This window comes from Streptomyces sp. NPDC038280 (assembly GCF_055600045.1).
This window is the reverse complement of record NZ_JBVJYZ010000002.1, coordinates 224,900-280,239: the sequence shown is the minus strand read 5'-3', so window position 1 is coordinate 280,239 and position 55,340 is coordinate 224,900. Positions and strand designations below refer to the sequence as shown.

At 72.3% G+C, this 55,340-nt stretch carries 49 protein-coding genes, 1 other RNA gene and 3 pseudogenes (2 of these 53 running past the window's edge); 27 read left to right on the top strand and 26 right to left on the bottom strand.

The features are described 5' to 3' along the window. From ACZ7J0_RS06365 to ACZ7J0_RS06355, 3 genes are all read left to right on the top strand, one after another. Positions 1-1,998: the 3' portion of an acyl-CoA dehydrogenase gene (locus tag ACZ7J0_RS06365; RefSeq protein ID WP_470884565.1), read on the top strand. Its footprint begins 180 nt before the window's first position; 1,998 of the gene's 2,178 nt are visible here — the last part of the coding sequence; its start codon lies off the left edge, out of view; its stop codon occupies positions 1,996-1,998. Between the two features lie 58 nt (positions 1,999-2,056). After that, positions 2,057-3,250 carry a lipid-transfer protein gene (locus ACZ7J0_RS06360; protein ID WP_470884563.1) on the top strand — a complete coding sequence of 398 codons (1,194 nt, stop codon included), beginning with the start codon at positions 2,057-2,059 and terminating at the stop codon, positions 3,248-3,250. A 64-nt stretch (positions 3,251-3,314) separates the two neighbouring features. Continuing rightward, positions 3,315-4,763, top strand: coding sequence for an MFS transporter (locus ACZ7J0_RS06355; RefSeq protein ID WP_470884561.1), 1,449 nt, complete (start codon positions 3,315-3,317; stop codon positions 4,761-4,763). Between the two features lie 53 nt (positions 4,764-4,816). On the opposite strand, the pseudogene ACZ7J0_RS06350 reads toward ACZ7J0_RS06355, so the two are convergent. Both ACZ7J0_RS06350 and ACZ7J0_RS06345 read right to left on the bottom strand, forming a co-directional pair. After that, positions 4,817-5,421: pseudogene (locus ACZ7J0_RS06350) on the bottom strand (response regulator). Then, positions 5,418-5,795: pseudogene (locus ACZ7J0_RS06345) on the bottom strand (sensor histidine kinase); the annotation flags it as partial. The pseudogenes ACZ7J0_RS06345 and ACZ7J0_RS06350, both read right to left, overlap by 4 nt. A gap of 264 nt (positions 5,796-6,059) precedes the next feature. Here ACZ7J0_RS06345 and ACZ7J0_RS06340 point away from each other — a divergent pair. The 3 genes from ACZ7J0_RS06340 to ACZ7J0_RS06330 are packed head-to-tail and all read left to right on the top strand — an operon-like array spanning position 6,060 to position 9,018. Beyond that, positions 6,060-6,932: a MaoC/PaaZ C-terminal domain-containing protein gene (locus tag ACZ7J0_RS06340; RefSeq protein WP_470884559.1), complete on the top strand. Its 873-nt coding sequence runs from the start codon at positions 6,060-6,062 to the stop codon at positions 6,930-6,932. Positions 6,933-6,945: 13 nt separating this feature from the next. Continuing rightward, a complete protein-coding gene (locus ACZ7J0_RS06335) occupies positions 6,946-8,022 on the top strand; it encodes a Zn-dependent alcohol dehydrogenase (RefSeq protein WP_470884557.1) in 1,077 nt (358 codons plus the stop codon). Positions 8,023-8,076: 54 nt separating this feature from the next. Beyond that, entirely contained in the window at positions 8,077-9,018 is a 942-nt protein-coding gene (locus tag ACZ7J0_RS06330; RefSeq protein ID WP_470884555.1) for a 3-oxoacyl-ACP reductase, read from the top strand. A 241-nt stretch (positions 9,019-9,259) separates the two neighbouring features. Here the strand turns inward: ACZ7J0_RS06330 and ACZ7J0_RS06325 are convergent, their stop codons facing one another. Further along, the gene (locus ACZ7J0_RS06325; protein WP_470884553.1) at positions 9,260-10,375 is read right to left on the bottom strand and encodes a hypothetical protein; all 1,116 of its coding nucleotides are present in this window, start codon (positions 10,373-10,375) and stop codon (positions 9,260-9,262) included. A gap of 185 nt (positions 10,376-10,560) precedes the next feature. Between ACZ7J0_RS06325 and ACZ7J0_RS06320 the strand changes: the two genes are divergently transcribed. From ACZ7J0_RS06320 to ACZ7J0_RS06300, 5 genes are all read left to right on the top strand, one after another. Further along, entirely contained in the window at positions 10,561-11,607 is a 1,047-nt protein-coding gene (locus ACZ7J0_RS06320; RefSeq protein ID WP_470884551.1) for an ABC transporter substrate-binding protein, read from the top strand. Positions 11,608-11,743: 136 nt separating this feature from the next. After that, on the top strand, positions 11,744-12,574 hold the full coding sequence (locus ACZ7J0_RS06315; protein ID WP_470884549.1) for a Nif3-like dinuclear metal center hexameric protein: 831 nt from the start codon (positions 11,744-11,746) through the stop codon (positions 12,572-12,574). After that, positions 12,571-13,314 carry a zinc ribbon domain-containing protein gene (locus ACZ7J0_RS06310; protein ID WP_470885156.1) on the top strand — a complete coding sequence of 248 codons (744 nt, stop codon included), beginning with the start codon at positions 12,571-12,573 and terminating at the stop codon, positions 13,312-13,314. The genes ACZ7J0_RS06315 and ACZ7J0_RS06310 overlap by 4 nt, the downstream gene beginning before the upstream one ends. Then, entirely contained in the window at positions 13,314-14,651 is a 1,338-nt protein-coding gene (locus tag ACZ7J0_RS06305; protein ID WP_470884547.1) for a bifunctional RNase H/acid phosphatase, read from the top strand. Before ACZ7J0_RS06310 ends, ACZ7J0_RS06305 begins: the two co-directional genes overlap by 1 nt. Before the next feature lie 77 nt (positions 14,652-14,728). Further along, positions 14,729-15,553: a GNAT family N-acetyltransferase gene (locus tag ACZ7J0_RS06300; protein ID WP_470884545.1), complete on the top strand. Its 825-nt coding sequence runs from the start codon at positions 14,729-14,731 to the stop codon at positions 15,551-15,553. On the opposite strand, the gene ACZ7J0_RS06295 is transcribed toward ACZ7J0_RS06300, so the two are convergent. Beyond that, positions 15,546-16,169 carry a bifunctional 4-hydroxy-2-oxoglutarate aldolase/2-dehydro-3-deoxy-phosphogluconate aldolase gene (locus tag ACZ7J0_RS06295; protein WP_470884543.1) on the bottom strand — a complete coding sequence of 208 codons (624 nt, stop codon included), beginning with the start codon at positions 16,167-16,169 and terminating at the stop codon, positions 15,546-15,548. The genes ACZ7J0_RS06300 and ACZ7J0_RS06295 overlap by 8 nt on opposite strands. A gap of 70 nt (positions 16,170-16,239) precedes the next feature. Further along, positions 16,240-17,022: a peroxide stress protein YaaA gene (gene yaaA, locus ACZ7J0_RS06290; RefSeq protein WP_470884541.1), complete on the bottom strand. Its 783-nt coding sequence runs from the start codon at positions 17,020-17,022 to the stop codon at positions 16,240-16,242. Positions 17,023-17,113: 91 nt separating this feature from the next. On the opposite strand from yaaA, the gene ACZ7J0_RS06285 reads away from it, so the two are divergent. Further along, positions 17,114-18,556 carry an RNB domain-containing ribonuclease gene (locus ACZ7J0_RS06285; protein ID WP_470884539.1) on the top strand — a complete coding sequence of 481 codons (1,443 nt, stop codon included), beginning with the start codon at positions 17,114-17,116 and terminating at the stop codon, positions 18,554-18,556. Here ACZ7J0_RS06285 and ACZ7J0_RS06280 read toward each other — a convergent pair. Next, positions 18,507-19,340, bottom strand: coding sequence for a hypothetical protein (locus ACZ7J0_RS06280; protein WP_470884537.1), 834 nt, complete (start codon positions 19,338-19,340; stop codon positions 18,507-18,509). The two genes, ACZ7J0_RS06285 and ACZ7J0_RS06280, sit on opposite strands and share 50 nt — an antisense overlap. After that, a pseudogene (locus ACZ7J0_RS06275) lies at positions 19,337-20,102 on the bottom strand (MerR family transcriptional regulator). Before ACZ7J0_RS06275 ends, ACZ7J0_RS06280 begins: the two are co-directional and overlap by 4 nt. Positions 20,103-20,188: 86 nt before the next feature. Between ACZ7J0_RS06275 and rnpB the strand changes: the two are divergent. Continuing rightward, an RNA gene (gene rnpB / locus ACZ7J0_RS06270) (RNase P RNA component class A) lies at positions 20,189-20,597 on the top strand. A gap of 132 nt (positions 20,598-20,729) precedes the next feature. Here rnpB and ACZ7J0_RS06265 read toward each other — a convergent pair. Next, the gene (locus ACZ7J0_RS06265; protein ID WP_470884535.1) at positions 20,730-21,368 is read right to left on the bottom strand and encodes a TetR/AcrR family transcriptional regulator; all 639 of its coding nucleotides are present in this window, start codon (positions 21,366-21,368) and stop codon (positions 20,730-20,732) included. A gap of 74 nt (positions 21,369-21,442) precedes the next feature. On the opposite strand from ACZ7J0_RS06265, the gene ACZ7J0_RS06260 reads away from it, so the two are divergent. Beyond that, positions 21,443-22,138 carry a carboxymuconolactone decarboxylase family protein gene (locus ACZ7J0_RS06260; RefSeq protein ID WP_470884533.1) on the top strand — a complete coding sequence of 232 codons (696 nt, stop codon included), beginning with the start codon at positions 21,443-21,445 and terminating at the stop codon, positions 22,136-22,138. 261 nt (positions 22,139-22,399) lie between these two features. Here ACZ7J0_RS06260 and ACZ7J0_RS06255 read toward each other — a convergent pair whose 3' ends face one another. From ACZ7J0_RS06255 to ACZ7J0_RS06245, 3 genes are all read right to left on the bottom strand, one after another. Continuing rightward, a complete protein-coding gene (locus ACZ7J0_RS06255) occupies positions 22,400-22,732 on the bottom strand; it encodes a MazG-like family protein (protein ID WP_470884532.1) in 333 nt (110 codons plus the stop codon). 65 nt (positions 22,733-22,797) lie between these two features. Continuing rightward, positions 22,798-23,682 (bottom strand): PhzF family phenazine biosynthesis protein, encoded by an 885-nt coding sequence (locus ACZ7J0_RS06250; RefSeq protein ID WP_470884530.1) that lies wholly within the window; start codon positions 23,680-23,682, stop codon positions 22,798-22,800. Positions 23,683-23,792: 110 nt separating this feature from the next. Beyond that, complete coding sequence (locus ACZ7J0_RS06245) at positions 23,793-24,545, bottom strand: SDR family oxidoreductase (protein WP_470885154.1); 753 nt, start codon at positions 24,543-24,545, stop codon at positions 23,793-23,795. A gap of 143 nt (positions 24,546-24,688) precedes the next feature. Between ACZ7J0_RS06245 and ACZ7J0_RS06240 the strand changes: the two genes are divergently transcribed. After that, a complete protein-coding gene (locus ACZ7J0_RS06240; protein ID WP_470884528.1) occupies positions 24,689-26,320 on the top strand; it encodes an alkaline phosphatase D family protein in 1,632 nt (543 codons plus the stop codon). Positions 26,321-26,418: 98 nt separating this feature from the next. Continuing rightward, positions 26,419-27,783 (top strand): Bcr/CflA family multidrug efflux MFS transporter, encoded by a 1,365-nt coding sequence (locus ACZ7J0_RS06235; RefSeq protein WP_470884526.1) that lies wholly within the window; start codon positions 26,419-26,421, stop codon positions 27,781-27,783. A gap of 46 nt (positions 27,784-27,829) precedes the next feature. Here the strand turns inward: ACZ7J0_RS06235 and ACZ7J0_RS06230 are convergent, their stop codons facing one another. Beyond that, the gene (locus tag ACZ7J0_RS06230) at positions 27,830-29,110 is read right to left on the bottom strand and encodes a hypothetical protein (protein ID WP_470885152.1); all 1,281 of its coding nucleotides are present in this window, start codon (positions 29,108-29,110) and stop codon (positions 27,830-27,832) included. 176 nt (positions 29,111-29,286) lie between these two features. Here ACZ7J0_RS06230 and ACZ7J0_RS06225 point away from each other — a divergent pair, with 176 nt between their 5' ends. Beyond that, entirely contained in the window at positions 29,287-30,321 is a 1,035-nt protein-coding gene (locus ACZ7J0_RS06225) for a small ribosomal subunit Rsm22 family protein (RefSeq protein WP_470884524.1), read from the top strand. An 11-nt stretch (positions 30,322-30,332) separates the two neighbouring features. Here ACZ7J0_RS06225 and ddaH read toward each other — a convergent pair whose 3' ends face one another. Continuing rightward, the gene (gene ddaH, locus ACZ7J0_RS06220; RefSeq protein ID WP_470884522.1) at positions 30,333-31,163 is read right to left on the bottom strand and encodes a dimethylargininase; all 831 of its coding nucleotides are present in this window, start codon (positions 31,161-31,163) and stop codon (positions 30,333-30,335) included. A 158-nt stretch (positions 31,164-31,321) separates the two neighbouring features. On the opposite strand from ddaH, the gene ACZ7J0_RS06215 reads away from it, so the two are divergent. After that, positions 31,322-31,942: a TetR/AcrR family transcriptional regulator gene (locus tag ACZ7J0_RS06215; protein ID WP_470884521.1), complete on the top strand. Its 621-nt coding sequence runs from the start codon at positions 31,322-31,324 to the stop codon at positions 31,940-31,942. Positions 31,943-31,995: 53 nt separating this feature from the next. Here the strand turns inward: ACZ7J0_RS06215 and ACZ7J0_RS06210 are convergent, their stop codons facing one another. After that, entirely contained in the window at positions 31,996-32,889 is an 894-nt protein-coding gene (locus ACZ7J0_RS06210; protein ID WP_470884519.1) for a glycerophosphodiester phosphodiesterase, read from the bottom strand. A 170-nt stretch (positions 32,890-33,059) separates the two neighbouring features. Here ACZ7J0_RS06210 and ACZ7J0_RS06205 point away from each other — a divergent pair, with 170 nt between their 5' ends. Then, positions 33,060-33,812 carry a bifunctional DNA primase/polymerase gene (locus tag ACZ7J0_RS06205; protein WP_470884517.1) on the top strand — a complete coding sequence of 251 codons (753 nt, stop codon included), beginning with the start codon at positions 33,060-33,062 and terminating at the stop codon, positions 33,810-33,812. A 122-nt stretch (positions 33,813-33,934) separates the two neighbouring features. On the opposite strand, the gene ACZ7J0_RS06200 is transcribed toward ACZ7J0_RS06205, so the two are convergent. From ACZ7J0_RS06200 to efeO, 4 genes are read right to left on the bottom strand one after another with little or no spacing between them, the layout of a single operon-like run. Further along, on the bottom strand, positions 33,935-34,870 hold the full coding sequence (locus tag ACZ7J0_RS06200) for an SCO2278 family lipoprotein (protein ID WP_470885150.1): 936 nt from the start codon (positions 34,868-34,870) through the stop codon (positions 33,935-33,937). Next, positions 34,803-35,783 (bottom strand): iron uptake transporter permease EfeU, encoded by a 981-nt coding sequence (efeU, locus tag ACZ7J0_RS06195; RefSeq protein WP_470884515.1) that lies wholly within the window; start codon positions 35,781-35,783, stop codon positions 34,803-34,805. Before efeU ends, ACZ7J0_RS06200 begins: the two co-directional genes overlap by 68 nt. A 24-nt stretch (positions 35,784-35,807) precedes the next feature. Then, a complete protein-coding gene (gene efeB, locus ACZ7J0_RS06190; RefSeq protein WP_470885148.1) occupies positions 35,808-37,064 on the bottom strand; it encodes an iron uptake transporter deferrochelatase/peroxidase subunit in 1,257 nt (418 codons plus the stop codon). Positions 37,065-37,087: 23 nt separating this feature from the next. Next, the gene (gene efeO / locus ACZ7J0_RS06185; RefSeq protein ID WP_470884513.1) at positions 37,088-38,230 is read right to left on the bottom strand and encodes an iron uptake system protein EfeO; all 1,143 of its coding nucleotides are present in this window, start codon (positions 38,228-38,230) and stop codon (positions 37,088-37,090) included. 275 nt (positions 38,231-38,505) lie between these two features. Between efeO and ACZ7J0_RS06180 the strand changes: the two genes are divergently transcribed. After that, on the top strand, positions 38,506-39,174 hold the full coding sequence (locus ACZ7J0_RS06180; protein WP_470884511.1) for a PhzF family phenazine biosynthesis protein: 669 nt from the start codon (positions 38,506-38,508) through the stop codon (positions 39,172-39,174). 31 nt (positions 39,175-39,205) lie between these two features. On the opposite strand, the gene ACZ7J0_RS06175 is transcribed toward ACZ7J0_RS06180, so the two are convergent. Together ACZ7J0_RS06175 and map are read right to left on the bottom strand one after the other, a co-directional pair. After that, positions 39,206-39,856 (bottom strand): biliverdin-producing heme oxygenase, encoded by a 651-nt coding sequence (locus tag ACZ7J0_RS06175; RefSeq protein ID WP_470884509.1) that lies wholly within the window; start codon positions 39,854-39,856, stop codon positions 39,206-39,208. Positions 39,857-39,971: 115 nt separating this feature from the next. Next, on the bottom strand, positions 39,972-40,829 hold the full coding sequence (map, locus tag ACZ7J0_RS06170) for a type I methionyl aminopeptidase (RefSeq protein ID WP_470884507.1): 858 nt from the start codon (positions 40,827-40,829) through the stop codon (positions 39,972-39,974). A 58-nt stretch (positions 40,830-40,887) separates the two neighbouring features. On the opposite strand from map, the gene ACZ7J0_RS06165 reads away from it, so the two are divergent. Further along, complete coding sequence (locus ACZ7J0_RS06165; protein WP_469118281.1) at positions 40,888-41,118, top strand: hypothetical protein; 231 nt, start codon at positions 40,888-40,890, stop codon at positions 41,116-41,118. Positions 41,119-41,185: 67 nt separating this feature from the next. Here ACZ7J0_RS06165 and ACZ7J0_RS06160 read toward each other — a convergent pair whose 3' ends face one another. Further along, on the bottom strand, positions 41,186-41,794 hold the full coding sequence (locus ACZ7J0_RS06160) for a hypothetical protein (protein ID WP_470884505.1): 609 nt from the start codon (positions 41,792-41,794) through the stop codon (positions 41,186-41,188). 98 nt (positions 41,795-41,892) lie between these two features. Between ACZ7J0_RS06160 and npdG the strand changes: the two genes are divergently transcribed. Continuing rightward, complete coding sequence (gene npdG, locus ACZ7J0_RS06155; RefSeq protein WP_470884503.1) at positions 41,893-42,597, top strand: NADPH-dependent F420 reductase; 705 nt, start codon at positions 41,893-41,895, stop codon at positions 42,595-42,597. Between the two features lie 24 nt (positions 42,598-42,621). Next, positions 42,622-42,858, top strand: coding sequence for a hypothetical protein (locus ACZ7J0_RS06150; RefSeq protein WP_470884501.1), 237 nt, complete (start codon positions 42,622-42,624; stop codon positions 42,856-42,858). A gap of 23 nt (positions 42,859-42,881) precedes the next feature. On the opposite strand, the gene ACZ7J0_RS06145 is transcribed toward ACZ7J0_RS06150, so the two are convergent. Beyond that, on the bottom strand, positions 42,882-43,685 hold the full coding sequence (locus ACZ7J0_RS06145) for a site-2 protease family protein (protein WP_470884499.1): 804 nt from the start codon (positions 43,683-43,685) through the stop codon (positions 42,882-42,884). 163 nt (positions 43,686-43,848) lie between these two features. Between ACZ7J0_RS06145 and ACZ7J0_RS06140 the strand changes: the two genes are divergently transcribed. Next, positions 43,849-47,118 carry a BTAD domain-containing putative transcriptional regulator gene (locus tag ACZ7J0_RS06140; RefSeq protein WP_470884497.1) on the top strand — a complete coding sequence of 1,090 codons (3,270 nt, stop codon included), beginning with the start codon at positions 43,849-43,851 and terminating at the stop codon, positions 47,116-47,118. 83 nt (positions 47,119-47,201) lie between these two features. Here the strand turns inward: ACZ7J0_RS06140 and ACZ7J0_RS06135 are convergent, their stop codons facing one another. From ACZ7J0_RS06135 to panB, 3 genes are all read right to left on the bottom strand, one after another. After that, entirely contained in the window at positions 47,202-48,050 is an 849-nt protein-coding gene (locus ACZ7J0_RS06135; protein WP_470884495.1) for an ABC transporter permease, read from the bottom strand. Continuing rightward, positions 48,047-49,048 carry an ATP-binding cassette domain-containing protein gene (locus ACZ7J0_RS06130; RefSeq protein ID WP_470884494.1) on the bottom strand — a complete coding sequence of 334 codons (1,002 nt, stop codon included), beginning with the start codon at positions 49,046-49,048 and terminating at the stop codon, positions 48,047-48,049. The genes ACZ7J0_RS06135 and ACZ7J0_RS06130 overlap by 4 nt, the downstream gene beginning before the upstream one ends. A gap of 155 nt (positions 49,049-49,203) precedes the next feature. Beyond that, positions 49,204-50,067, bottom strand: coding sequence for a 3-methyl-2-oxobutanoate hydroxymethyltransferase (gene panB / locus ACZ7J0_RS06125; protein ID WP_470884492.1), 864 nt, complete (start codon positions 50,065-50,067; stop codon positions 49,204-49,206). A 210-nt stretch (positions 50,068-50,277) separates the two neighbouring features. Here panB and ACZ7J0_RS06120 point away from each other — a divergent pair, with 210 nt between their 5' ends. Further along, the gene (locus tag ACZ7J0_RS06120) at positions 50,278-51,870 is read left to right on the top strand and encodes an MFS transporter (protein ID WP_470884490.1); all 1,593 of its coding nucleotides are present in this window, start codon (positions 50,278-50,280) and stop codon (positions 51,868-51,870) included. Positions 51,871-52,200: 330 nt separating this feature from the next. Next, positions 52,201-53,103 carry an endonuclease/exonuclease/phosphatase family protein gene (locus ACZ7J0_RS06115; RefSeq protein WP_470885146.1) on the top strand — a complete coding sequence of 301 codons (903 nt, stop codon included), beginning with the start codon at positions 52,201-52,203 and terminating at the stop codon, positions 53,101-53,103. A gap of 77 nt (positions 53,104-53,180) precedes the next feature. On the opposite strand, the gene ACZ7J0_RS06110 is transcribed toward ACZ7J0_RS06115, so the two are convergent. Beyond that, on the bottom strand, positions 53,181-54,938 hold the full coding sequence (locus ACZ7J0_RS06110; protein ID WP_470884488.1) for an NAD+ synthase: 1,758 nt from the start codon (positions 54,936-54,938) through the stop codon (positions 53,181-53,183). Between the two features lie 202 nt (positions 54,939-55,140). Here ACZ7J0_RS06110 and ACZ7J0_RS06105 point away from each other — a divergent pair, with 202 nt between their 5' ends. Continuing rightward, positions 55,141-55,340 carry the 5' end (the start) of an alpha/beta fold hydrolase gene (locus ACZ7J0_RS06105; protein WP_470884486.1) on the top strand. Its footprint extends 697 nt past the window's final position, so only the first 200 of its 897 coding nucleotides appear in the window; it begins with the start codon at positions 55,141-55,143; its stop codon lies off the right edge, out of view.

The following is a 55,340-nucleotide window of genomic DNA, read 5'->3' as shown; positions in this document are numbered from 1 at the left end:
GAGGCGTACGGGGGCGGGGGCGGCGGACTCACCGAACTCGCCGTCGTTCTGGAGGAGGCCGCCCGGGCGGTACTGCCGGGGCCGTACCTGCCCAGCACGCTCGCCGCCGAGTTGCTGCACCGCGCCGGGCGTTGGGAACAGGCAGCGGCCCTCGCCCACGGCGACCGGATCGGGGCCGTGGCCCTCGGGCCCGGAACCCTCACCGCCGTCGCCGCCGAGGGCGGCGGGTTGCGGATCGAGGGGACCGCGCCGCCCGTACTCGGTGGCGCGCAGGCCGACCTGTTGATCCTCGCGGCGGGGGCGCCCGGGGCCGGACACGGCACCGTCTGGCTCGCCGTCGACGCCCACAGCCTCTCCGTGCGGGCCCATGAGAGCGCCGACCCCACCCGGCCCACCGCCGAGGTCACGGCCTCCGGTGCGGTCGTGACGGAGGACCGGATCCTGGAACGGCTGGACTCCGACCACGTCAGGGACCTCGCCTCGGTGCTGTACGCGGCGGACGCCTGCGGCACCGCGGCGCGGGCGCTGGAGACCGCGGCCGAATACGCCAAGGTGCGCGAACAGTTCGGGCGGCCCATCGGCCGGTTCCAGGCTGTGAAGCACCTCTGCGCCGACATGCTCGTACGGCTCGAACAGGCGCGGGCGCTGACGTGGGACGCCGCCCGCGCCGCCGATGGCGAGCCCGCCGTACGCTCCCTCACCGCCGCGCTCGCCACCGCCACCGCGCTCGACGCCGCGTACAGCTGCGCCAAGGACTGCGTCCAGGTGCTCGGCGGCATCGGCTTCACCTGGGAACACGACGCCCACCTGTACCTCCGCCGGGCCCTCGTCGCCCGCCAGCTCCTCGGCAACACCGACGGCCACCGGCTGCGGGCCGCCCGGCTGGCAGCCGCCGGAACGCGGCGAGAACTGCGGCTCGAGCTGCCGCCGGACGCCGAGCGGTACCGGATCCGGGCGCGCGAGGAGATCGCCGTGGCCCGGGGCCTCGACCCCGCCGCGGCCCGGCGCGTCCTCGCCCCTACCGGCTACGCCGCCCCGCATCTGCCGCCCCCCTACGGCCTGGGCGCCGGACCGGTCCACCAGCTCGCCGTCCAACAGGAGCTGTCCGCCGCCGGAATCAAGGTCGCCGACCTCGGGATCGCGACCTGGGTCGTGCCGTCCCTGCTCGCCCACGGCACCCCCGAACAGCAGGAGCGGTACCTGTTGCCCACGCTCCGCGGCGAGGCGCAGTGGTGCCAGCTGTTCAGCGAACCGGGGGCCGGCTCCGACCTGGCCTCGCTGCGGACCAGGGCCGACCGCACGGAGGACGGTTGGCGGATCAACGGCCAGAAGGTGTGGACCAGCGCCGCGCAGTGGGCCGACTTCGGCATCCTGCTGGCCCGCACCGACCCGGACGCCCCCAAGCACAAGGGCCTGACTTATTTCCTCGTCGACATGAGGAACACTCCCGGCATCGAGATCCGCCCGCTCAAGGAGATCACCGGCGACTCCCTCTTCAACGAGGTGTACTTCACCGACGCGCCGCTGCCCCTGGACGCCGTCGTCGGCGAGGTGGACGACGGCTGGAAGGTGGCCCGCAACACCCTCGGCAACGAACGTGTCCACATGGCCGACCAAGTGGCCTTCGACACCGGCCTCGAAGCGCTCCTCGCGCGGGCCGACGGCCTCGACGAGACGTACCGCGCACGCATCGGGGCCCTCGTGGCGGAGGCCCACGCGCTGGGCTGCGTCGGACTGCGGACGACCCTCCAGCAGGTCTCCGGCCTCGAACCGGGCGCGGGCGCCAGTGTCCGCAAGCTCATCCAGACCACCCATCAGCAGAAGGTCGCCGAGCTCGCCCTCGAACTGCTCGGGCCGGCGGGCGCGGTGCGCGAGGGGCCGGGGGAGCGGGCCGTTCACGGCCTGCTGATGTCCCGCTGCCTCACCATCGCCGGCGGCACCACCCAGGTTCAGCTCAACGTCGTCGCCGAGCGCATCCTCGGCCTGCCCCGCGACTGAAGGCCGCCCCGGGACCCCACGCCCCGCCCCGGGACCGAAGGACTGAAGGAGACGTGCAGTGAAGAGCTACATCGTCGGCGTCGGCATGACGAAGTTCGAGAAGCCGGAGACCCGGGACTGGCAGTACTGGGACATGGCGAAGGAGGCCGGCACCCGGGCCCTCGTGGACGCGGGCCTCTCCTACGAGCAGGTCGAACAGGTCCCCGTCGGCTACTGCTTCCAGGCCTCCACGGCCGGCCAGCGCGCCGCGTACGAACTCGGTCTGACCGGTGTGCCCGTCTACAACGTCAACAACAACTGCGCCACCGGCTCCTCCGCCCTCATGCTGGCCCGGCAGTTCGTGGAAGGCGGGATCTCCGACTGCGTGCTGGCCCTCGGCTTCGAGAAGATGACCCGGGGCGCACTCGGCGGGGGCTCCGACGGCGGTGACTTCAAGACGTCACCGGTCGCACGGCACTACGGGATCATGGCTGCCGGCCACGGCTTCGAGATGTCGCCCCCCACCGCGCAGATCTTCGGCAACGCGGCCCGGGAACACATGGAGCGCTACGGCACGACGGAGGCGCAGCTCGCCGCCGTCGGGGCCAAGAACCACCGGCACTCGGCACACAACCCGAACGCCCAGTTCCAGGACGTATACACGGTCGAGGAGATCCTCGCCGCCAAGACCATCCACCGGCCGCTGACCAAACTCCAGTGCTCACCGACCTCCGACGGATCGGCCGCGGCCGTCGTCGTCTCCGAGCGGTTCGTCGAGCGCCACGGCCTCGGGGACAAGGCGGTGGAGATCGTGGCCCAGGCCATGACCACCGACACCGCAGCGTCCTTCGCGTCGGGGACCTGCATCGACGCCGTCGGGCAGCCGATGTCGCGGGAGGCGGCCCGCCAGGTCTACGAGAAGGCGGGCCTGGGGATCGAGGACGTCGACGTCATCGAACTCCACGACTGCTTCTCCATCAACGAACTGCTCACCTACGAAGCACTCGGCATGTGCGAGACCGGTGACTCGGGCAAGCTCGTCGAATCCGGAGCCACCACCTACGGCGGCCGCTGGGTCGTCAACCCCTCCGGCGGCCTGATCTCCAAGGGCCACCCCCTGGGCGCGACCGGCCTGGCCCAGGCCGCCGAACTCGTCCTGCAGCTCCGCGGCGAGGCCGCCGCCCGCCAGGTCGAGGGGGCCGCGGTGGGCCTCGCCCACAACATCGGCCTGGGCGGCGCGGCGGTCGTCACGCTCCTGCGCCGCGCGACCTAGGTCGAGCGGCGGGGTGGCCCGTACATCGGTGTCCGGATGTACGGGCCACCGGGTGCCTGAGACCATGACACCCATGGCCCAAGCCCCCGCAGAGACCTCAGCCGCCTCCATAGCCACCGAGTCCAGGGGGAGTTCGCTCCCCACCCGGACGTGGGTGGCCGTCGCCGCCGCGTGCGCCGGACAGTTCCTGGTCGTCCTCGACGTGTCCGTCGTCAATGTCGCCCTGCCGTCGATGCGGGCCGATCTGGGGCTCTCCGCCCTCGGACTGCAGTGGGTCCTCAACGCGTACTCGATCGCCTTCGCCGGGTTCATGCTGCTCGGCGGGCGGGCCGCGGATCTCTTCGGGCGGAAGCGGATGTTCCTGCTCGGGCTCGCGCTCTTCACCGCGGCGTCGGTGGCGGGCGGGCTCGCGCAGGAAGGGTGGCAGCTGGTCGTCGCCCGCGCCGTACAGGGGCTCGGAGCGGCCGTACTCGCGCCGGCGACGCTGACCATCGTGACGGCCGCCGTGCCGCCCGGGCCCGCGCGGACGCGGGCGATCGGGACCTGGTCGGCGGTGGGCGCGGGCGGCGGCGCGGCCGGGGGGCTCGTCGGCGGGGTGCTCACCGATCTGCTGTCGTGGCGCTGGGTCCTGCTGATCAACGTCCCGGTGGGTGTCCTCGTCCTGGCCTGCGCCGCGGTGTGGCTGAACGAGAGCCGTACGGACGGCGGACGGCGGCTCGACCTGCCCGGCGCCGTCCTGGTCACCGGCGGCCTGGCCGCGCTCGCGTACGGCATCGTGCAGACCGAGGAGGCCGGCTGGGGTGCCCGGCGGACCCTGCTTCCGCTGCTCGGCGGGCTTGCCCTGCTCGCCGTCTTCGTGGTCGTCGAGGCACGGACGGCGGCCCCGCTGATGCCGCTGAAGGTGTTCCGCGCGCGAGCCGTCTCGGCCGCCAACGTCGCCATGCTGGTGTGCGGTTCCGCTTCGTTCGGCATGTGGTTCTTCATGACGGTGTACGCGCAGAACGTCCTCGGCTACACCCCGCTGGAGGCCGGACTGGCGCTCGTGCCGAGCTCGCTGAGCGTCATCATCGGCGCCAAGGTCGCACCCCGTCTGATGCCGACGACCGGCGCCCGCAACCTCGCCGTCCTCGGCGCCCTGATCGCCGCCACCGGCTTCGGCTGGCAGTCCACGATGACCGCCCACGGCGCCTTCGCCACCTCGATCCTCGGCCCCGGCATCCTGATGATGACCGGCATCGGCCTGGCCGTGACTCCGCTCGCCTCGCTCGCCACGTCGGGGGCCGCCCCGGGCGACGCGGGCCTGGTGTCCGGGCTGGTCAACACCTCACGGACGATGGGCGGCGCGCTCGGTCTGGCCGTCCTCTCGACGGTCGCCGCGTCGAGGACGGCCGGCGGCACCGGCCCCGAGGCCCTGACCGAGGGCTACGCGCTGGCCTTCCGCACGGGCACGGGCGTGCTGCTGGCGGGCGCGGTCCTGATGCTGCTCTGGCTGCCGCGCCGCTCGGAGCCGTAGAGCCGCCGGGCGGGCCCTGCAGGCAGGTCCGTGCCGTGGCGTGGGGAACAGACCTACAGCCAGCCCTGCCGACGGGCCGCCCGGACCGCCTCCATGCGGTTGTGGGTGCCCGTCTTGCCGATCGCGGACGACAGATGGTTCCGCACGGTCGACTCCGGCAGATGCAGCGTCGTGGCGATGTCCGCGATCGTCGCCCCGTCCACCGACGCGCTCAGCGTGTCCCGCTCCCGCGCGGTCAGCGGGTTGGGGCCCGCGCTCAACGCGGCCGCCGCAGGGCCGGATCGATCACCGTCTCCCCGGTGAGCACCCGCCGGATCGCCTCCGCCAGCTCCTCCACCGGCCCGTCCTTGACCAGGAACCCGGCCGCCCCCGCCTCCATCGCCCGCCGCAGATAATCCGGCCGCCCGAAGGTCGTCAGGATCAGAACCCGGCAGTCCGGCACCTCGTCCCGCAGCTCCGCCGCCGCGTCGAGACCGCTGCGGCCCGGCAACTCGATGTCCAGCAAAGCCACCTGCGGGCGCGCGAGCAATGCCGTGTCCACGATCTCGTCGCCCCGGCCGATCTGTGCGACCACCTCGATGTCGGGCTCCATCCCCAGCAGCAGCGCGAGGGCACCGCGCATCATGCCCTGGTCCTCGGCGAGCATGACTCTGATCATGGGCTGTGCTCCTCATCGGCGACCATCGTGTCGACCGGCAGCTCCGCCACGACCCGGAAGCCACGGCGCGGGGACGGTCCCGACTCCAGGGTGCCGCCTGCCGCCGCGACCCGCTCGCGCAGTCCCACGAGCCCACTGCCGGGCGACCCCGCCCCCGAGCCCCGCCCGTCGTCGGAGACCACGAGACGCACGCGCTCCGGCGTGCCGTGCACGGTCATCTCGCAGCGGGAGGCACCACTGTGGCGCACGGCGTTGGTGACCGACTCGCGCACCACCCGGCTCAGCAACGCCTCGGCCTGCGGTTCCAGCGGCGGCCCCGACTGGCGGACCACCGGATCGATGCCCGCCGCGGTCAGCAGGTCCCGCGCCCGGTCGGTGGGGGCGCCCCCGGCAGATGCGTATGTACGGACCCGGCCGTGACACATGTACTGGGCCACCCGGCGGGCAACGGATCTGACGTATCGTCAGCACACTTCACAAGTGGTGGGTGCTCGGCTATACATGAGGATCACCGGCCTAGAACGCGTTCTAGAACGCCCGGGAAGGGCGCCTGCGGGCCGGCCCCGAACGGCCTCGGTGCGGCCGACGGTGCGGACGGCCGCACCGAGGTCTTCCCTCCGTCAAGGAGCTTGTGACAGATGCCCATTGATGCCGCGAAGGCAGTCGCCGCCGAACCCCGATCCGCCGAGATCACCTGGGACCACAAGGACGTCCAGCTCTACCACCTCGGCCTCGGGGCGGGCTCGTCACCGGACAAGGAGAGCCCCGCCACCGACCCCGACGAGCTGCGCTACACCCTGGAATCCCGGCTGCACGTCCTGCCCAGCTTCGCCACCGTCGCGGGCGCCGGAATGGGCGTCGTCGGCGGGCTGTCCGCACCCGGGATCGAGGTCGACCTGGCCGCCGTCCTGCACGGCGGCCAGACGGTGCGGGTGCACCGCCCCCTCCCCGCCGAGGGCCGGGCCGTCACCACCTCGCGCGTCGCCGCCGTCTACGACAAGGGCAAGGCCGCGATCCTCGTCCTGCGCTCCGAGGCGTCCGACGGCGAAGGCCCGCTGTGGACGAGCGACGCCCAGATCTTCGTGCGCGGCGAAGGCGGCTGGGGCGGCGACCGCGGACCCTCGGCCCGCACCGAACCCCCCGCCCGCGAGCCCGACAGGATCGTCGAGCGGCCCATCCGCGAGGACCAGGCGCTGCTCTACCGGCTGTCGGGGGACTGGAACCCCCTGCACGCGGACCCCGAGTTCGCCAAGCTCGCCGGATTCGACCGGCCGATCCTGCACGGCCTGTGCTCGTACGGCATGACGCTCAAGGCGGTCGTCGACACGCTTCTCGGCGGCGACGTCACCCGGGTCCGCTCGTACAGCACCCGCTTCGCCGGAGTCGTCTACCCGGGCGAGACGCTCCGCATCCGGATGTGGTCGGAGGAAGGCCGCGTCCAGGCATCCGTGACGGCCGTCGAGAGGGACGACGCGCCGGTGCTGGCCGACACCATCGTTGAGATCTCCTGAAGGGAGCCGCACCATGCGCGCAGCCGTACAGCACGAGATCGGCCAGGAAAAGCTCGAGGTCCTCGACGACGTCGAGGCGGTGGGCTTCGGCCCCGGCAAGGTGAGGATCCGGGTCCGGGCCACCGGCCTGTGCCACTCGGACATCTCCGCGATGAACGGGGTGCTGCCGCAGCCCGCCCCCTTCATCCCCGGCCACGAGGGTGCGGGCGAGATCCTCGACGTCGGCGACGGCGTGACCGGCCTGTCGCAGGGCGACCGGGTCCTGCTGTGCTGGCTGCCCGCCTGCGGCAGCTGCCCCGCGTGCAAGAGGGGCCAGACCCAGCTGTGTCTGGCCGGCTTCATGAACGCGGGCGTCCCGAACTTCCGGCGCTCCGGCGGCGACCTCTTCGGCTTCGCCGGCACCGGCACCTTCGCCGAGGAGGTCGTCGTCGACGCCGGCTGCGCCGTCCCGATCCCTGACGACGTGCCCTTCGACATCGCGGCACTCATCGGCTGCGGTGTGACCACCGGCCTCGGCGCGGCGATCAACACGGCCAAAGTGGAGGCTGGTTCGTCGGTCGCCGTCATCGGCTGCGGCGGCGTCGGCATCTCCGCGATCCAGGGCGCCCGGCTCCAGGGAGCGGCGCAGATCGTCGCCGTGGACCCGGTCGCCTCGCGCCGGGAGGCGGCGCTGCGGTTCGGCGCGACCGAGGCCGTCGACCCCGGTGAGCTGGCCGACGCCAAGCAGCGGGTCACGGCCGGTGAGGGCTTCGACTACGTCTTCGAGGTCGTCGGCAGGTCCGCCACGGCCCGCACGGCGTACGAGATGACACGGCGCGGTGGCACCCTCTGCGTCGTCGGGGCGGGCGCGCTGGACGACCACTTCCAGGTGAACATGTTCGAGCTGTTCTTCGACGAGAAGAAGATCCTGCCGTCGATGTACGGCGGCGGGGACGTGCTCAGGTCCTACGAGCGCGCCATCGCGCTGTGGCGGGCGGGACGGATCGACCTCGAATCGCTCATCACCCACCGCGTCCCGCTGGCGGAGATCAACGAGGCGCTGGACCAGATGCGTACGGGTGTGGCGCTGCGCACCTGCATCGAGATCTGACCCCAGGCCCCCCGAGCCGCGAGCCGGACCGAGACTGTTGAAGGGATTTCCCGGATGTCACTCCCTCTTGAGGGCCTGAGCGCGATCGTCACGGGTGCGGGGCGCGGCCTCGGCCGGGCCGAGGCGCTGGAGCTGGCCCGGCTCGGCGCGGCCGTCGTCGTCAACGACTACGGCCGACCCGGGCGCGACGGCACGGGTGAGGCCTCCGCCGGGCCCGCCGAGGAGGTCGCGGCCGAGATCCGCGACGCGGGCGGCCGGGCGGTGGCGCACCTGGGCGACGTCGCGGACTTCGAAGCGGCCCGCGCCCTGGTCGACCTGGCCGTCGAGACGTACGGAAAGCTGGACATCCTGGTCAACAACGCGGGCATCCTGCGGGACCGGATGGTCTTCTCGATGAGCGAGGACGAGTGGGACTCGGTGATCCGAGTCCACCTCAAGGGCCACTTCAACACCACCCATTTCGCGTCGGTGCACTGGCGCGAGCGGTCCAAGGCGACGGACGGCCCGGTCTACGGCCGGATCGTCAACACGTCCTCCGAGGCCTTCCTCGCAGGCTCGGCGGGTCAGCCGAACTACGCGGCGGCCAAGGGCGGCATCGTCGGCCTGACCACCTCCACGGCGCTCGCCCTGGCCAAGTACGGCGTCACGGCGAACGCCATCTGCCCGCGCGCCCGCACCCGGATGACGGAGGACGTCTTCGCGGGCTTCCAGGAACCGGATGCGGGCGAGCTCGATCCGCTCGCCCCGGAACATGTCTCTCCGCTCGTCGGCTATCTGGCCTCCCCGGCGGCGGCCCGGATCAACGGCCAACTCCTCGTGGTCCACGGCGGGATGGTGGCCATCGTGGAACGCCCCAGAGTGGCGGCGCAGTTCGACACGTCGAAGGAGTGCTTCTCCTACGAGGAACTGGACGGGGCGCTGTCCCCCTACTACGAGTCCAGGCCGGCGGGGGAGACGTTCGCGGCGGCGGAGGTCCTCGGCCTGAAGAAGGAGTAGCCCCGGGGTGAGCCAAGGGGGCCGGGCGACTGCCGCCCGGCCCCCTTCACGATCCGCCCCGAAGGGGCTACTCCCCGCCGTCGCGGCGGTGCCGGCCGTGGGGCTGGGTCGACTGGTCGTCCTGCGACGACGCGCCCCCTCGGTGCTTACCGGATCCCCCGGTCCGGCTCGTGTCGTTGCTGCTTTCAGACATCTGGAAAGTCACCCCGTAGCGATTGTGATGTTGGTGCGACCGGAGAGTCTAACGAGACGACTTACGGCCGGTCAGAGGCGCCTGCTGCAAGGGAACGGGCTTGGGCGCCGCCGGCGTTTCGACCACCACCGGCTTCTGCGGTTCCGGTTCCGGCAGGGGCATGTCCAGCCGGACCACTCCGCACGGCACGGCCCCGGTCGTACAAGGCAGGCGCAGCACCCCGTCCGGTGTCCACAGCCCCGCTCCCGCGATCCAGCCCTCCGGCGCGGCCAGGTGGTGCAGCCGTCGGGCCGAGGGTCGCCACATCCCCACCCAGGACCCCGAGACGCCGTCGATCCGCAGCGCCACCGCGCAGTTCTCCGGCATCAGTACCTGACCCGGCTGGACGGCGAACGGTGCCACCGCCGCGTCCGGCAGGCGCAGACAGTCGGGGAACCGCACCGGCCGCTGGCTGCCGAGCACACCCCAGCCCAGCCGCTCGTGCCCGGGTGACGGAGCGTCGGAACGGATCAGGAGCAGGCCGCTGTCCGGATCGGCCAGCAGCAGCCGGTCGTTGCTCTCGTCGGTGATCTGCAGCAGCGGTGTGACCTCGCCGGCCCGCTCCAGGTCGACCGCGACCGCCTTCACCGGCGCGTCGTCCAGCCGCCGGTCCAGCGCCAGCATCCGCCCCGTGCGGTCCAGCCACACACCGCCCGAGCAGTGACCCGTGACCTCGGCCACCCGTTCGGGGCCGAACGCGCCGCCCGCCACGAGCCAGATGGTGGTGGAGTGCTCGCCGGTGACGAGGGCGAACGCGCTCGTGCCGTCCGGGGACGGCGGAAGCAGCGTCAGGCCCGTCGCCTCGACCGCGCCGAGCGGCAGTTCGCCCGTACCGGGACCGGTCGGGTACAGCAGCGAGAAGGAGTACCGCTCCGCCACCCGCCGGCCGATCAGTACCCGTCCGTCGGCGAGCGGCAGCACCTGCGCGTCGGGCTCCTCCGGCTGCCCGAGCGGGAGGGGAACCGCGTACGGCTCGGGGCCGTCCAGCGTCCACCGCTCCGGAAACAGGGCGTCCCCGACCCCCGCGAGCCGCGCGGCGTACGCGCCGTCCGCGGTGATCGTGAACCCCGTGGGCCACATCGCGGCGTCGTCCTCCGCGGCGGCCTCGATGGCACAGGCTGTCATCGACTCGTCACCTCCGGCCACCGAAGCTAGTTTTCGCACTTCCAGCCGAACAACGCGAGACCTGCCACTTCACACATAAGGGTGGCCATGTCCCGGTTCGGCTGAGCCCGAGAGGGAGGTTGTGCTGGAGTGGCGCGAGGTGCGTAAGGTAAGGCAGTCCTAAGTCGCCCTCGTCAGGAGGACTCATGTCCCTGCGCCGCCGCGGTGCCACCACCGCCGTAGCCCTCGCCACCGCGCTCACCCTCGCGGCCTGCGGAGGACAGGACAGTGGTTCGTCGGGGACCGGCGGACGGGAGAAGGCCGACGGCGGCGGCAAGAAGTCCGTGGCCACCGGCGGCAAGGACTTCGGCGACGCGGCCAGGAAGACGGCGGCGATGGGGACGGACGCCAAGCCCGGACAGTTCCCGCGCACCCTCACCCACGCCCTCGGCACCACCGAGATCAAGAGCGCGCCCAAGCGCGTCGTCGTCCTCGACGTCGGTGAGCTCGACAACGTCGTCTCGCTCGGCGTCAAGCCCGTCGGCTACGCCCCCGCCGAAGGCGACGACGGCATCCCCGGATACCTGAAGAAGGACGCCGGCAGCCCCAAGAGCGTCGGCACCATCAACAACCTCAACCTCGAGGCGATCGCCAACCTGGAGCCCGACCTCATCCTCGGCAGCCGGCTGCGCGCGGCCGACCAGTACAAGGAACTCTCCACGATCGCGCCGACCGTCTTCTCCATCCGCCCCGGCTTCACCTGGAAGGAGAACTACCTCCTCAACGCCGCGGCCCTGGACAGGACCGCCGACGCCAGGGCGAAGCTCGCCGCGTACGAGAAGGAGGCCGAGCGGCTCGGCGCCGACATCGGCCCGAAGAAGCCGACCGTCTCCATGGTCCGCTACCTCCCGGACCGCATCCGCCTCTATGCCAGGGCCTCCTTCATCGGGACCATCCTGGAGGACGTCGGTCTGCCCCGGCCCAGGAACCAGCAGATCAACGACCTCGCCGTGGAGGTCGGCCCGGAGAAGATCGACCAGGCCGACGCCGACTGGATCTTCACCGGTGTCTACGGAGACCCCAAGGCGACCAAGCGCGACACCGCACGGGCGAACCCGCTCTGGAAGAACCTGAAGGCCGTCAAGGCCGGCCGGGCCAAGGACGTCCCCGACGAGACCTGGTACCTGGGCCTCGGCGTCACCGCCGCGGGCGAGGTACTCGACGACCTGCGGGCCGACCTCGTCAAGAAGTAGCCGGACGCCGGACGATCCGAGGTGCGGGCCCCGGCGCCGCCGTGAACGCGACGCCGGGGCTCCCACCTGCCGCTCCAGCGGCCGCCCGACCGCGCTCCGGTTCAGGCCCGCAGGCGCGCCAGGTAGCCTTTCCTCCGTGCCCCGTCTGTCTGAAGTCATCGCCGAGCTCGACGCCCTCTGGCCCCCCGAGCGGGCCGAGCAGTGGGACGCCGTCGGCACGGTCTGCGGCGACCCCGACGCCGAGGTCACCCGCGTCCTGTTCGCCGTCGACCCGGTCCAGGAGATCGCCGACGAGGCGATCCGCCTCGGTGCCCAGCTGATCGTCACCCACCACCCGCTCTATCTGCGCGGGACGACGACGGTCGCGGCCTCCCACTTCAAGGGCCGGGTCGTGCACACCCTGATCAAGCACGACATCGCGCTCCACGTCGCCCACACCAACGCGGACACCGCCGACCCCGGCGTCTCCGACGCGCTCGCCGGCGCCCTCGACCTGCGGGTCGTCGGCCCCCTCGTGCCCGAGAACGGCCTCGGCCGGATCTGCGAGCTCGATCCACCGGAGACCCTGCGGGAGTTCGCGGAACGCGCCGCGAAGCGACTGCCCGCCACCGCGCAGGGCGTCCGCCTCGCGGGCGACCCGGACGCGGTCGTGCGCCGCGTCGCCGTCAGCGGCGGCTCCGGCGACAGCCTCTTCGACGCCGTACGGGCAGCGGGCGTGGACGCGTTCCTGACCGCCGACCTGCGCCACCACCCGGTGTCCGAGGCCACCCAGCACGCCTCCCCCTCGGGCACGCTCGGCCTGGTCGACGCCGCGCACTGGGCCACCGAGTGGCCCTGGTGCGAGCAGGCCGCCGCCCAGCTCGACGAGATTTCCGACCGCCACGGCTGGGGCCTGCGGGTCCACGTCTCGAAGACGGTCACCGACCCCTGGTCCTCCCACCACACTTCCTCTGGAGCCCCCAACTGAACGCCGCGCCCGCCGACCAGATCCGACTTCTCGACGTCCAGGCCCTGGACGTACGACTGTCGCAGCTCGCCCACAAGCGCAAGTCGCTCCCCGAGCACGCCGAGATCGAGTCGCTGAACAAGGACCTCACCCAGCTGCGTGACCTGCTTGTCGCCGCGCAGACCGAGGAGAGCGACTGCGCCCGCGAGCAGATCAAGGCGGAGCAGGACGTCGACCAGGTGCGCCAGCGCGCCGTCCGCGACCAGCAGCGCCTCGACTCCGGCGCCGTCTCGTCCCCCAAGGACCTGGAGAGCCTCCAGCGCGAGATCGTCTCGCTGGCCAAGCGCCAGGGCGACCTGGAGGACGTGGTCCTGGAGGTCATGGAGCGCCGCGAGTCCGCGCAGGAGCGGGTCGCCGAACTGACCGGACGCGTCGAGTCCGTCCAGGCCAAGACCGACGACGCAGTGAACCGCCGGGACACCGCCGAGGCCGAGCTGGACCGCGAGGCCGAGACCGTCCGCAAGGAGCGCGAGATCGTCGCCGGATCCATCCCGGCCGACCTGCTGAAGCTGTACGAGAAGCTGCGCGAGCAGCAGGGCGGCGTCGGTGCGGCCCGGCTCTACCAGCGCCGCTGCGAGGGCTGCCAGCTGGAGCTCAACATCACCGAGGTCAACGAGGTCAAGGCCGCGTCCCCGGACACCGTCGTGCGCTGTGAGAACTGCCGTCGCATCCTGGTCCGTACGTCGGAGTCCGGCATCTGATGCGTGAGCTGATCGTGGAGGCCGACGGCGGCTCCCGGGGCAACCCGGGGCCCGCCGGCTACGGCGCGGTCGTGCTCGACCCGGTGACCGGCGAGCCCCTCGCCGAGGCCGCCGCGTACATCGGCGTCGCCACCAACAACGTCGCCGAGTACAAGGGCCTCATCGCGGGCCTGAAGGCGGCGAAGGAGCTGGCGGCCGACGCCAGCGTGCGGGTCAGGATGGACTCCAAGCTCGTCGTCGAGCAGATGTCGGGCCGCTGGAAGATCAAGCACCCGGACATGAAGCCGCTCGCGGCGGAGGCGGCGCGGATCCTGCCGCCGTCGCAGGTCACCTACGAGTGGATCCCGCGCGAGAAGAACAAGCACGCGGACCGGCTCGCCAACGAGGCGATGGACGCGGGCAAGCGCGGCAAGCAGTGGGAGCCGTCGGCGTCCATGGCCGCCCTCGACACGTCCGCGGCGCGCAACGCGGCGGCGCCCCCGCCGTCGGGACCTCCCGGCGACGCGGCGGCCGGCGCGGCGAGGGCCCGGGCGGCCCTGGCCGGGGTTCCGGCGGGCGCGAGCACGGCCACCGGCGCCTCGGTGTCCGGCGTGGCCGGTGCCACCGCTCCGGCCCCGAGCGCCGCACCCACCGGGATCGGCCAGCAGGCCACCCGCGCGACCACCCCCGCGCACGCCGCCGTTCCCGGGACGACCGGATGGGGGCCCGATCTCGGGACGCCCGCGACCTTCGTCCTGCTGCGGCACGGCGAGACCGCCCTCACGCCCGAGAAGCGGTTCTCCGGCAGTGGGGGCTCCGACCCCGAGCTCTCCGCCGCCGGGCAGCGCCAGGCGGACGCCGTCGCGGCCGCCCTCGCCGCGCGCGGCACCATCCAGGAGATCATCAGCTCGCCCCTGCGGCGCTGCCGGCAGACCGCCGAGACGGTCGCCGCCCGCCTCGGGCTCGACGTCCGCATCGAGGACGGCCTGCGCGAGACGGACTTCGGCGCGTGGGAGGGCCTGACCTTCGCCGAGGTGCGGGAGCGGTACGCGGACGACCTCAACGCCTGGCTCGCCTCCCCGAAGGCGGCTCCCACCGGCGGCGGCGAGAGCTTCGCGACGGTCGCCCGGCGGGTCGCGGCGACCCGGGACAAACTGACGGCGAGTCACGCGGGCCGTACCGTCCTGCTGGTCACCCATGTCACGCCGGTCAAGACCCTGATCCGGCTGGCGCTCGGCGCCCCGCCGGAGTCGCTGTTCCGGATGGAACTCTCGGCCGCCTCGCTCTCCGCGGTCGCGTACTACGCGGACGGCAACGCCTCCGTGCGGCTGCTCAACGACACCTCGCACCTGCGCTGAGCACCAGGCTGACAGACGCGCGCGGTCACCGGAAAACCCCGTGACCGCGCGCTGTTCCGCATAGCACCATCGCCTCCATGACCTGGCACCTCACCGAGGACGTCGAAGCCTTCAGAGTCGCCGCCGACCCCCATCTCACCGCCGAGGCCGCACGCAACACCGTGCTGCTCACCGTCAGCGAGTCCGCCCGCGAGTCCGTCCGCGAAACGCCCGCTTCCCGGGCCCGCTACGGCTGGTGGACAGAGCCGGACGGCCGGGTCACCGGTGCCTTCGTGGTCACCCCGCCCCATGCGCCGGCGCTGGGGACGATGACCCTCGTGGCCGCGCGCGCACTCGCCCGCGTGCTGCCGGACACCACCGGCGTACGGGGCGAGACGGAGACCGTCCGCGCCTTCGCCGGTGAGCTCCCGGGCCGCTGGGCCGCCACGCGTCACATGCGGCTGTTCGAGCTGGGGGAGCTCACGCCGCCCGCTCGCGCGCCCGAGGGCCGGGCGCGACTCGCCGGCGCCGAGGACGTGCCGCTGGCCGTCGCCTGGATGCGTTCCTTCGCCCTCGACATCGGCGAGACGGCCGACGTGGACTACCGGCCCACCATCGAGGCCCGGATCGCAGGCCGCCGGCTGCACCTCTGGGAGGCCCGCGCCGGCCGGCCCGTGTCGATGGCGAGCGTCTCGGCGCCGGTCGCGGGCCAGGCCCGGGTGTCGCCCGTGTACACGCCGTTCGAGCTGCGCGGCAGGGGATACGCCGGCGCGGTGACCGCCGCCGTGACCCGGGCGGCCCTCGACGCCGGAGCCGCGCGGGTGCTGCTCTTCACCGACCTCGCCAACCCGACGAGCAACGCCCTGTACCAGCGCCTCGGCTATCGCCCCGTCGTGGACCACCTGGCGCTCCAACTCACCTGAGGGCGGCCGCCTCGCGCGCCAGCGACTCGACGCGGTCCCAGTCGCGTGCCGCGAGCGCGTCGGCCGGAAGCATCCACGTACCGCCGACGCAGCCGACGTTCGGCAGGCCGAGGTACGACGGCGCCGACGCGAGCGAGATCCCGCCGGTCGGGCAGAAGCGGGCCTGGGGGAGCGGTCCCGCCAGGGACTTCAGAAAGGCCGGGCCGCCCGCGGCCTGCGCCGGGAAGAACTTCATCTCGCGCACCCCGCGTTCCAGCAGCGCCACGACCTCCGAGGTCGTCGACACCCCCGGCAGGAAGGACACGCCCGAGGCCCTCATCGCGTCCAGCAACGTGTCCGTCCAGCCGGGGCTCACCAGGAAGCGTGCCCCGGAGCCGACCGCGTCGGTGACGGCCCGGGGCGAGATGACCGTGCCCGCGCCGACCACGGCGTCCGGAACCCGGTCGGCGATGGCCCGGATGGCGTCGAGCGCGGCGGGGGTGCGCAGGGTCACCTCGATCGCGGGCAGACCCCCGGCGACCAGGGCGCGGGCGAGCGGCACGGCGTCGGAGGCGTCCTCGATCACGACGACGGGGACGACGGGGGCGAGGTCGAGGACGGACGGCGCGGAGGTCATGCGCCCATCCTGCCCGGGCGTAACACTCCTCGCAACGAGCGTTGCGCATGCTGCAACGCTCCCGAATGGGTCAGTGGATCTGGTCCACCAGTACGTCCAGCTGCCACGCCTTCCCGGCCTTCGCCGGAACCTCCGCCTCCACCGTGTACCCGAGCGCGCGCAGCACCTCCACCAGCTCCCCCGGGCCGGCCGGCGCCGCACCGGCCTCCAGCAGGCTCCGCACGATCCGCCCCTTGGTCGCCTTGTTGAAGTGGCTGACCACCTTCCGGGTCGGAGCGTGCAGCACCCGCACCGTCGCCGTGCGCTCCGCGACCTCCCCCTTCGGCTTCCACGCCGCCGCGTACGCCGACGACCGCAGGTCCAGTACGAGACCCTCCCCGGCCGCCTCGGGCAGCACCGAGGCCATCGCCGTCCGCCAGTGGGCCCCCAGCGCGCCGAGCCCGGGCAGCTTCACCCCCATCGAGCAGCGGTACGACGGAATCCGGTCGTCCACCCGCACCGCGCCCCACAGCCCGGAGAACACCAGCAGCGAGGCGTGCGCCCGCTCCCGTGCCGCCCCGTTCAGGGTCGCCAGGCTCAGCGCGTCGTACAGCACACCCGTGTAGATCTCCCCGGCGGGCCGCGCCCCCGCCGTGCGCAGCTCGGCGTTCTTCGCGACCTCGCCGCGCAGTCCCTCGCTCAGCCCGAGCACCTCACGCGCCTTCTCCTCGTCCGCGGCGCACAGCTCGACCAGCTCCTCCAGGACCGCGGCCCGCGCACCGGCGAGCCCCGGCAGCGACAGGGCCCCGGGCGTGAGCGGAGCACCGCGCCCCGAGGCGGCCTTTCCTTCGGAGGGCGGCAACAGCACCAGCACGGTGGTTCTCCTTCATCGGTACGAGAGGGGGTGCGGCCCCCGCGCCAGCCTACAAAGTGCCGAGGCCCTCCCCACCTTCTACGCTCGGTCCATGCCCCGCCGCCACATCCATGTGACCGGCGCAGCCGAGGCTCCGCTGCGGGCCGCCCTGCGCGCTCTGCGAACCGAGCTGGCCATCCCCGACGCCTTCCCCCCGGACGTGCTCGCCGAGGCGGAGGAGGCCGTCGGGTCCCCGAGACTGCCGGGGCACGACGCCACCGACCTCCCCTTCTTCACCATCGACCCGCCGGGCTCCGTCGACCTCGACCAGGCCATGTTCCTGGCGCGCCGAGCCGAGGGCGGCTACCGCGTCCACTACGCCATCGCCGATGTCGCCGCCTTCGTCACCCCCGGCGGCGCCGTGGACACCGAAGCCCACCGCCGCGCCCTGACCCTGTACCTCCCCGACGCGAAGGTCCCGCTCCACCCCACCCAGCTGTCCGAGGGCGCCGCCAGCCTGCTGCCCGACCAGATCGTGCCCGCCCTGCTGTGGCGCATCGACCTCGACGCCGAGGGCCGCCGCGTCGCCACCGACGTGCACCGGGCCCTCGTCCGCAGTCGCGCCCGGCTCGACTACGCCGGCGCCCAGGCACAGATCGACGCCGGCACCGCCGAGGAACCCCTCGCCCTGCTGAAGACCATCGGGCAGCTCAGGGAGGCGCTCGAGGTGGAGCGCGGCGGGATCTCCCTCAACGTCCCCGAACAGGAGATCGTCGAGCACGACCACACGTACACCCTCGAATACCGGGCCCCGCGCCCCGCCGACGGCTGGAACGCCCAGATCTCCCTGCTCACCGGCATGGCCGCCGCCGACCTGATGACCGCCGCGGGCACCGGCATCCTGCGCACCCTGCCCACCGCCCCCGACGGCGCGGTGGCCCGGCTGCGCCGCTCGGCGAAGGCCCTCGACATCGACTGGCCGCACCACGTCTCGTACGCCGACGTGGTGCGCTCGCTCGACCCGGCCAACACCCGTCACGCCGCGTTCCTCCAGGAGTGCACCACCCTGCTGCGCGGCGCCGGCTACACCGTCTTCACCGACGGGCAGGTCCCCTCGCCCGCGATCCACGCCGCCGTCGCCGACGAGTACGCCCACTGCACCGCGCCGCTGCGCCGCCTCGTCGACCGGTACGCGGGAGAACTGTGCGTCGCGGCCGTCGCCGGCGAGGAGCCGCCCGAATGGGTCCGCTCGTCGCTCGACGCGTTGCCCCGCGAGATGGCCGAGGGCTCCCGCCGCGCCAACACCGTCGAACGCGAATGCGTCGACATCGTCGAGGCGGCCCTGCTCAAGGACCGGATCGGCGAGGTCTTCGACGCCTACGTCATCGATGTGAAGGAGCGCGACCGGGCCGTCGGGACCGTGCACCTCGAGGACCCCGCGGTCGTCGCCCGGATCGAGGGTGGCGCGGCGCCGCTGCCGCTGGGCGAGCGGCTGCGCGTACGGCTCACGCAGGCGGAGCCGGGCTCGGCGAAGGCGCTGTTCGCGCCTGCCTGAGGGCCTCGGCCAGAGCCCGGACGAGGGCGCGCGCGTCGTCGGCGTGGCAGCGGACCGTGTGGACCTCGTGGCGGCGCCCGAGCAGGCCGACAGCGGTGACGGGACCGGACAGCTCCAGGGTGAGCGAGGTCTGCGCGGCGACCTTCAGATCGAGCACGCCCTCCCGCTTCTCGTGCGAGAACAGCAGCTCGTGCCGTACGGAGGCGATCCGGTGCAGCGGTATGCGCAGATCGACATGGGCGGCCTGCCGCAGCCGCAGCGCGTCCGCCGTCAGCACATGGGGGCGGGTCACCGAGGCGGCGTGCAGCCCGACGACGAAGAGGACGGTGTAGACGTCGAGCACGAGCACGATCGCGTGCACCACGGGCCAGTCGCCGAGAAGGTACGACATGCCCACCGTCTCGACGACACAGACGAACGCGAAGCCGAGGAGCAGCGCGGCCTGGTCGCGGGCGTGCCCGAAGGCGCGGTCGTCCGGGCCGACCCCGCTGCGCCGCCGCCCCGCCCACAGGACGACGCTGTACATCAGCCGCAGCTCATGCCCGACGAGCCTCAGCACCGGCTCGGGAACCAGTTCCGCGACCGCCTCCCGGGTGCCCGTCCGCCTGCGCAGCCGGACGAAGGCGAGCGCCTCGACGGCGAACAGCAGGGCCAAGACCGCCTCGGCCCCCGCCCACACCGCCCACGGCAGCCGCACGCCTGCCACCAGGCAGACCGCGAGGACCCCTTCGGCCGGGAGTACGGCGTAGGCGACGGCCCGCAGGACCCGTATCACCCGGGTCACCGGGCACGCTCCACGACCAGGCGCAGCGCCTCGCGTACGGCCCGGGCCTGGGCCGGGGCGAAGTCCGCGAAGAACGCGTCGGCGAACGGCCCCTCGTGCGGCGCCGGATCGCCGTCGCCGAGCTCCGCGACCAGCTCGTCGGGCAGACAGGCCGCCAGCGCCTCGGCGGCCTCGGCCACCCGCGGATCGTCGACGGCCGCGTCCGGCGTCGAGCCGCGCGTACACGTCATGCGCCCGCTCCACGGCCACCGGGTCCTCGGTCATCCGCCGCATCGCACCCATCAGCCGCTCCCGCTCCCCGGCCGGGGCCGCCGTGTCCAGCAGGGACAGCAGCTCGCGGTCCTTGGCGGCCATCGGCGACGCCGGAAGCGGGGGCAGGTCCGCGAACACCGCCGCGAGCTGGGGCGACACGGGCCCCTCGGCGGGCAGCCGGCCCTCGCGGGCCTGGCCGAGCAGGACGGCGAGCCGCTCCCGCCGCTCCCTGATCAGGGCCTCCTGCTCCCCGAGGTCGGCGTCCAGCTCCTCCAGTACGTCGACGAGTTCGCGCCCGGCGTCGTCGGCGAGGACGTCCCGCACCTCGTCCAGCCCCAGCCCCAGCTCGGTCAACCGTCGGATCCGGGCCAGCAGCACGGCGTCGCGGACCGTGTAGTCGCGGTAGCCGTTGGCCCTGCGGACGGGCTCCGGCAGCAGCCCGAGGTGGTGGTAGTGCCGGACGGCCCGGGTGGTCACCCCGACCAGGGCGGCGATCTCTCCGATACGCATGAGCCCAGTACAAACCCTGACGTCGCGACAAGGTCAAGCGGGCCGGTCCACGGTCCTGGGGCGGGTACCATGGTCGACACGGCAGACGAGCCGGGCGGGCGGCCGCGTGGGGATCCCCGGATCTCCCCGAGGAACGTCCGGGCTCCACAGGGCAGGGTGGTGGGTAACGCCCACCCGGGGTGACCCGCGGGACAGTGCCACAGAAAACAGACCGCCGGGGACCGTATCCGTACGGACCTCGGTAAGGGTGAAACGGTGGTGTAAGAGACCACCAGCGCCTGAGGTGACTCAGGCGGCTAGGTAAACCCCACCTGGAGCAAGGTCAAGAGGGGCCGCCGCGAGGCGGCCCTGCGCGGACGTTCGAGGGCTGCCCGCCCGAGTCCGCGGGTAGACCGCACGAGGCCGGCGGCAACGCCGGTCCTAGATGGATGGCCGTCGCCCCGACGACCGCGAGGTCCCGGGGGACAGAACCCGGCGTACAGCCCGACTCGTCTGCCGCTCCTGCCGTACGCCAGCGGCACGCTCAGGACGCGATCAAGTCCTGCGCCGGGTCCGGAGCGCGGAGCCCGGCCTTCCGGGGGCGGCTGCCGCGGCACCGAGCCATTTCGCCGCACGTCACACCCGCCGTCACCCTTCCGCAGGCGGAACGCCAACCAGTTTCACCAGGAACCGGTCCACCTGTTCCTCCAGCGGTGGCCAGGTCAGTTCGGGCTGGTTGACGCGCAGCGAGACCGCGCCGTGGACGGCCGTGCGCAGGTCCAGGGAGACGGTCTCCGCGTCGTCGCGCGTCGCCAGCCCGGCGTCCATGCAGCGGCGGATCGCCGCGGTCGTGCGCTTGGCCATCTCCTCCTTGAAGGACATGTCCGTGCGCCGGTTGAGCGTGCTCTCGTGCAGCACCTTGTACAGCCCCGGGTGCTCGCGGGACCACGCTCCGAGCAGCGCCGTTCGGGCGCGCAGTGCGGCCACCGGGTCGGCGGCGCCCGACTCCGCGTTGTCCACCGCGCGCAACAGGTCCGCATGGCAGTGCTCCAGCGCGGCCAGCACCAGCGCGTCGCGGTCGGCGAAGTGGATGTAGACGGAGGTCGCGGCGATGCCCACCTCGCGGGCGACCGCCCGCAGCGACAGCGCCTGGTCGTCGGCGAGTTCGTCCAGCAGCCGCAGCGCCGCGTCGACGATCTCGGCGCGCAGCCGCTCGCCCTGGCCGCGAGGGTTTCGGCCGCGCGGCGCAGTGCGGGCGGTCTTTGGGGCCGGAGTGGTCGCATCCATGATCAGCCATTGTAATGGACTGCCTGTAGGGCTACAGTCGTAGCCCTACAGGCGCTCACTCAAGGAGAGTCACCATGACGCTGCCGACCCAGATCACGGTCAAGGATCTCGACCCGGTGTTCGCGGAAATGGCCGCCGCAAGTTTCCAACTTGCCGAGCCAGGAGGGCAGCTGACGCCGCGTGAGCTCACTCTGCTCAGCCTCGTTGCCGACGTCTGCGAACAGGTCCTTGGGATGCCGTTCGAACTGCACGTGCGGGCCGCCCTGGACAGCGGCCTCGACGCCGATGACCTGCGCGAGCTGCTCCGTTTCATCTCCTATGACAGCGGCTACCCGGCGGCGCTGGCCGCCTTGGAGCGGCTGGCCGAGGTCGAGCGCAAGTACGGCCTGCCCGGGCCGACAGGCCAGGGCCATCAGGTGAACGCGGACGGCACGGGCAGCCCCATCCCCACGGCGATGCGCGCCGAGGTGCGTGCCCTCGACCCGGGCTTCGCGGACTACATGGACCTGCAGTCGCGGATGCGCGCCAGCATGTCCCGGATCAGCGTCCGCGAGCGGGCGTTCGCCACAATGACGGTGGACGTCCTCTACCAGACCCTCCAGGAGAGCTTCCGTGCCCACGTCGGCCGCGCGCTGGGCTCAGGGGCGACGCCCGACGAGGTCCGCGCCGCCGTCCGCGCCACCGCAACGTTCGGGATGACCCGGACCTGGCGCGCCCTGCACGTCCTCGACGCGCTGCTGGCCGACCGGGAGGAACTGCAGGGAAAGTAGACGGCCGAGGACGCCTGACCGCCCGTCGCCTGCATCGCGCACGCGACGCGGACCACAGGGCCGGTCCGTCATGGTGCAGGCCGCGGACGCAATCCAGGGCATCGTTGGGCGAGCCGGCGACGCCACCGCGGCGCGGCAGGCCGCGAGCGTTCTATTGCGCTTTCACGCCGCCATAGCGATGAGGTAACTCTCCCCGGCGTACAGCCCGACTCGTCTGCCCCCAAGTCTCCGACCTGGGGGCACAGTCATGATCCGGAAACCTCAGCTCCCGGTCCCGCGCTCCGTCGGCGCCGAGCGCTCGGCGATCCGGGCCAGGTGGCCCTCGAAGACCCGTGCCGCGTCCGGCGTCAGATGGCGGAGCGCCACCATCGCCGTGATGATCACGTCGCAGAGCTCCGACTCCACGTCCTGCCAGGTGTGGCTGGTGCCCTTGCGCGGGTTCTGGCCCGTCGCGCCGATGATCGCCTCCGCGACCTCGCCCACCTCCTCCGACAGTTTCAGGACCCTCAGCAGCGTCGTCTGCCCGGGGGAGGACGGGTTGTTCGCCTCGAGCCAGGTGTGGAGCCGGGTGACGGTCTCCCAGGTGGTGTCCATGGCCGGGAGCCTGCCACCGGCCGGTGGCCGACGCGCCACGGACGGCTCAGGTTCCCGGCCGGGCGTCACGCCGGGATGCGGGCCCCCGTCCCCCCGACCCTGACCCGCCGGTCCCCGGCGCGCAGCTCCACCGTCAGGACGCCGGGGCGGCCCATGTCCTCGCCCTGGTGGAGGGTGAGGACGGACGTCTCGGGCACGAGACCGAGTTCACGCAGGTACGCGCCGAACGCGGCCGCCGCCGCGCCGGTCGCCGGGTCCTCCACGACGCCGCCCACCGGGAAGGGGTCTCGGACGTGGAAGACGTCCTCCGACGCGCGCCAGGCCAGCTGAACCGTCGTCAGGTCCAGGCGGTGCATGAGGGCTTCGAGGCGGGCGAAGTCGTAGTCGAGGTCCGCCAGCCGCTCGCGGGTCGACGCGGCGAGCACCAGATGGCGTGCCCCGCCGAAGGCGATCCGGGGCGGCAGTTCCGGATCGAGGTCGCCGGCCGGCCAGTCGAGCGCGGCGAGGGCCTCGGTGAGGTCGTCGGCCAGGACGTCCTCGACGTGCGGCTCCACGCTGGTCAGCGTCGCCCGCAGCGACCCGCCCTCCTCGGTCACGGCCACCGGCACGGTCCCGACCGGCGTCGCGAAGACCAGCCCGCCCGGACCGACGCGTTCGCCGAGGGCGACGGCGGTGGCGACGGTGGCGTGTCCGCAGAAGGGGACCTCGGCCTTGGGGCTGAAGTAGCGGACGGTGAACGCCCGCCCCTCCGTGGCGTCCTCGGCGAGCCCCTCCGGAGGGGCGGTCAGGAACGCCGTCTCGCTGTAGCCGACCTCGGCCGCGATCGCGAGCATCTCGTCCTCGCCGAGCCCGGCGGCGTCGAGCACGATGCCCGCGGGATTGCCGCCGCCCGGATCGGAGGAGAAGGCGGTGTAGCGCAGGACTTCGGGAGCGGGGGAGGGCGTCGTCATGCTGCGTGAACGGCGCGGGGGGCGTGCTTGTTCCCGTACGGCGGGGCGGGCCGCTCCGCCGTACGGGCCACGCCGTACCCACGCCCGGAGTATCGCCGGGCGCGTCCGGGTCAGCCGCGGCCGATGTACGGCATGTTCGTCGCCATGACCGTCGCGAACTGGACGTTCGCCTCCAGAGGCAGGGCCGCCATGTGGACGACCGTCCGGGCGACGTCCGCCGCGTCCATCACCGGCTCCACGGCCAGCTCACCGTTCGCCTGCGGGACGCCGCGCTGCATGGCCTGCGTCATCTGCGTCGCCGCGTTGCCGATGTCGATCTGGCCGCAGGCGATCCGGTACGGACGCCCGTCCAGCGACAGCGACTTGGTCAGGCCCGTCAGCGCGTGCTTCGTCGAGGTGTACGGAGCCGAGTGCGGGCGCGGGACATGCGCCGAGATGGAGCCGTTGTTGATGATCCGGCCGCCCTGCGGGGACTGCGCCTTCATCGCGCGGAACGCCGCCTGCGCGCACAGGAACGATCCCGTCAGATTGACGTCCACCACCGCGCGCCAGGCCTCGTACGTGAGGTCCTCGAACGGCACACCGCCCGGCCCGAAGGTTCCGGCGTTGTTGAAGAGCAGGTCCACGCGGCCCCACCGCTCCACGGTCGTGGCGAAGAGCCCGGCCACCTGGTCGGGGGACGTGACGTCCGTCGGTACGCACACGGCCTCCCCGGCCGCCGCGTCCGCGGTCTCCTCGAGCGCCTCGGCACGGCGGCCCGCCAGCGCCAGTGACCAGCCCGCCTCGGAGAGGGCCAGCGCCACGCTGCGGCCGATACCCGAGCCCGCTCCCGTCACCACCGCGATCTTCTGCTCAGCGTCCATGGCATTCATGGGGCCGCAGCGTACGTGAGACGCGTGCACAGGGAACTCATCCGTCCGACACGCGGATGTTCTGTACGCGACAACGAACCGTCGTCCCCCACCACTCCAATGCCAGGGGACAACCACCGTCCGGGGAGGGCCATATGGCATCCGCAGATCAGCACGCCCGAACGTTCCGTGCCGCAGCACGGCAGGTGGACCGCCGCAGGTTCCTCAGCCTCGGCGGCGCCGCGGCGGCACTCGCCTTCGCGGTCGAGCTGCCGGCCACGGGCGCCGCGAGCGCCGCCGAACTCAACGCGCGGAAGATCACCGAGAACCCGTTCACCCTGGGCGTGGCGTCCGGCGACCCGCTGCCCGACGCGATCCTGCTGTGGACCCGGCTCGCCCCGCGTCCGTACGAGCCCGCCAGTGGCCTGCCCGCGCAGCGCGTCACCGTCGACTGGGAGGTCGCCCTCGACGAGGGCTTCACCAGCCTCGTGAAGAGCGGCGCCACCACCGCGCACCCCGAGTTCCACCACAGCGTCCATGTCGACGTTCCCGGGCTGGCCGCGGATCGCGTCCACTACTACCGGTTCCGCGTCGGCGACTGGATCAGCCCGGTCGGCCGCACCCGCACGGCCCCGGCCGCCGACGCCCAGAACGCGCAGCTGCGCTTTGCCGCCGTCTCCTGCCAGGCCTATCACGACGGGTACTTCACGCCGTACCGCCACCTCGCCGGCGAGGACATCGACGCCGTCTTCCATCTCGGCGACTACCTCTACGAGTACGCGGTCGACGGCGTCGGCGGCGCCCGCGCCTACACCGACCGGACCCTGCCGGCCGTCTTCAACCGCGAGACGATGACCCTGGCTGACTACCGGCTGCGCTACTCCCTCTACAAGTCCGACCCCGACCTCCAGGCCGCGCACGCCGCCCACGCCTTCGTCGTCACCTGGGACGACCACGAGACCGAGAACAACTACGCGGGCGGGATCCCCGAGAACGGCGTACCGACGGAGCAGTTCCTGCTGCGCCGGGCCGCCGCCTACCGCGCCTACTGGGAGAACCAGCCGCTGCGGCTGCCCCAGCAGCCCGTCGGGCCCGACATGCGGCTCTACCGGCGGCTCCACTTCGGGCAGCTCGCACAGTTCGACATCCTGGACACCCGCCAGTACCGCTCCAACCAGGCGTACGGGGACGGCTGGCAGACCCCCGGCCCCGCGTCCGAGGACCCGGCGCGCACCATGACAGGAGCGGCGCAGGAGCGGTGGCTGCTGGACGGGTGGAAGACCTCCGCCGCGCTGTGGAACGTCGTACCGCAGCAGGTCACCTTCTCCCAGCGGCGCAATGTCCCGACCGCCGACTTCAAGTACTCCATGGACGCCTGGGACGGCTACCCCGCCTCCCGCGCCCGGGTCCTCGCGGGTGCGGAGGCCGCCGGTGTCGACAACCTCGTCGTCCTCACCGGGGACGTGCACGTCGGATACGCCTTCGACGTGAAGAAGGACTTCAACGACCCGGCGTCCCGCACGGTCGGCACCGAGCTGGTCGCGACCTCCGTCAGCAGCGGCAGGGACGGCGCCGAACGCCCCTCGAACTGGACCAACCTCACCCGGGCCAACCCGCATCTGAAGTTCTACGACGGGCGGCGCGGCTATCTGAAGGTCACGCTCTCCCAGTCGCAGGCGCGGGCCGACTTCCGGACGGTGTCCGCGGTGACCACGCCGGGAGCACCGGTCACCACGGCCGCGTCGTTCGTGACGGAGGCGGGCAACCCCGGCCTCACCCCCGCCTAGTGGCCCGGTCGAGCCGCGCGGACGCCGCCCGAGAAGGGTCTCGACCACGCGGCGCGAGCTGAGAACATGGGAAGGAATTCAACGAAACGGAGCAGTCGATGCCGGAGAGCGGCCAGGGCACTCAAGGACACATATCCGACGCCGACCCGGCATCCGTACCCCCTCCCGGGGCCGTACCGAATCCTCGGTCCGCGCCCGCTCCCGGGTTGGCACCGGCGCCCGCTCCCGGGCCGGCACCCGCCTCGGCACCGGAGGCCGCCCGGCGCGCCGGCCTCGTCGTCACCCTCGTCCTCGGCGGGCTCACCGCGCTGCCGCCCCTCTCCATGGACATGTACCTGCCGGCTCTGCCGGAGGTCACCCAGGTGCTGGGCGCTCCCGCCGCGACCGTCCAGCTCACCCTCACCGCCTGCCTGATGGGCATGGCCCTCGGCCAACTCGTCGTCGGTCCCATGAGCGACAAATGGGGCCGGCGCCGGCCGCTGCTCATCGGGATGATCGTGTACGTCGCGGCGACCGCCGTCTGCGCGCTGGCGCCCAGCGCGGAACTGCTCATCGCCTTCCGGCTCCTGCAGGGCCTGGCAGGCGCCGCCGGCATCGTGATCGCCCGCGCGATGGTCCGCGATCTGTACGACGGCGTCGAGATGGCCCGCTTCTTCTCCACGCTCATGCTGATCTCGGGCGTCGCACCGGTCGTCGCGCCGCTCATCGGCGGCCAGATCCTGCGGCTCACCGACTGGCGCGGCGTCTTCTACGTCCTGACCGTGATCGGGGTCCTGCTCACCGCCGTCGTGGCCAGGTGGCTGGGGGAGACGCTTCCGCCGGAAAGAAGGCACAGCGGCGGTGTGGGCGAGGCGCTGCGCACCATGCGCGGACTGCTCGCCGACCGGGTCTTCGCCGGCTACACGCTGGCGGGCGGACTGTCCTTCGCCGTGCTCTTCGCGTACATCTCGGCCTCGCCGTTCGTCGTGCAGGAGATCTACGGAGCGTCGCCGCAGACCTTCAGCCTGCTCTTCGGCCTCAACTCGATCGGCCTGGTGGTGGCCGGACAGATCAACGGCAAGCTGCTGGTGGGCCGGGTCAGCCTCGACAAGACCCTCGGCCTCGGCCTCGGCCTGATCACCCTGGCGGCCGTGGCGCTCCTGCTGATGACCACCGGTGTCTTCGGCGAGCCCGGCCTGGTGGGGGTCTCCGCCGGGCTGTTCGTGCTGATGTCCGCGATGGGCCTGACCCTGCCGAACACCAACGCCCAGGCGCTGATGCGCACCCCGCACGCGGCGGGCTCGGCGTCCGCGCTGCTCGGCACGTCCTCGTTCCTGATCGGCGCGGTGGCCTCGCCGCTCGTGGGGATCGCGGGTGAGGCGACGGCGGTGCCGATGGCCGTGGTCCAGCTGGTCTGTGCGGCGGGCGCGGTGGCGTGCTTCCTCGGGCTCTGCCGGCCGTGGCAGCGCCCGGCGGCCGACTGAGCCCGTACCGGGGCCCATGTCGCCCCGGGTGCCCAGGCCCGGCCCCTCACTCCTCGCGGACGTAGCCGATCAGATGCGTCCGGTCCTTCGAGTCGGTCCAGCGGAAGATCCCGACGCCCGCGATGTCCGCGCTCGGCAGCCGGACGTTCGGGTCGAGCGGCTCCAGGTCGCCCGTGGACAGGTCCACCTCGACGGGCGAACCGTTGCCCGCGAGCGCGTCCGAGGCGCCGCGGGCACCCGCGGCCCCGTACACCACGCCGTCCTCGGTGACCGTCGCGAGGCTGGGCCGGTGGGTTCCGTCGGCCTCCTCGAAGCAGTGGCCCTTCTTGCTCTCCAGGTCGAAGGCGAGGTTACCGGCGATCAGATAGCGGTCGTCGGGGGAGACCACGGCCTGGGGGTAGTCGCCGGGCTCTATCGCCGGCTTGTGGCACTCGACCTGAACGATCGGGGCACCGGTCGCCGTGTCGTGCACCGCCCAGATGTCGTGCGTCGCCGCCTGCTTGGCGCCCTTCTTCTCCTGCCAGCGGGCGAGGACCCGGCCCGGCGTCACCGACGTCGGCACCCCCGACGCGGCGTCCGCGCCGCCGGGCGGCCGCGTGCGGCTGAACCAGCCGCCGCGCACCCAGAACTCCCTGTAGCCGCCGACCAGCAGGCCCTTCGCCGTCAGCCCGTGCACCTCGGTGAGGCGGCGGCAGTTGGGGCAGTTGGCCGGGTAGCCCAGGCCGGCCGGCTGGACGCCGGTCACCTCGCCCGTCTCCGGGTCGATGACCGCGCTCCTGGCCCGGCCGTCGGTGATCAGCACGGCGGGGCCGGTGCCGGTCACGGTGGGCGCGTCGGTCCAGGGCACCTCGACCCGCTGCCGGGCGCCGTCCTCCGCCGCGTACAGGTCGAGCGAGATGAACGTGCTGGAGGGCGTGTCCGAGTGGGCCTTCCCGTACGACCAGGTCACGAAGTACTCGCGGTCCCCCTTGGTGACCGAGAGCAGCCGGGGAAAGGCACCCGGGTCGGACAGCGGCCGCCACGGCTTGCCCGACCAGCCGGGCTTGCCGGTCGCGGCGTCGATGGTGCGCAGCCGGTACTGGGTGCTGTCGACGCGCTCCAGATAGCCGAGGAGCTCACCGGCGGGGGCCAGGGCGTACTCGGGGGAGGCGTTCGGGATCTCCCAGCCCCGGCCGGTGTCGTACGCGTCCGGGACGGCGAGCTGGGTGGCGGGTCCGGTCTTCTTCACCGGCTTCTTGGCCTTGGCGTCCTTGCCGTCGGCCCCGCCCCCGCACATGGCGAGAAGGAAGATCATCACGAGGACGCCCACCCCGGCGACCAGGGACATGCGTACGACGCGCTCTCTCCGGGTGGTTCCCAGCGCGCCCCCGAAGACCAGGCCCCAGAAGCCGCTCCATGCGAAGCCGGTCCGCTTGATGCGCAACTCTGGTCCCCCCGATGAGCACTGCCTCCCCGACAACGGCCGTCAGCGTAGCAACTGCCCGCCCCGCCTAGGATGGGCCGGTGAACGCCTCCCTTTCCGCCGCCGACGCCCTGCGTGCCGCTCTGGCCGGACTGCTCGACGGGCTGCCGCCGAAGCAGGCCGCGCAGGCCGTCGAGCGACTGATCGCCAACTACCGGGGGACCACCCCGACCGACGCCCCGGTACTGCGTGACCGCTCCGATGTCGCCGCGTACGCCGCGTACCGGATGCCGGCGACCTTCGAGGCGGTTCGGGCGGCCCTCGGCGCGCTGCGGGACGCGGCCCCGGACTGGGTCCCGGCGACGCACACGGACATCGGCGGCGGCACGGGCGCGGCGAGCTGGGCGGTCGCCGAGGCGTGGCCCGGTGAGCCCGGTGGCGGTGACGGTGACGCCGGTGAGGAGGGCGGCTGTCCGCGGACGACCGTCCTCGACTGGGCGGAGCCGGCGCTGGCGCTCGGACAGGAGCTGGCCCGCGCGTCCGGGATTCCCGGCCTCGCGGACGTCGTCTGGCAGCGCTCTCGTATCAGTGCGTCGCTCCGGATGGAGAGCACCGATCTCGTGACGGTGTCGTACGTCCTCAAGGAGCTCACCGAGGAGGACCGGGCCGCCGTCGTCGTGGAGGCGGCCCGCGCCGCGCGGGCCGTGGTGATCGTCGAGCCCGGAACCCCCGACGGCTACCAGCGGATCATCGACGCCCGCGACCGCCTGATCGCGGCCGGAATGACCGTCGCCGCCCCCTGCCCGCACGACGCCGCCTGCCCGATCGAACCGGGCACCGACTGGTGCCACTTCGCCGCGCGCGTCAGCCGCTCCTCGCTGCACCGCCAGGTCAAGGGCGGCTCCCTGCCGTACGAGGACGAGAAGTTCAGCTACGTCGCGGCCACCCGCTTCCCCGTCGCCCCCACCCTCGCCCGCATCACCCGCAAGCCTCAGATCCGCAAGGGCCAGGTGCTGATCGAGCTGTGCACCCGGGACGAGGGGCTGCGCCGCGACACGGTCACCAAGCGGCACGGCCCGATGTACAAGGAGGCTCGTGACGCGGACTGGGGAGACCCCTGGCCTCCCCAGCCCTGACGCTCAGGAGATCAGTCGCGCAGCTCCTGCGTACAGCACTTCACACTGCCGCCGCCCTTGAGCAGCTCGCCGAGGTCCATGCCCATCGGCTCGAACCCCCGCTCGCGCAGCGGATCGAACAGCCCCAGCGCCGCCTGCGGCAGCAGTACATGGCGGCCGTCGCTCACCGCGTTGAGTCCCAGAGCGGCCGCGTCGTCCTCGCCGGCCAGGAGCGCGTCGGGGAAGAGCCGGGCGAGAACCGCCCGGCTGCCGGGGGAGAAGGCGCCTGGGTAGTACATGATCTCGTCGGTCGCCACGTCCAGGACGCTGAGCGCGGTGTCCAGGTGGTAGTAGCGGGGGTCGACCAGTTCGAGCCCGATCACCGGGCGGCCGAAGAACTCCTGCGCCTCGTCGTGCGAGAGCGGACTGGAGCGGAAGCCCCGGCCGGCCAGGACGTACGAGGCGGTGACCGCGAAGTCGCCCTCTCCCTCGTTGACGTGGAGGGGTACGTGGATGTCGCTCTCCGCATAGCCGTGGGCCCTGAACCAGTCCAGATGGACGGCGGCCTCGGCCGTGCGCTCCGGGTGCGCGAACCGGGCCCCCAGGACCCGGCCGTCGATGACGGTGGCGCCGTTGGCCGCGAAGACCATGTCGGGGAGTTCCGGGTGCGGGTCGAGCAGGTCGACGGTGTGGCCGAGTGAGCGGTAGCGGTCCCGCAGGTCCTCCCACTGGGTGAGGGCGAGCGGCAGGTCCACCGGCTTGGTGGGGTCCATCCATGGGTTGATGGAGTACGTCACCCTGAAGTGCGCGGGTGGGCACATCAGGTAGTGGCGGGGCGATGCCTCGCGTGGCGATGAGCGCAATGAGGGCTCCTCACGGACGGGCCGATTGGCGCGGCGCACGGTGTGTGCGTGCAGCCCATGGTCCGCCGTGGGGGGCTCGCGCGCACTGAACCGAACGAGTGGTTCACCCACCGTATCGAGACGATACGTCTCGCCTCGTACGCTGGTAGATTGACCTCATGGCTGAGACCAAGGCACCCGACTCCACCCGTCGCAGCGACCGCTCCCGCCGCGCCATCTACGACGCCGCGCTCTCCCTGGTCAGTGAGGCCGGCTACGCCAGGACCACCATCGAGGGCATCGCCGCCCGCGCCGGCGTCGGCAAGCAGACGATCTACCGCTGGTGGCCGTCGAAGGCCGCCGTCCTGCTGGAGGCCTTCCTCGACCTCGGCCGGCAGGCCAACGAAGCCCTGGGCGGCGACGCCGACAGCGAGATCCCCGACACCGGCGACCTCGCCGCCGACCTCAAGTACGTGCTGCGCGCCACCGTCGACGAGATGAACGACCCCAAGTTCGACGCCCCGTCCCGGGCGCTCGCCGCCGAGGGCATCATCAACCCGGAGCTCGGCGCCCAGTTCGTGGAGCAGCTCCTGGAGCCGCAGCTCCAGCTCTACGTCCGGCGGCTGCGCGCCGCCCAGGAAGCCGGTGACGTCCGCCCGGAGATCGATCCGCGGATCGCCCTGGAGCTCTTCACCGGCCCGATCGCCCACCGTTGGATGATGCGCACTCTTCCGCTCACCCACGCGTACGCGGACGCGCTGGTCGACTACGCCCTGAACGGCCTGGCTCCCCGCACCTGAGGCCCGCGCGCCCGGCCGCAGCGCGTCCGACGCGCGCCCCTGAGCCGCGTCGGTCAGTCGGCGCGCCCGGCGCCGTCGGTGCCGGGGTCGGTGGCGATGTCGGGGCCGGGGTCGACGCCGGTGTCCGGGTCGGTCAGCAGGAGGCCCGGCGCGTCCGTGATGATCCCGTCGCAGCCGAGGCGCAGGGCCCGCTTCCGGTCCGCGTCCGTGTTCACCGTGTGCGCCCACACTCGGGCGATCCCGGACCGCACCGCCCGCCGCAGATCCCTGTCGCGCGCCCGGTGGTCCACGTCCAGCACGTCCACGTACCCCCGCCACCGGCGCGGCTCGTCCGTCCTCATCTGCCGCGCCGAGCGCCACAACTGGGCGCGCAGCCCGAGCCGGTGGGCCTTGCGGGCCACCCCGGGGTGGTTGGAGTTCACCAGGACCGAGGCGGTCAGCTTCCGCGCGCGCAGCACCCGCGCCAGCCGCTCCAGGCTCTCGGGGTCCTTGGCCTCCAGCATCAGCACGGACCGTCCGCCGAACCGGTCCAGCACCTCCGCCAGTGTCGGCGGGCGCTCCGCGGGCCGGGTGCCCCGCAGTCGGACCGACCGCCACTCCCGGGCGTCCAGCGCCCGCACCGGCCCCGACGACAGGGTCGTGCGGTCGAGCGTCGCGTCGTGCATCGCGACGAGCGTCCCGTCCCGGAGCATCCGTACGTCCACGTCCAGCACCTGCGTCCTGCGGCTCCGGTAGGACGCCGTCAGTGCGGACATGCTGTTCTCCGCGGACTCCAGGGCGCCGCCCCGGTGCGCGGTGTAGACGATGCGGGGCAGTGTGTCGATCGTCACCCTGCCCGCTCCCTGCCCCCACTCCAGCGGGGGCAGAGTGACGGCCTGACCGGCCAGGGCAAGGGCGATCAAGGAAGCCAGCGACGTCAGCGGAGTCGACGGAGTCGGGTAGGCCATGGGCGTCACGCTAGATCGGCATATCGGGACAAAGAGGTCAATGACACCCGGCGGGTACGCATCCGGCCCTCAGCCGCCGTACCCCGGTTGGGGACTCCGGTCACCCGGAGCGCAGGATGGTGGGACCATGGCAGAGTCCGCTGGGGCGAGCGTGAGGTGTGAGGGGATAGATGGGCGACGGTATGGGCCGCAACCGCGGCACGGGGAGCAAACTTGCGCAGTGGCTGCGTCGCAGCCCCAAGCCGACCGTCGACGCCGACGGCACACACCGCGAGAGCCTGCTCCTGGCAGTCGCGGCCGCGGGACTCCCGCTGGCCCCCGCCGCCTACCCCCTCGGCTACCGCTGCTCCTGCGAACGCATCGGTTGTCCCACCCCGGCACGACACCCCGTCTCCTTCGCCTGGCAGACCCAGTCCACCACCGATCGTGCCCAGTTGGAGCGGTGGGTACGCAATGAGCCGCAGGCCAACTTCATCACCGCCACCGGCATGGTCCACGACGTCCTCGACGTCCCCCTGGAGGCCGGTCGCGCGGCCCTGGAGCGGCTGCTCGCCGAGGGCATCGAGGTCGGCCCGGTCGCCAGTTCGGCGGGTGAGGCCGACGGCACCGCGCGGATGCTCTTCTTCACCGCCACCCGGGGCACCCCCGAGGACGAGGACGAGTGGTGGCCCTGCGAGCTGGACTGCCACCCCGAAACCATGGACGAGCACCCGGGCATGCGCTGGCACTGCCGCGGCAGCTATGTGCTCGTCCCCCCGGCGCGGCTGCCCGGTGACCTGACGGTCGACTGGGTGCGCGGCCCCGAGCACCCGCTGCCCGACCCGCTGACACTCCTCGAAACCCTCACGGACGCCTGCGCGCGTTACGCGGACGGGCGGGACGAGCCGGCCGACCACGCGGTCGCCTGGCCGTTGAGCCGTTGAGCCGTTGAGCCGTTGAGCCGTTGAGCCGTTGAGCCGTTGAGGCACGCCCTGTTGGGCGCCTGAGACATGAGCCGTTGAGGCGCTGAGCGCCTCAACGGCCTTTTCACGACCAGAAAACGGGGTTACGAACCCGTCGCCGCCGTCACGCCCTGCAGCCGTCCCAGGATCGTCACACCGTCCTGCCCCGCGCCCGCCGGCTTCACCCGCGCCGACTGGCTGGACACCCACTCCTTGGTGACCGTGCTCTTCACCTCGCCGGTCAGCAGCGGCTTCACGTCCGGGTCGATCTTCGGCCGGTAGCCCTGCGCCGCCGTCTGCCGCTCGAAGAAACGGATCGCGAAGAAGACCATCGCCCCGCCGTCCTCGGTCATCAGCCCGAGAGGCGCGAAGTCGCCGGTGTCCATGGCCTGGTCGACGTACTGCGTGGCAAGTCCCGCGCGGCGCGCGGTCTTCTCGCGCTCCATCCGCCACAGCGAGGTGTGCGGCCCGGCTGTGAAGTGTTCGGGCCGTCCGCTCCCCAGATACGAGGCGTACTCCTCGCTCAGGTTCCTCGGCGCCACCGCGAGCTTCGCCGAGTCCGGGTCCGCCGGCTCCGCGAAGCCGTCGGAGCCGGTCTTGAACGCGGGGATCTCGGCGGGGGTGAGGATCGACAGATAGGCGACCTCCCACAGCTGGTCGGCGCCGTTCTTCACGAAGACCAGCAGCCAGCGGTTGTCGCCGGGGCCGCTGTCGGTGTCGCGGTTGGAGTCGGTGTTCGCCAGGAACCAGCGCGGCCACCCGGCCTTCTTCGGGACGACGAACGCCGCCTCCGTCAGTTCCAGCGGCCGGTGCGCCGCGTTGCCCTGCGGACTCGTGACCGAACGCGACTTCAGACCTGCCTGGTTGACGGCCCCGAGCGGGCCGGTGACCCGGCCCGCGTCCAGGGCCGGGTCATAGGCCTTGTCGGCCTTGTTGTACGCCTCGGTGAAATCCTTGACGGCCTGCGCGGCCTCAGTCTTCGTCGCCGCCGGTACGACTTCCAGCTCGCCGTGCACCGTCACGCACCCGCTCGTCGTCAGCGCCAGCAGCGTCAGCGCCGTCGTCGTCGCGAGCCCCGCCGTCGGCCTTCTCGCCGACCGACCCAGCCTTCTCATCGGTTGCCTTCTGCTTCTCGACCCCCACGGACCGTCCGAACCCTACCGGGGCGAGGAACAGGGCGAGCGTCGGGATCAGATACAGCGCCCACACCGTGACCTGGAGGACCGTCGGGTCGGGCTGGAAGTTGAAGACACCCTTCAGCAGCGTGCCGTACCAGCTGTCCGGCGGAACCGTCGCGCTGACGTCGAACGCCTTGTCCGCCAGACCGCCCAGGAAGCGGGCCTCCTGGAGGTCGTGGACGCCGTAGGCGAGCACACCGGCCGCCACGACGACCAGCATCCCGCCGGTCCAGGTGAAGAACTTGGCCAGGTTGATCTTCAGCGCGCCCCGGTAGAACAGCCAGCCCAGCGCCACCGCGGTGGCGATGCCCAGCAGCACGCCGACCAGCGGCCCGGACGTGCCGTCCTGCGAGGCACGCACCGACGCCCAGACGAACAGCGCCGTCTCCAGGCCTTCACGGCCCACGGCCAGGAAGGCCGTGGCGACCAGCGCGCCCGTCCCCATCCGCAGGGCGGCGTCCAGCTTCCCGTGCAGCTCGGCCCTCAGGTGCCGCGCGGTGCGCCGCATCCAGAAGACCATCCAGGTCACCAGACAGACCGCGATGATCGAAAGCGATCCGCCGAGCGCCTCCTGCGCCTCGAACGTCAGCTCCTGCGAGCCGAATTCGAGCGCGAAACCGAAGCCGAGGGCCAGCGCGACCGCGACCCCGATGCCGGTCCAGATCGGGCCGATCGCGTCGCGGCGGTCCGTCTTCACCAGATAGGCGATCAGGATGCAGACGACCAGGCTGGCCTCGAGGCCCTCGCGCAGGCCGATCAGATAGTTGCCGAACACGTCGGTCCTCTCCTGTTGCGAGCTCTACGAGAACAGAGTCCGGCCCCACCAGTCGCCCGTGTCGCGGACGCCCGGCGGGACGGCGAAGTGCGCCGAACCCACGTGCTGGATGTACTCGTTGAGGACGTCGGCCCGTGCCAGCGAGGTCTGCACCGGGATGAATCCCTTGCGCACGTCACGCTGGTAGGCGAGGAAGAACAGGCCCGCGTCGAGACGGCCGAGGCCGTCCGTGCCGTCCGTGAAGGAGTAGCCGCGGCGCAGGATGGTGGCCCCGCCGTTGGAGTCCGGATGGGCGAGCCGGACGTGCGCCTCCGGCTTCATCGCCTTCAGGAACGGCTCGTCGTGCTCCTTGGACTTGCCGACCGGGGCGCCCTCGCCCTTGTCGCGGCCGAAGATGTCCTCCTGCTCCTGGAGCGGAGTGCGGTCCCAGGTCTCGATGTTCATCCGGATGCGGCGCGCCACCAGGTAGGAGCCGCCCGTCATCCATGACGAGCCGTCCTTCTCGGAGGCCCAGACGTGCTTGTCCAGAGCGGCGGTGTCGGTGCCCGCGATGTTCCGGGTGCCGTCCTTGAAGCCCATCATGTTGCGCGGCGTCTGCGCGTCCGGCGTGGTGGAGGACGTCTTGCCGAAGCCGAGCTGCGACCAGCGCACCGCCACCTTGCCGAAGCCGATCCGGGCGAGCTGGCGGATCGCGTGCACCGCGACCTGCGGGTCGTCGGCGCAGGCCTGGACGCACAGGTCGCCGCCGCTGCGGGCCGGGTCGAGGTTGTCGCCGGGGAACTTGGGCAGGTCGACCAGCGCGTCGGGGCGCTTGCCGGCGAGACCGAAGCGGCCGTCGAACAGCGAGGGGCCGAAGCCGATCGTCAGCGTGAGCCGGGACGGCTTGAGGCCGAGCGCCTCGCCCGTGTCGTCCGGCGGCGCCTCGGCGAGCCCGCCGTACGCGCCGTCGCCGACCTCATGGCCGGCCGTCATCCGCTCGGCCGCCCGCGTCCACTCCTTGAGCAGCGCGATCAGCTCGGCGCGGTCCTTGGTCTTCACGTCGAAGGCCGCGAAGTGCAGCCGGTCCTGGACCGGGGTGGCGATACCCGCCTGGTGGGCGCCGTGGAACGGCACCGCCGCGCCCTCGGAAGCGGCGGGTACGGCGGTGTCGCCGGCGCGGGTCAGGGCGACGGCGCCGCCGGCCGCGGCGGCACCGAGCGCGAGCCCGGCCCCGCCGATGGCGAGCAGCGAGCGCCGGGAGGGCGCTGCGGAGCCCGTCGTGCTCTCGTCCGTGGTGGTCATCTCGTCAGACATGGTTGCCGTCCCTACTTCACAACAGCGGCGGCGAGCTTGGAGAGCGGCTCGGCCAGCGCGTTGACGCCGTCCGAGAGCTCCTTGCGCTGCTCCTTGCCGACCTGGTCGTACGAGGTGAAGACGTAGGAGTTCTTGTCCGTGCGGTACTTGTCGAGCAGCGTGTTCAGCGCGGCGAACTGCTTGTCCAGGTCGGCGACGAGCTTCGGGTCGTTCTTGGAGGCGACCGGCTTCAGCAGCTCGTAGGACTTCTGCGCGCCCTCGACGTTCGCCTTGAAGTCGACGAGGTCGGTGTGGGAGTAGCGCTCCTCCTCACCGGTGACCTTGCCGGTGGCGACCTCGTCGAGGAGTTCCTTGGCGCCGTTGGCCATGGACGTGGGGGTGATCTCGGCCTTGCCGACCTTCTTGACCCAGTCGGCCAGGTCCTTGTCGAGGGTGTCGGCCAGGACCTTCGTCTCGGGGCCGAGCTTCTTCTCCTGCCACAGCGCCTTCTCCAGGCGGTGCCAGCCGGTCCACTTCTGACCGGGCTCCAGGCCGTCCTCCCGGACGTCGACCTTCGGGTCGATGTCGCCGAAGGACTCGGCGACCGGCTCGGTGCGCTCCCAGCCGATGCGGGAATCGGCGTACGCCTTCTTCGCGGCCTCGATGTCGCCGGCGCGCACGGCGTCGGTGAAGGCCTTGACCTTGGGCAGCGTCTCGTCCGCCTGCTGCTGCACGTACTGGCGGTAGGCGGCGACGGCCGCGTCCATCTCGGGGGAACGCTTGGCGGCCTTGCCGCTGCCGGTCGCGGTGACCTTCTGACGGATGCCGTCGCCCTTCATGCCGGGCTTGCAGGCGATCTCGTAGTCTCCGGCCTTCACCTCGGCGGTGATCTTCGCCTTGGTGCCGGGGCCGATGTTCTCGCGCTCGGTGACGATGCGGTCGTCCGGGAAGAGGACGTAGACCTCGGTGACCTTGGAGCCCTTGTTCTCGACGGCCAGCTCGACGTGGCCGGCCGGGAACTCCTTCTTGGAGATCTCGCAGGCGTCGTCCTTGGCGACGATGGAGATCGCGCCGTCACCACCCTTGGTGTCGCTCTTCTCGGCGCAGCCCGTGACGGCGGTCAGAGCGACCGCGGTGGCGGCGGCGGTGACGACGGAGAGGCGGACGGCTCGCATAAGGGCTCCACGGGACGAGGTACGGGGGGTGAGGCGGACCTAACTTAACCGAGGCTTACCTGACCGATACCCCCCCGTCCAGTGATTCAGCTCTCACCGCCGGCGCGGAGGGGCGCGGGGCTACGGCCCGATCACGGCTGATTCACGAACGAGTCAAGGGAGGGTCAAGTATCAGCCAAGTGCGAGCATTTGAGGGTTATGGGTGATTTGTCGGATGTGGGGCCGTCCGTGCCGTAGCCCCGCGCGAGGCGGCCCGCTGATGCTTGAATGCCGGAATGAACACGACGGCGACCGAGGTCGAAGTCCTGCGCGTCTTCTGCGCGGGCGACGGCGGGTACGGCAATGCCCTGGGTGTCGTGCGCGACGGGCGCACTCACCCCGACGAGGCGTCCCGGCAGGCGCTCGCCAAGGAACTCGGCTTCAGCGAGACCGTGTTCGTCGACGACCCCGAGCGTGGAGTCGTCGACATCTACACCCCCGGTGTACGGCTGCCCTTCGCCGGACACCCGGTCGTCGGGGCCGCGTGGCTGCTCGACCTGGAGGTCGTCAATCCGCCGGTGGGCGAGGTGTGGGTGCGTGACGACGGCGAGTTCACCTGGATCGCCGCCCGCGGCGACTGGGCGCCCCCGCGCACCCTGCGGCAGTACGCCTCCGCGGCCGAGGTCGAGGCGCTCGACGTGCCGCCCCCCGGCGAGTGGATCTACGCCTGGGCCTGGGAGGACGAGGCCGCCGGGCGGGTCCGCGCCCGGGCCTTCCCCGGCAGGGGTGACGGCATCGACGAGGACGAGGCGACCGGCGCCGCGGCGCTCCTGCTCACCGCCGCCCTCGGCCGCGCCCTGAACATCACGCAGGGCCGGGGGTCGCAACTGCTGACCGCCCCCGGCCCTGACGGCGTCATCGAACTCGGCGGCCGCGTCCGCTTCGACCCGGCCGCTCGCCCCTGAGGCCCGTGCCCGCCAGGGATCCGGGCGGGCGCTAGGCGCTGAGCGGAAACTCGCCGCCCAGCTCCCGGAACACCGCGCCGTTGAAGTCGAAGGCGCGCTTGCACTCGTCGACGATCCGCTGCTTCTCGAGTTCGTCCGCGTTCACCCGGTCCAGCAGTTCGCGGTAACCCCGCTTGAACGCCGCCGGGTTGGAGATCTGCTCGAAGACGTAGAAGCGGACGCCGTCACCCTTGCGCGCGAAGCCCCAGGTGCGCTCCGCCTTGTCCCGGATGATCTGGCCGCCGGAGAGGTCCCCGAGGTAGCGGGTGTAGTGGTGGGCGACATATCCGGCGGGCCAGGTGCGCGCGCACTCCTCGACGCGGGCGGCGTACGCGGCGGTGGCGGGCAGCGGAGCGAGCTCCTCGCGCCAGTGCGCCCCGCGCAGATGGGCGAGGTCCCGCTCCAGCTCGGCGCCGCGGAACAGCTCGGGCTGTATGAACGGGCCCGCGACCGCGTCGTCCTTCAACGCCTCGGCGGCGTCCTCCAAGGCCCGGTACACGAACCACAGCTGCTCGGTGTAGCGGGTGTACGCGTCCACACCCAGCCGTCCGCCCAGCAGATCGCTCATGAAGGTCGAGGTCTCCGCCTCGGTGTGCTGCTCGTGCGACGCCACACGGATGAGCGTGGAGAAGGGCGTGTCCAAGGCGGGCCTCCGGGGGACCGATGGGGACGGGAACCAGTACGATCCTTCTACTTAGGTATACCTAAGTCAACTGGTTCCCGACGACCTGTCGGTAAAACGCTACCCCGCCCGGGGGTCAGGGCAACGTGAGGATTTCGGCCCCGGTGTCCGTGACCACCAGCGTGTGCTCGAACTGCGCGGTCCGCTTGCGGTCCTTGGTCACCACGGTCCAGCCGTCGTCCCACATGTCGTACTCGTGCGTGCCCAGCGTGAGCATGGGCTCGATGGTGAACGTCATGCCCGGCTGGATCACCGTCGTGGCGTGCGGGGAGTCGTAGTGCGGCACGATCAGGCCGGAGTGGAACGACGAATTGATGCCGTGCCCGGTGAAGTCACGGACCACGCCGTAGCCGAAACGCTTGGCGTACGACTCGATGACCCGCCCGATGATGTTGATCTGCCGACCGGGCCTGACCGCCTTGATGGCGCGGTTGAGGGACTCCCGGGTCCGCTCCACCAGCAGCCTGGACTCCTCGTCGACGTCACCGCAGAGGTAGGTGGCGTTGTTGTCGCCGTGCACACCGTGGATGTACGCCGTGACGTCGAGGTTCACGATGTCGCCGTCGCGCAGGACGGTGGAGTCGGGGATCCCGTGACAGATGACCTCGTTGACCGAGGAGCACAGCGACTTCGGGAAGCCCCGGTAGCCGAGCGTCGACGGATAGGCGCCGTGGTCGCACATGTACTCGTGGGCGACCCGGTCCAGCTCGTCCGTGGTCACACCCGGCGCGATGTGCTTGGCGGCCTCCTCCATCGCCCGGGCGGCGATCCCCCCGGCGATGCGCATCCGCTCGACGGTGTCGGAATCCTGCACCTCCGGCCCGGTGTACGGAGTGGGGGCCGGCTTCCCGACGTACTCGGGGCGGCGGATGGCTCCGGGAACGGAGCGGAGGGGGGAGAGCTCCCCCGGTGCGAGCAGCGACTGGCCAGACATACCAGCGAGTCTAACCAGCGCCGGTGGGGCAGCATGGCTGCAGAGGAAGGAGCCGGACATGGCCCTGTTCAAGAAGCGCACGGTCGGCAAACCGGGCGAGTGGTTCTACTGCCTGGAGCACAAGAAGGTCGAGGAGGGCCCGGAGTGCCCGGCGAAGGACCGCTTCGGTCCCTACGCGTCGCGGGCGGAGGCGTCGCACGCGATGGAGACGGCGCGGGAGCGGAATCTGCAGTGGGAGAACGACCCGAAGTGGCACGACGCGCCCCGGCCGGGTGACGAGGAGACCTAGGCTGTTCCGGGGCCGGCCCGCCCGCTCGGCCGTTCCCGGACGTGCCCGGCCGGGCGGGCCCCCGGGCTCACCAGCGGGTCGGGGGCGGGGCCGTCAGATGGTCCGCCAGGCGGGAGAGCCGGTCGCGAAGGCGGCGCCTGCCCCGCGGCGCGGCCGGCAGGCTGTTCTCGCCGGCCGCCGCCCCGACCAGGTGCTGCACCGTGTCGAAGTCCACCTCCGCCGTCTCCTCGGCGACGGTCAGCGCCTCGTGCGCCAGGCCGTGGACCTCCGCGTCGCCGCCGTCCAGCGCCAGTACGGTCGCGCCGGCCCGCCGTGCGTCGTGCACCCGCTCCAGCAGCCCGGCGTCCGGCCGCCCCGGCGCCACCACCAGCAGAGTGGCCCCGCGCCGGGCCGCCTCCAGACGACCCAGACCGACCGCCAGATGCGCGGGGTCGCCGGGCCGCACCCGGTGACGGACGAGCGTGGGAGAGAGCTCGGGCCGCCCCGACCAGGCCGCCTCGTCCACCAGATGCGCCGCCAGGTGCCAGGGCTCGTACTCCTCGGTCCCCACCAGCAGCAGTCCGCCGCCCTGCGGGACCACCGAGGACCGGAGCGTCCCGGCGAAGCGGCGGGTGAGGGCCGGCCACTCGGTCCCGGCGAGGACTTCCCGCAGCAGTGCGACACGTACGGCATCCATGGGCCCGCATCATGCCCCGAAGGGTGGCCCCGAGGAGGCCGGTTGGCCGTGGCTCACCCGTAAGGGAGCGGCGGGGGTGGTCCCGTACTGTCGGGACCATGACTTCCACTGACAGTGTTCAGAAGACCCCTGCCAAGGACCCGTGGGACCTTCCCGACGTCTCCGGTCTGACCGTCGGTGTCCTCGGCGGCACCGGTGACCAGGGCCGGGGCCTCGCCTACCGCCTCGCCCGCGCCGGGCAGAAGGTGATCATCGGGTCCCGGGCCGCGGAGCGCGCCGGGACCGCCGCCGCCGAGCTGGGGCTCGGCGTCGAGGGCGCCGACAACGCCGAGTGCGCGCGCCGCAGTGACATTGTGATCATCGCCGTGCCGTGGGACGGCCATGCGAAGACCCTGGAGTCCCTGCGCGAGGAGCTCGCCGGCAAGCTCGTCGTCGACTGCGTGAACCCCTTGGGCTTCGACAAGAAGGGCGCCTACGCCCTCAAGCCGGAGGAGGGCAGCGCCGCCGAGCAGGCCGCCGCCCTGCTGCCGGACTCCCGGGTGACCGCCGCCTTCCACCACCTCTCGGCGGTGCTGCTCCAGGACGTGTCGATCGAGGAGATCGACACGGATGTGATGGTGCTCGGCGAGGCCCGCGCCGACACCGACCTCGTCCAGGCACTGGCCGCGAGGATCCCCGGCATGCGGGGCGTCTTCGCGGGCCGGCTCAGGAACGCTCACCAGGTCGAGTCGCTGGTCGCCAACCTGATCTCGGTGAACCGCCGCTACAAGGCCCACGCGGGCCTGCGCGTCACGGACGTCTAGGCAGGGCCACGAGCGGTGCGGGGCATGGGGGACACTGGACGGGCCATCTCAGCCGTATCCGGACAGGAGCCGACCCCCATGCCCCGCCTCGCTCTGTACGCCCTCGCCGTCTGCGCCCTCGCCGTGGCCGCCGCCGTCGTCTCCTTCGTCCAGGGCAGCTGGTTCGGCGTCGTCTGGGTGCTGCTCGCCGGGCTCTCGTCCAACATGGCCTGGTACTACATCCGCCGAGCCAAGACCGGGCGCGCCGCCGCCCACGGCTGACCGCGCCCGTCCGCGGCCGTCGGCTACTGGCCGGCGGCGAGCGTGCAGACGTCCGAGGCGTCCTGCCAGAAGCGGTAGAGCTCCCAGCCGCAGTACCGCTCGAACCCCGCGACGCCCAGACCGCGCAGCATCGCGTCGACCGCGTCGAAGAAGGCCTCGTTGACCACGGGCACGAACAGCAGCGCGATGACGACGAAGAAGCCGTAGGGCGCGTACGGCTCGACCTGCCGCCGGAAGCGGTACGAGAGCCAGGGCTCCACCACGCCGTAGCCGTCCAGCCCGGGAACCGGCAGGAAGTTCAACAGCGCGGCCGTGAGCTGCAGCAGCGCCAGGAAGCCGAGCGCGAAGCGGAACGCCAGGGGCACGCCGTCAAGGGCGTCCAGCCAGAAGGGCGCGGTGCAGACGACCGCGAAGAGGACGTTCGTCAGCGGTCCGGCCGCCGAGATCAGGCTGTGCTTCCAGCGCCCCCGGATCCGGCCCCGCTCGATGAAGACGGCGCCGCCGGGCAGCCCGATACCGCCCATGATCACGAAGAGCACCGGCAGCACGATGCTGAGCAGGGCGTGGGTGTACGCGAGCGGGTTGAGGGTCAGATAGCCCTTCGCCCCAATGGTGATGTCACCGCTGTGCAGGGCCGTGCGGGCGTGCGCGTACTCGTGGAGACAGAGCGAGACCAGCCAGGCGGCGGTCACGAAGAGGAAGACCGCGAGCCCGGGCGAGGCCGCGAAGTCCGTCCACACCGCCCATCCGGCGACCGCCATGACGGCGACGATCCCCAGGAAGACGGGGCTGATCCGGCGATCGCCGCGAGCGGTGGCCGTGGTCATGAGCGCTCCAGGGAAGGGGGGACGCGGAGGGTCGACGGTACAGGCGACGCGGACGGAACGTCCGGGCGAGGTCCCGGGGTTCCTGAACCGCCCCCGGACCCGACGGAGCCCGTCGTCCCGGGGGCCGGGGCGGGGAGCGGGCGAACCCGGGGAGAATGAGGCCGTGCACTACCGCGTACTCGGCACCACGCAGGCATTCCACGACGACGGCACCCCCCTGGCGATCGGCGGGGCCCGGCTGCGCGCCCTGCTGACCGTGCTCGCCCTGCGGGCGGGGCGGGCCGTGTCCGTCGGACACCTCGTCGACGAGGTGTGGGACGGGGACCCGCCCGCCGACGGCGGCGCCGCGCTCCAGGCGCTGATCGCCCGGCTGCGGCGGGCGCTGGGCAGGGACGCGGTGCTGTCCGTGGACGGCGGGTACCGGCTCGCGGCCGACCGGGACGACGTGGACCTGCACCGTTTCGAGCGGCTGGTCACCGAAGGCGTACGGGCGGCGGAGGGCGGCGCACCGGGCAGGGCCGTCCCGCTCCTCGGGGAGGCGCTCGCCCTGTGGCGCGGGCCCGCGCTCGCCGACCTCCCCGACCGTTCCGCCGAGGCGTCCCGCTGGGAGTCCCGCCGCCTCGACGCCCGCCGGGCCCGCCTCGCGGCGCTGCTGGACACCGGCCGCCCGGGCGACGCGCTGCCCGAGCTCACCGAACTGTGCGGCGACCTCCCCCTCGACGAACCCCTCCGGGCCCTCCACATCCGCGCCCTGCGCGACGCGGGCCGCCCGGCCGAGGCGCTGGCGTCGTACGAGGCCGTCCGCCGGGAACTCGCCGACCGTCTGGGCACCGACCCCGGACCGGAACTTGTCGCCCTGCACGCCGCGTTGCTGAACCCCGCCGCGCCGCGGAACCCGCCCGCCGGACCGGCGGCCCGCCGCGGCAACCTCCGTGCCCGGCTCACCAGCTTCGTCGGACGGGACGAGGACATCGCCACGCTCCACGCGGACCTCGGGCGCGCCCGGCTCGTCACTCTGCTCGGACCCGGCGGCGCCGGGAAGACGCGCCTGTCGCAGGAGGCGGCCGAACGCGCCGCCGCCGGCTGGAGCGATGGCGTCTGGCTCGTCGAACTCGCGCCCCTCACCGACCCGTCGGCCGTCCCCGAGGCCGTACTGGGAGCGCTCGGGGCGCGGGAGACCGTACTGCGGGGCGCCGGAGCGGAGGGGCTGCGGGCCGCCGAGGGAAAGACCGACGACCCGCTCGTACGCCTGCTCCAGCACTGCGCCGGGCGCCGGATGCTGCTCCTCCTCGACAACTGCGAGCATGTCGTCGAGGCCGCGGCCGGCCTCGCCGACCGGCTTCTCGCCGGATGCCCGGAGCTGACGATCCTCGCGACCAGCCGCGAACCGCTCGGCGTCCCCGGCGAGTTCCTGCGCCCCGTCGATCCGCTTCCCGACCCGATGGCGCTCCGGCTGCTCGCGGACCGGGGGGCGGCGGCCCGCCCCGGCTTCGACGTGACCGGTGACCCCGACGCCTGTGCGGAGATCTGTCACCGGCTCGACGGCCTTCCGCTCGCCATCGAGCTGGCCGCCGCCCGGCTACGGATGATGACCCCCCGTCAGATCGCCGACCGGCTCGACGACCGCTTCCGGCTGCTGACCTCCGGTGCCCGTACCGTCCTACCGCGCCAACAGACACTCCGTGCCGTCGTCGACTGGTCCTGGGACCTGCTCAGCGACGAGGAGCGGACCGTGCTGCGCCGGCTGTCCGTGTTCGCCGGCGGCTGCGACCTGGCGGCGGCGGAAGCCGTGTGCGCCGTTCCCGGCACCCTGGGCCTCCTCGGCGCCCTCGTCGACAAGTCCCTGGTGGTCGCCACCCCGCCCGACGGCCCGGACGCGTCCGGCGGCGAAATGCGCTACCGGCTGCTGGAGACCGTCGCCGAATACGGCGCCGAACGCCTCGACGAGGCCGGCGACCGCGCCGACGCCGAGCGCCGCCATCTCGTCCACTACCGCGAACTCGCCCGCGCCACCGACCCCGAGCTGCGCGGGGCCGGCCAGGCGCGGGCCATGGCCCGGTTCCGGACCGAGTACGAGAACCTGCGCACCGCCCTGCGCGGCGCCGTCGCCGGGAAGGACGAACACGAGGCCCTCTGCCTGGTCCACTCGCTGGGCTGGTACTGGCAGATGCGCGACCTGCGCGCCGAGGCCCGGCACTGGTCCGGAGAAGTCGCCGCGCTCGGCCCCGACCCCTTCGCCCCGCCCGTCGCCGCCGCGCCGCCGCTGGCCGAGCGCTGCACCGCCGCCCCGCCACCGATGAGCGACGAGCAGCTGTGGGAGGCGCGCCGGGGGGTCCGCCTGGTCCAGCTGGTCAACATGGACCACCAGGTCACGCGGTGGACCACCCCCGAGGGGCTCGAGGAGCTCCGCCGGATCTCCACCGCGTACCGGCCGGGGCTGCCGCAGACCTGCCGGATGCCGGGCATGCTGTGGTTCTACGCCGTGCTGCTCACCGGCGACCAGGACAGGCTGCGCGGTCTGTTCGACGCGACGGTCGAGGCCTGCAGGGAGTTGGGCGACACCTGGGAGCTCGCCTACGCCCTCCAGCTGCGGGCCAATGTGCTGGCCAACCGGAGCGACTGGGCCGGCCGGGCGGGCCGTGACGCGGACGAGAGCCTGGAGATCTTCGTCCGCCTCGGCGACTCCTGGGGCGCCGCCGAGGCGCTGTCCTCGCGTGGCGAGGCCCATGAGCGCAGGGGCGAGTTCGAGGCCGCGGCCGAGGACTTCCGGGCCGCCGTCGAGCACGCGGAACGGATCGGCGCCCAGGCCCAGACGGCCCTGCTGCGGGCCCGGTACGCCGGGATGCTCAACGAGACGGGGCGGGGCGCCGAGGGCGAGCGGATCCTGCGCGACGTCCTGGCGGGCGGCCGCAGCTCCGGGTACGAGGCCATTCCGGCCGCCCGGCTGTATCTGACGCTCCTGCTGGGCCGCACGGGCCGGACCGGGGAGGCCCGTGAGCATCTGCGGGCCATGCGGGAGGAGTTCGGGTCCGAGGCCCTGTCCCTGTTCGAGGGCTTCACGCTGGGCACCCTGGGCTGGCTGGACACCCTCGACGGGCGCTACGACGAGGCCCTCGACGTGGCGGTGCGCGCCTTCGCGCACTCCCAGGAGGCCGTGTCGATGATGGTCGCGCCGCAGATGCCCGCCATCCATCTGGTCGTCGTCGCCTGGGCGCTCGCCGGACGGGGAGGCCCCGGGGCGCGTACGGCGGCCGTTCTGCTCGGCGCCCACGAGGGCCTGTTGCCGCCCGGGCACGTACCGGCGCCGATGGAGCGGGAGAACCTCGCGCGGGCCACCGCCCTGGCGCGGGCCGCCGTCGGGGACGCCGCATTCGACGCGGCGTACGCCGAGGGCGGCGGCCTCACTTTGGAGGAGGCCACCGCCCTGCTCTGACGCCGCCCGCCGGACGCGACCCGACGGCGTCAGGGTCGGTGTGCCGGGATCCGCGGGGGTATGCGCGGGCCGGGGTCCGTGCGTCAGGTCTTCTTGCGGAACTTGGCGACCGCGAGCGGAGCCGTGACCACGGTGATCACCACCGACCAGCCCAGCGTCATCCACACCGAGTGGCCGACCGGTGTGCCATTGATCATCGCCCGGGCCGCGTCGGCGAGGTTGGACAGCGGGTTGTAGTCCGTGAAGGTCTCCAGCCAGCCCGGCATCGAGGTGGGCGGGGCGAAGATCGAGGAGCCGAACTGCAGCGGCATCAGGACGATCATGGCCACTCCCTGGACGGCCTGGGCCGTCTTCATGGTGAGCCCGAGCAGAATGAAGATCCACATCAGCGAGGCGCCGAACACCATCGAGAGACCGACGGCGGCGAGGAGATCCAGGACGGACGTCTTGATCTCCAGACCGAGCAGAAAGCCCATGGCCAGCAGGATCGAGGTGGCGATCAGCATCCGGCCGACCTCGACGACGATCTTCGCGATGAGGACGGACGACCGGGCGATCGGCATCGTCCGGAACCGGTCCATCACCCCCTTCTTGAAGTCGTCGTTGATGCCGGTTCCCACGGCCATGGCGATGTTCATGCCCATCATCGCCATCAGGCCGGGAACCACGTAGTTCACGTATTCCTGGTTGTTGCCCTTGCCGGCGATCGCGCCGCCGAAGACATAGACGAACAGCAGGATGAAGATGACCGGCATCAGGACGGCGTCGAACATCGACTCCGGGTCCTGCTTGATCTGCAGGGCGTTGCGGCGCACCAGGGCGCCGATGTGGCGAACATTGGCCCGCAGCCCTATCCGGCCCTCGGAGGCGGAGGCCGGCGAACCGGGGGAGCGCTTGACGGGGGCGGGAGCGTTGACAAGTGCGCTGCTCATGCGGCGACCTCCTCGGGGATCGTGTCGGACAGGGACGTCTTCTCGCCGGTGAGGGCGAGGAACACTTCGTCCAGACTGGGCAGATGGGTGCCGATGTGCGCGATGCCGAAGCCACGCGCGCCCAGCAGGCCGATGACGGCGGTGAGTTGGCCGTCGCTGAGAATCGGGACGTACAGCACGCCCTCGTCGGGCACCACGGTGGAGCCCGCGATGCCGTCCAGGCCGGACTCCCGGAGCGCGCGTGCCATCGCGGGCAGCTGCGCCGGGTCGACCGGGCGGATCTGCAGGGTGCGGCCGCCGACCTTGGCCTTCAGCTCGTCGACCTTGCCCTGGGCGATGACCCGGCCCCGGTCGATGACCGTGAGCTCGCTCGCGAGCTGCTCGGCCTCCTCCATGTACTGGGTGGTGAGCAGGACGGTCGCCCCCTCGGAGACCATGCGCTGGACCTCGTCCCAGACCTCGTTGCGGGTCCGGGGGTCGAGGCCGGTCGTCGGCTCGTCCAGGTACAGGACGGCGGGCTGCCCGATCATGGAGGCGGCGAGGTCGAGGCGGCGCCGCATACCGCCGGAGTAGGTCATGGCCGGGCGCTTGGCCGCCTCGGTGAGCGAGAAGCGCTCCAGCATCTCGTCGGAACGGCGGCGGGCGTCCTTGCGGGACAGATCGAGCAGCCGGCCGATCATGTAGAGGTTCTCCCAGCCGGAGAGCTTCTCGTCGACCGAGGCGTACTGGCCGGTGAGGCCGATGGTGCGGCGGAGCTGCCGGGGCTGCTTCACCACGTCGTAGCCGGCGACGACGGCGGTGCCGGCGTCGGGGGCCACCAGGGTGGACAGGCAGCGGACAAGGGTCGTCTTGCCGGCGCCGTTCGGGCCGAGGACACCGAGGACGGTGCCTTCGCGTACATCGAGGTCGACCCCGTCCAGGGCCTTCGTCTCGCCGTAGTGCTTCACGAGGCCTCGTACCTCGACGGCGTTGGTGTCGGATCGCGTCATGTCCACCATGGGACCAGGCGCCACTGACAGATCACCGACAGATCACCGACAGCCCCCTGACAGCGGGCGCCGACACCTCCCGCCGGACGACCGACAGCCCGCCGATGGGGGATGTCGGCGGGCTGTCGTCTGTGCCGCAGTGGCTACGGGGTGCCGGGAGCGGACTAGTGGAAGGTGTGCTCCTCGGCCGGGAACGCGGAGCCGGCCACGTCGTCGGCGAACGCGCGGGCCGCGTCACCGAGTGTCGCCCGCAGGTTCGCGTACTGCTTGGTGAAGCGCGGCACCTTGCCGCCGGTGAGACCGGCCATGTCGGTCCAGACGAGGACCTGGGCGTCGGTGTCGGGGCCGGCGCCGATGCCGATGGTCGGGATGTGCAGGGAACGGGTGACCTCGGCGGCCAGCTCGGCCGGGACCAGCTCCAGGACGAGCGCGAACGCGCCCGCGTCCTGCGCCGCCTTCGCGTCGCTGAGCAGCCGGTGGGCGGCCTCGTCGCTGCGGCCCTGCACGCGGTAGCCCATGGTGTTGACGGACTGCGGTGTCAGACCGAGGTGGGACATCACGGGGATGCCGGCCTGGACCAGCAGCTCGGTCTGCGGCAGTGAGCGCTCGCCGCCCTCCAGCTTGATCGCGCCGACACCCGCGTCCTTGACCAGCCGGGTGGCGTTGCGCAGGGCCTGGACCGGGCCCTCCTGGTACGAACCGAAGGGCAGGTCGCCGACGATCAGGGCGCGGCTGGTGCCCCGGACGACGGCGGCCGACAGCAGCGTCATCTCGTCCATCGTGACGGGCACGGTGGTGTCGTAACCGAGATGACAGTTGCCCATGGAGTCGCCGACGAGCAGGACCGGGATCCCGGCCTCGTCGAAGACGGACGCGGTCATCGCGTCGTAAGCGGTCAGCATGGGCCACTTCTCGCCGTGCTCCTTGGCGCGGGCGATGTCGTGGACGGTGATGCGGCGAGTGCCCGTGCCGCCGTACAGCGCCTTGCTGCTGTCGGCGGACTGCTTCTGGGCAGCCTGAAGCGTCATGGGAAACGGCTCCTTCGTCATCTCGAGGCGCCCTTACGGCGTCCCCGGACCGCATCCATGGTGGCACCTCGTGCCGCGTCGGCGGAAGTGGGTCTGTTCATACGGCGGTAACTCACACGGCGGCGTCCACCCGCCGGTAACGCGGTGTTTCCTTCCCGACACAGGCGAGACGAGACGGCCCCGTATCGAAAAATCCCTACGCTGCCCGGCATGCCACACACAACCGTCCCGGAGGCGGTGCACCGCAGGCGCTGGGCCATCCTCGGCGTCCTGATGCTCAGCCTGCTCATTGTCGTGCTGGACAACTCGATCCTGAACGTGGCGGTGAAGACGATCGCCGCCCCGGCCCCCACCGGTGTCGGCGCGACCCAGAGCGAGCTGGAGTGGGCGATCAACGCCTACACCCTCGTCTTCGCCGGGCTGCTCTTCACCTCGGGGCTGCTCGGCGACCGCCTCGGCCGCAAGAAGGTGCTGCTCTTCGGCCTCGTCGTCTTCGGTGCCGGCTCCGCGCTGGCCGCCCTGTCCGGATCGCCCACGGAGCTCGTCGCCTATCGCGCGGTGATGGGCTTCGGCGCCGCCTTCGTGATGCCCGCCACACTCGCCGTCATCATGAACGTCTTCGAGCGCGCCGAGCAGCCCAAGGCGATGGGCGTCTGGGCGACCGGTGTCGGCATCGGCATCGCGATCGGCCCCGTGACCGGCGGCGTCCTGCTGGAGCACTTCTGGTGGGGCTCGGTCTTCCTGATCAATGTGCCGGTCGTCCTCGTCGCCCTGGTGGCGATGGTGCTGATCGTTCCGGACTCCCGGGATCCCGAGCCGGGACGGCTGGATCCGGTGGGCGTGGTGCTGTCCGTGATCGGGCTCGTCCTGCTCGTGTACGGCATCATCCGCGGCGGCGAGCTCGCCGACTTCACCGGGCCCGGCGTGGTGGTCCCGCTCGTCGGGGGCCTGGCCGTCCTCACCGGCTTCGTCCTGTACGAGCGGCGCCGCGACCAGCCCGCCCTGGACTTCTCGTACTTCAGGAAGCCGGCCTTCTCCGCGGCGATCGCCGCCATCGCGCTCGTCTTCTTCGCGATGATGGGCGTGACCTTCTTCTCCGCCTTCTACATGCAGAGCGTCCGCGGCTTCAGCGCTCTCCAGGCGGGCTTGATGATCCTGCCGCTGGCCGTCGCCCAGATGGCGTTCGCGCCCCGGGCCCGGCTGGTCGTGAAGCGGTTCGGGGCCCGCGTCGTCTGCACGGCCGGCATGCTCATGGTGGCCGCCGGCCTCGGTTCCTTCGCCTTCTTCGACGCCTCGACACCGGTGTGGACGATGGAGATCGTCTTCTTCGTGCAGGGCGCCGGAATGGCCCACGTCCTGCCCCCGGTGACCGTCTCCGTGATGCAGTCGGTGCCCCGGGAGAAGGCCGGCTCGGGCTCGGCCATCAGCAACACCTTCCGCCAGGTCGGCGGCGCGCTGGGCGTCGCCGTCCTGGGGTCGGTGCTCTCCACCGTGTACCGGGGCAGGATCGAGGGGACTCTCGACCGTGCCGCGGCGCTGCCGCCCGGGGAGCGTACGGCGGCGGGCGAGTCCATCGAGGCGACCCTCGCCGCCGCGGAGCGGCTCGGACCGGAGGGCGAGCCGCTGATCACCCCCGCGTACGACGCCTTCCTCGACGCCATACACGTCACCGCGCTCGGCTCGGTGGCCGTCGCCGTGATCGGCGCGGGTGTCGTGGCGCTCTTCCTGCCCGCACACCGGACGCTGCCGCACGGCCCGGCGGACGAGGGGGCGGGGGAGGCGCGGGAATCCGTACGGTCATAGGGCGGAGGGAGCGAGGACGAGCGAACGCGTCGTTGTTCGAGAATGCTCGAAGCCGCCCGATTGTGCGCGTTCTGTCACAGCCGTTGCCCACCCGCCACCTGCAGGAACCCGCCGTGCCGCTTCCTCGTCCTCGTGGCAGTACGGCCGTCCCCTGATCGCCTAGTGTCGATCCCGGGACGGTGAGCACGGCAAGGCAGTGAGGACAGCGGTATGGCTCGGGTGGAGATGACGGAGACCGGACGCGGCGGCGCGCAGGACCAGCGTTCCGGATCCCGCTTCCGGACGGTCCTGGACCGGTGGCGCCGCGACCCCGGCATCTGGCGCCGGGGCATGGTGCCGGCCGCCCTCGCCGTACTGCTCACCCTCACCATGGTGTTCCACGCCCAGATCCCGAACAGGATCGGCAACCTGGGCAGCCTCACCGAGACGTTCCTGCCCTGGCTCGGTCTCCTCGTCCCGGTGCTGCTCGTCGTCGCCCTCCTGCGGCGGTCGGCCACCGCGCTGATCGCCCTGCTCCTCCCGTCGGTCGTCTGGCTCAACCTCTTCGGCGGGCTGGTCACCGACAAGTCGGCCACCGGCGGCGACCTCACCGTCGCCACCCACAACGTCAACGCCGACAATCCCGACCCGCAGGGCACGGCCCGTCAGGTCGCGGGGTCCGGCGCGGACGTGGTGGCCCTGGAGGAGCTCAAGGCCGACATGGTCCCGGTCTACGAGAAGGCGCTGGCCGATGCCTACCGGTACCACTCCGTGGAGGGCACGGTCGGCCTGTGGAGCAAGTACCCGCTGAGCGACGACCGCCCCGTCGACATCCGCATGGGCTGGACCCGCGCGATGCGCGCCACGGTGACGACCCCCCGCGGCGAGGTCGCCGTCTACGTGGCCCATCTGCCGTCCGTGCGGGTCAAGCTGCACGCCGGCTTCACCGCCAACCAGCGCGACAACAGCGCCGACGAGCTCGGCGAGGCCATCGCCCACGAGCCGCTGAACCGGGTCGTCCTGCTCGGCGACCTCAACGGCACGATGAACGACCGCTCCCTCAAGGCGGTCACCTCCCAGATGCGCTCCACCCAGGGCGCGGCGGGCGACGGCTTCGGCTTCAGCTGGCCCGCGTCGTTCCCCATGGCCCGCATCGACCAGATCATGGTGAAGGGCGTCGAACCCGTCTCCTCCTGGACGCTCGCCCGGACCGGCAGCGACCATCTGCCGATCGCGGCCCGGGTGCGGCTCTGACACCTGCCCGGTAGGAAGAGGGGCTTCCCGCCATGTGCGGGAAGCCCCTCTTCCTGTCCGCGGGGCCGGAGCCGGCGTCAGCCCGTCGTCTCCCGCCAGCGGTTGGTGATCGGCAGGCGGCGGTCCTTGCCGAAGCCCTTCGCCGAGATCTTCGTGCCCGGCGGGTACTGGCGCCGCTTGTACTCGGCCAGGTCCACCAGCCGCAGCGTCCGGGTCACCAGCTCCTCGTCGAACCCGGCCGCGATGATCGCGTCCTTGCCCTGGTCCCGGTCGACGTACATCGCCAACAGCCTGTCCAGGACGTCGTAGTCCGGCAGCGAGTCGGTGTCGACCTGGCCGGGGCGCAGCTCGGCGCTCGGAGGCTTGGAGAGGGAGTTCTCGGGGATCGGCGGGGTCTGGCCGCGCTCCTCGGCCGCGCGGTTGCGCCACCGCGCGAGGCGGAAGACCGAGGTCTTGTAGACGTCCTTGATCGGGCCGTACGCGCCGACCGAGTCGCCGTAGAGCGTCGAATAGCCCACCGCGAGCTCGGACTTGTTGCCCGGAGCGAGGACGATGTGACCCTCCTGGTTGGAGATGGCCATCAGCATCGTGCCGCGCAACCGCGACTGGAGGTTCTCCTCGGCGAGTCCGGTCAGGCCCAGCGCCTCCATATAGGCGTCGAACATCGGCTCGATCGCGACGGTGCGGAAGTGCAGGCCCGTCCGGTTCGCCAGATCCGCCGCGTCGCCCTTGGAGTGGTCGGAGGAGTACTTCGACGGCATCGAGACGCCGTACACGTTCCGCGCGCCGAGCGCGTCGCAGGCGATCGCCGCGACCAGCGCCGAGTCGATACCGCCGGACAGGCCGATGAGCACGGAACGCAGGCCGTTCTTGGCCACGTACGCCCGCAGGCCCACGACCAACGCCGAGTACACCTCCTCGTCGTCGTCGAGCCGGTCCGCGTAGCCCCCGGTCAGCTCCGGCGCGTACGCGGGCAGCGGCTCCTCGGAAAGGATCACCCGCTCGATGCGCAGCCCGTCGTCGACGACACCCGTCACCGGCTCGGCGGCCGCCGCCGGAAGGTCGAGGTCGAGGACCACACTGCCCTCGGAGAACTGCGGGGCGCGCGCCACGACCTCGCCGTCACGGTCGACGACGATCGAGTCGCCGTCGAAGACCAGCTCGTCCTGGCCACCGATCATCGCCAGGTACGCGAGGGTGCAGCCGGCCTCCTGGGCGCGCTTGCGCACCAGCTCCAGCCGGGTGTCGTCCTTGTTCTGCTCGTACGGCGAGGCGTTGATGGAGACCAGCAGCCCGGCCCCGGCGGACCGGGTGGCCGGGACCCGGCCGCCGTCCTGCCAGAGGTCCTCGCAGATGGCGAGCGCGACATCGACGCCGTGGACCCGGATCACCGGCATGGTGTCGCCCGGGACGAAGTACCGGAACTCGTCGAAGACGCCGTAGTTGGGAAGGTGGTGCTTGGCGAAGCTCAGGACCACCTCGCCGCGGTGCAGCACGGCCGCCGCGTTCTGCGGGGAACCGGCCGGCTGGCCGTACTTCGGCCGGGCCCTCTCGGAACGGTCCAGATAGCCGACGATCACCGGGAGTTCCCCGAAGCCCTCGGCGTCCAGGCGCTCGGCGAGCGCGCGCAGCGCGGCCCGGGACGCCTCGACGAAGGACGACCGCAGGGCCAGGTCCTCGACGGGGTATCCGGTCAGCACCATCTCCGGGAAGGCGACGAGATGCGCCCCCTGCTCGGCGGAGTGCCGGGTCCAGTGCACGATCGCCTCGGCGTTGCCGGCGAGATCACCGACGGTCGAGTCGATCTGATTCAGAGCGAGGCGTAGTTGAGGCACCCGGCCAGTGTAATCGTCAGAGCGACGCGATGTCCCGGTGGCGACGTGTGGGGGTCTCCCGCGTCATGGGGCGCGCACGGCGGTGCGGGGCCGCGGGGGCCGTGACCGCCCGCCACGGCCGCGGTGGGGGCCGGGCGGCGCCCGAGGCCCCCGGCGTGGCAGGCTGGCCGAGGCACCCCGCAATCCGGCCCCGGGAGAAACGTTGAGCGTGTTCGTACGGGTCGCGGGCGTCGGCCACCACGTCGTCGTCGAGGGCAGCGGCCCGGTCTGCGTGCTGAGCGCCGGGCTCGCCATGAGCTGGTTCGACTGGGACCCCGTCGTGCCGCTGCTCGCACCTCACCGCACCGTCGTCCGCTTCGACCGGCCGGGCCACGGCCTGTCCGCTCCCGCCGCCGTACCCCC

Coding starts and splice junctions, on each gene's coding strand:
- ACZ7J0_RS06230 (WP_470885152.1), bottom strand. CDS start 29,110: ATGTCCCTGGTCGCCGGGGTGGGCGTCCTCGTGATGATCTTCCTTCTC.
- ACZ7J0_RS06120 (WP_470884490.1), top strand. CDS start 50,278: ATGCCACACACAACCGTCCCGGAGGCGGTGCACCGCAGGCGCTGGGCC.
- ACZ7J0_RS06150 (WP_470884501.1), top strand. CDS start 42,622: ATGGGGGACACTGGACGGGCCATCTCAGCCGTATCCGGACAGGAGCCG.
- ACZ7J0_RS06335 (WP_470884557.1), top strand. CDS start 6,946: ATGCGCGCAGCCGTACAGCACGAGATCGGCCAGGAAAAGCTCGAGGTC.
- ACZ7J0_RS06115 (WP_470885146.1), top strand. CDS start 52,201: ATGGTGCCGGCCGCCCTCGCCGTACTGCTCACCCTCACCATGGTGTTC.
- ACZ7J0_RS06240 (WP_470884528.1), top strand. CDS start 24,689: ATGGCATCCGCAGATCAGCACGCCCGAACGTTCCGTGCCGCAGCACGG.
- ACZ7J0_RS06295 (WP_470884543.1), bottom strand. CDS start 16,169: ATGACCTCCGCGCCGTCCGTCCTCGACCTCGCCCCCGTCGTCCCCGTC.
- ACZ7J0_RS06355 (WP_470884561.1), top strand. CDS start 3,315: ATGACACCCATGGCCCAAGCCCCCGCAGAGACCTCAGCCGCCTCCATA.
- ACZ7J0_RS06180 (WP_470884511.1), top strand. CDS start 38,506: ATGAACACGACGGCGACCGAGGTCGAAGTCCTGCGCGTCTTCTGCGCG.
- ACZ7J0_RS06165 (WP_469118281.1), top strand. CDS start 40,888: ATGGCCCTGTTCAAGAAGCGCACGGTCGGCAAACCGGGCGAGTGGTTC.
- ACZ7J0_RS06300 (WP_470884545.1), top strand. CDS start 14,729: ATGACCTGGCACCTCACCGAGGACGTCGAAGCCTTCAGAGTCGCCGCC.
- ACZ7J0_RS06285 (WP_470884539.1), top strand. CDS start 17,114: ATGCCCCGCCGCCACATCCATGTGACCGGCGCAGCCGAGGCTCCGCTG.
- ACZ7J0_RS06265 (WP_470884535.1), bottom strand. CDS start 21,368: ATGGATGCGACCACTCCGGCCCCAAAGACCGCCCGCACTGCGCCGCGC.
- ACZ7J0_RS06215 (WP_470884521.1), top strand. CDS start 31,322: ATGGCTGAGACCAAGGCACCCGACTCCACCCGTCGCAGCGACCGCTCC.
- ACZ7J0_RS06255 (WP_470884532.1), bottom strand. CDS start 22,732: ATGGACACCACCTGGGAGACCGTCACCCGGCTCCACACCTGGCTCGAG.
- ACZ7J0_RS06135 (WP_470884495.1), bottom strand. CDS start 48,050: ATGAGCAGCGCACTTGTCAACGCTCCCGCCCCCGTCAAGCGCTCCCCC.
- ACZ7J0_RS06305 (WP_470884547.1), top strand. CDS start 13,314: ATGCGTGAGCTGATCGTGGAGGCCGACGGCGGCTCCCGGGGCAACCCG.
- ACZ7J0_RS06235 (WP_470884526.1), top strand. CDS start 26,419: ATGCCGGAGAGCGGCCAGGGCACTCAAGGACACATATCCGACGCCGAC.
- npdG (WP_470884503.1), top strand. CDS start 41,893: ATGACTTCCACTGACAGTGTTCAGAAGACCCCTGCCAAGGACCCGTGG.
- ACZ7J0_RS06210 (WP_470884519.1), bottom strand. CDS start 32,889: ATGGCCTACCCGACTCCGTCGACTCCGCTGACGTCGCTGGCTTCCTTG.
- efeO (WP_470884513.1), bottom strand. CDS start 38,230: ATGCGAGCCGTCCGCCTCTCCGTCGTCACCGCCGCCGCCACCGCGGTC.
- ACZ7J0_RS06205 (WP_470884517.1), top strand. CDS start 33,060: ATGGGCGACGGTATGGGCCGCAACCGCGGCACGGGGAGCAAACTTGCG.
- ACZ7J0_RS06160 (WP_470884505.1), bottom strand. CDS start 41,794: ATGGATGCCGTACGTGTCGCACTGCTGCGGGAAGTCCTCGCCGGGACC.
- ACZ7J0_RS06330 (WP_470884555.1), top strand. CDS start 8,077: ATGTCACTCCCTCTTGAGGGCCTGAGCGCGATCGTCACGGGTGCGGGG.
- map (WP_470884507.1), bottom strand. CDS start 40,829: ATGTCTGGCCAGTCGCTGCTCGCACCGGGGGAGCTCTCCCCCCTCCGC.
- ACZ7J0_RS06245 (WP_470885154.1), bottom strand. CDS start 24,545: ATGGACGCTGAGCAGAAGATCGCGGTGGTGACGGGAGCGGGCTCGGGT.
- ACZ7J0_RS06130 (WP_470884494.1), bottom strand. CDS start 49,048: ATGGTGGACATGACGCGATCCGACACCAACGCCGTCGAGGTACGAGGC.
- ACZ7J0_RS06340 (WP_470884559.1), top strand. CDS start 6,060: ATGCCCATTGATGCCGCGAAGGCAGTCGCCGCCGAACCCCGATCCGCC.
- ACZ7J0_RS06320 (WP_470884551.1), top strand. CDS start 10,561: ATGTCCCTGCGCCGCCGCGGTGCCACCACCGCCGTAGCCCTCGCCACC.
- ACZ7J0_RS06325 (WP_470884553.1), bottom strand. CDS start 10,375: ATGACAGCCTGTGCCATCGAGGCCGCCGCGGAGGACGACGCCGCGATG.
- ACZ7J0_RS06250 (WP_470884530.1), bottom strand. CDS start 23,682: ATGACGACGCCCTCCCCCGCTCCCGAAGTCCTGCGCTACACCGCCTTC.
- ACZ7J0_RS06145 (WP_470884499.1), bottom strand. CDS start 43,685: ATGACCACGGCCACCGCTCGCGGCGATCGCCGGATCAGCCCCGTCTTC.
- panB (WP_470884492.1), bottom strand. CDS start 50,067: ATGACGCTTCAGGCTGCCCAGAAGCAGTCCGCCGACAGCAGCAAGGCG.
- ACZ7J0_RS06260 (WP_470884533.1), top strand. CDS start 21,443: ATGACGCTGCCGACCCAGATCACGGTCAAGGATCTCGACCCGGTGTTC.
- efeB (WP_470885148.1), bottom strand. CDS start 37,064: ATGACCACCACGGACGAGAGCACGACGGGCTCCGCAGCGCCCTCCCGG.